48 protein-coding genes and 1 rRNA gene (1 of these 49 cut by a window edge) are annotated in these 53,284 nt (G+C 58.9%); 26 read left to right on the top strand and 23 right to left on the bottom strand.

Going from position 1 to position 53,284, the window contains the following annotated elements; translation table 11 throughout:
* From ACI3K0_RS16310 to ACI3K0_RS16300, 3 genes are all read right to left on the bottom strand, one after another.
* A 16S ribosomal RNA gene (locus ACI3K0_RS16310) occupies positions 1-63 on the bottom strand; the annotation flags it as partial.
* Between the two features lie 565 nt (positions 64-628).
* Positions 629-1,360, bottom strand: a complete 732-nt coding sequence (locus ACI3K0_RS16305; protein ID WP_206828649.1) for a response regulator transcription factor — start codon at positions 1,358-1,360, stop codon at positions 629-631.
* 2 nt (positions 1,361-1,362) lie between these two features.
* Positions 1,363-2,607, bottom strand: a complete 1,245-nt coding sequence (locus tag ACI3K0_RS16300) for a GAF domain-containing sensor histidine kinase (protein ID WP_404945644.1) — start codon at positions 2,605-2,607, stop codon at positions 1,363-1,365.
* A 243-nt stretch (positions 2,608-2,850) separates the two neighbouring features.
* On the opposite strand from ACI3K0_RS16300, the gene ACI3K0_RS16295 reads away from it, so the two are divergent.
* The 5 genes from ACI3K0_RS16295 (at position 2,851) to ACI3K0_RS16275 (ending at position 8,233) form a co-directional block, all read left to right on the top strand.
* Complete coding sequence (locus ACI3K0_RS16295) at positions 2,851-3,858, top strand: ABC transporter substrate-binding protein (RefSeq protein WP_404945643.1); 1,008 nt, start codon at positions 2,851-2,853, stop codon at positions 3,856-3,858.
* An 87-nt stretch (positions 3,859-3,945) separates the two neighbouring features.
* Entirely contained in the window at positions 3,946-5,406 is a 1,461-nt protein-coding gene (locus ACI3K0_RS16290; RefSeq protein WP_404945642.1) for a sugar ABC transporter ATP-binding protein, read from the top strand.
* Positions 5,403-6,344 carry an ABC transporter permease gene (locus ACI3K0_RS16285; RefSeq protein ID WP_148145003.1) on the top strand — a complete coding sequence of 314 codons (942 nt, stop codon included), beginning with the start codon at positions 5,403-5,405 and terminating at the stop codon, positions 6,342-6,344. Before ACI3K0_RS16290 ends, ACI3K0_RS16285 begins: the two co-directional genes overlap by 4 nt.
* Positions 6,341-7,288, top strand: a complete 948-nt coding sequence (locus ACI3K0_RS16280; RefSeq protein WP_148145004.1) for an ABC transporter permease — start codon at positions 6,341-6,343, stop codon at positions 7,286-7,288. The genes ACI3K0_RS16285 and ACI3K0_RS16280 overlap by 4 nt, the downstream gene beginning before the upstream one ends.
* A 27-nt stretch (positions 7,289-7,315) precedes the next feature.
* Positions 7,316-8,233: an SMP-30/gluconolactonase/LRE family protein gene (locus ACI3K0_RS16275; protein WP_206828646.1), complete on the top strand. Its 918-nt coding sequence runs from the start codon at positions 7,316-7,318 to the stop codon at positions 8,231-8,233.
* Positions 8,234-8,239: 6 nt separating this feature from the next.
* On the opposite strand, the gene ACI3K0_RS16270 is transcribed toward ACI3K0_RS16275, so the two are convergent.
* The 3 genes from ACI3K0_RS16270 to ACI3K0_RS16260 all read right to left on the bottom strand — a co-directional run bounded on the left by ACI3K0_RS16270 (position 8,240) and on the right by ACI3K0_RS16260 (position 12,179).
* Positions 8,240-9,922 carry an ABC transporter permease gene (locus ACI3K0_RS16270; protein WP_404945641.1) on the bottom strand — a complete coding sequence of 561 codons (1,683 nt, stop codon included), beginning with the start codon at positions 9,920-9,922 and terminating at the stop codon, positions 8,240-8,242.
* A 61-nt stretch (positions 9,923-9,983) separates the two neighbouring features.
* Positions 9,984-10,961 (bottom strand): Fe(3+) ABC transporter substrate-binding protein, encoded by a 978-nt coding sequence (locus ACI3K0_RS16265; protein WP_404945650.1) that lies wholly within the window; start codon positions 10,959-10,961, stop codon positions 9,984-9,986.
* Positions 10,962-11,144: 183 nt separating this feature from the next.
* The gene (locus tag ACI3K0_RS16260; RefSeq protein WP_404945640.1) at positions 11,145-12,179 is read right to left on the bottom strand and encodes an ABC transporter ATP-binding protein; all 1,035 of its coding nucleotides are present in this window, start codon (positions 12,177-12,179) and stop codon (positions 11,145-11,147) included.
* Between the two features lie 422 nt (positions 12,180-12,601).
* Here ACI3K0_RS16260 and ACI3K0_RS16255 point away from each other — a divergent pair, with 422 nt between their 5' ends.
* The 4 genes from ACI3K0_RS16255 to ACI3K0_RS16240 all read left to right on the top strand — a co-directional run bounded on the left by ACI3K0_RS16255 (position 12,602) and on the right by ACI3K0_RS16240 (position 16,846).
* On the top strand, positions 12,602-14,251 hold the full coding sequence (locus ACI3K0_RS16255; RefSeq protein ID WP_404945639.1) for a phosphoethanolamine transferase: 1,650 nt from the start codon (positions 12,602-12,604) through the stop codon (positions 14,249-14,251).
* Complete coding sequence (locus ACI3K0_RS16250) at positions 14,248-14,715, top strand: diacylglycerol kinase (RefSeq protein ID WP_148145009.1); 468 nt, start codon at positions 14,248-14,250, stop codon at positions 14,713-14,715. The genes ACI3K0_RS16255 and ACI3K0_RS16250 overlap by 4 nt, the downstream gene beginning before the upstream one ends.
* 95 nt (positions 14,716-14,810) lie before the next feature.
* Positions 14,811-15,473 (top strand): response regulator, encoded by a 663-nt coding sequence (locus tag ACI3K0_RS16245; RefSeq protein ID WP_148145010.1) that lies wholly within the window; start codon positions 14,811-14,813, stop codon positions 15,471-15,473.
* Positions 15,470-16,846: an ATP-binding protein gene (locus ACI3K0_RS16240; protein ID WP_286195037.1), complete on the top strand. Its 1,377-nt coding sequence runs from the start codon at positions 15,470-15,472 to the stop codon at positions 16,844-16,846. The genes ACI3K0_RS16245 and ACI3K0_RS16240 overlap by 4 nt, the downstream gene beginning before the upstream one ends.
* A 65-nt stretch (positions 16,847-16,911) precedes the next feature.
* On the opposite strand, the gene ACI3K0_RS16235 is transcribed toward ACI3K0_RS16240, so the two are convergent.
* The 3 genes from ACI3K0_RS16235 to ACI3K0_RS16225 all read right to left on the bottom strand — a co-directional run bounded on the left by ACI3K0_RS16235 (position 16,912) and on the right by ACI3K0_RS16225 (position 19,463).
* Entirely contained in the window at positions 16,912-17,490 is a 579-nt protein-coding gene (locus ACI3K0_RS16235) for a YceI family protein (RefSeq protein WP_148145011.1), read from the bottom strand.
* A gap of 75 nt (positions 17,491-17,565) precedes the next feature.
* Entirely contained in the window at positions 17,566-18,429 is an 864-nt protein-coding gene (locus ACI3K0_RS16230) for a hypothetical protein (protein ID WP_148145012.1), read from the bottom strand.
* A 53-nt stretch (positions 18,430-18,482) separates the two neighbouring features.
* Complete coding sequence (locus ACI3K0_RS16225; RefSeq protein WP_148145013.1) at positions 18,483-19,463, bottom strand: glutathione S-transferase family protein; 981 nt, start codon at positions 19,461-19,463, stop codon at positions 18,483-18,485.
* 126 nt (positions 19,464-19,589) lie between these two features.
* On the opposite strand from ACI3K0_RS16225, the gene ACI3K0_RS16220 reads away from it, so the two are divergent.
* Entirely contained in the window at positions 19,590-20,522 is a 933-nt protein-coding gene (locus tag ACI3K0_RS16220; RefSeq protein WP_206828643.1) for a LysR family transcriptional regulator, read from the top strand.
* 43 nt (positions 20,523-20,565) lie between these two features.
* Here the strand turns inward: ACI3K0_RS16220 and ACI3K0_RS16215 are convergent, their stop codons facing one another.
* The 3 genes from ACI3K0_RS16215 to repA form a co-directional block, all read right to left on the bottom strand.
* Entirely contained in the window at positions 20,566-21,438 is an 873-nt protein-coding gene (locus ACI3K0_RS16215; protein WP_404945638.1) for an MBL fold metallo-hydrolase, read from the bottom strand.
* Positions 21,439-21,573: 135 nt separating this feature from the next.
* Positions 21,574-22,635 (bottom strand): plasmid partitioning protein RepB, encoded by a 1,062-nt coding sequence (gene repB, locus ACI3K0_RS16210; RefSeq protein WP_404945637.1) that lies wholly within the window; start codon positions 22,633-22,635, stop codon positions 21,574-21,576.
* 23 nt (positions 22,636-22,658) lie between these two features.
* Complete coding sequence (repA, locus tag ACI3K0_RS16205; protein WP_404945636.1) at positions 22,659-23,924, bottom strand: plasmid partitioning protein RepA; 1,266 nt, start codon at positions 23,922-23,924, stop codon at positions 22,659-22,661.
* 279 nt (positions 23,925-24,203) lie between these two features.
* On the opposite strand from repA, the gene ACI3K0_RS16200 reads away from it, so the two are divergent.
* The 4 genes from ACI3K0_RS16200 (at position 24,204) to ACI3K0_RS16185 (ending at position 28,588) form a co-directional block, all read left to right on the top strand.
* The gene (locus tag ACI3K0_RS16200) at positions 24,204-25,322 is read left to right on the top strand and encodes an anhydro-N-acetylmuramic acid kinase (RefSeq protein ID WP_148145018.1); all 1,119 of its coding nucleotides are present in this window, start codon (positions 24,204-24,206) and stop codon (positions 25,320-25,322) included.
* A 137-nt stretch (positions 25,323-25,459) separates the two neighbouring features.
* Complete coding sequence (gene gnd / locus ACI3K0_RS16195) at positions 25,460-26,458, top strand: phosphogluconate dehydrogenase (NAD(+)-dependent, decarboxylating) (RefSeq protein WP_404945635.1); 999 nt, start codon at positions 25,460-25,462, stop codon at positions 26,456-26,458.
* 79 nt (positions 26,459-26,537) lie between these two features.
* Positions 26,538-27,650: a carbohydrate kinase gene (locus tag ACI3K0_RS16190; RefSeq protein WP_148145020.1), complete on the top strand. Its 1,113-nt coding sequence runs from the start codon at positions 26,538-26,540 to the stop codon at positions 27,648-27,650.
* A gap of 14 nt (positions 27,651-27,664) precedes the next feature.
* Positions 27,665-28,588 carry a pseudouridine-5'-phosphate glycosidase gene (locus tag ACI3K0_RS16185; RefSeq protein ID WP_148145021.1) on the top strand — a complete coding sequence of 308 codons (924 nt, stop codon included), beginning with the start codon at positions 27,665-27,667 and terminating at the stop codon, positions 28,586-28,588.
* A gap of 24 nt (positions 28,589-28,612) precedes the next feature.
* On the opposite strand, the gene ACI3K0_RS16180 is transcribed toward ACI3K0_RS16185, so the two are convergent.
* The 3 genes from ACI3K0_RS16180 to ACI3K0_RS16170 are packed head-to-tail and all read right to left on the bottom strand — an operon-like array spanning position 28,613 to position 32,630.
* Positions 28,613-30,274, bottom strand: coding sequence for a urocanate hydratase (locus ACI3K0_RS16180; protein WP_404945634.1), 1,662 nt, complete (start codon positions 30,272-30,274; stop codon positions 28,613-28,615).
* A gap of 10 nt (positions 30,275-30,284) precedes the next feature.
* Positions 30,285-31,373 carry a DUF917 domain-containing protein gene (locus tag ACI3K0_RS16175; protein WP_404945633.1) on the bottom strand — a complete coding sequence of 363 codons (1,089 nt, stop codon included), beginning with the start codon at positions 31,371-31,373 and terminating at the stop codon, positions 30,285-30,287.
* Between the two features lie 9 nt (positions 31,374-31,382).
* Positions 31,383-32,630 (bottom strand): Zn-dependent hydrolase, encoded by a 1,248-nt coding sequence (locus tag ACI3K0_RS16170; protein ID WP_404945632.1) that lies wholly within the window; start codon positions 32,628-32,630, stop codon positions 31,383-31,385.
* A 352-nt stretch (positions 32,631-32,982) separates the two neighbouring features.
* Between ACI3K0_RS16170 and ACI3K0_RS16165 the strand changes: the two genes are divergently transcribed.
* From ACI3K0_RS16165 to ACI3K0_RS16140, 6 genes are all read left to right on the top strand, one after another.
* The gene (locus ACI3K0_RS16165; protein WP_404945649.1) at positions 32,983-33,795 is read left to right on the top strand and encodes a transporter substrate-binding domain-containing protein; all 813 of its coding nucleotides are present in this window, start codon (positions 32,983-32,985) and stop codon (positions 33,793-33,795) included.
* A 100-nt stretch (positions 33,796-33,895) separates the two neighbouring features.
* The gene (locus ACI3K0_RS16160) at positions 33,896-34,537 is read left to right on the top strand and encodes an amino acid ABC transporter permease (RefSeq protein WP_148145026.1); all 642 of its coding nucleotides are present in this window, start codon (positions 33,896-33,898) and stop codon (positions 34,535-34,537) included.
* Positions 34,534-35,202: an amino acid ABC transporter permease gene (locus ACI3K0_RS16155; RefSeq protein WP_404945631.1), complete on the top strand. Its 669-nt coding sequence runs from the start codon at positions 34,534-34,536 to the stop codon at positions 35,200-35,202. Before ACI3K0_RS16160 ends, ACI3K0_RS16155 begins: the two co-directional genes overlap by 4 nt.
* Positions 35,199-35,990 carry an amino acid ABC transporter ATP-binding protein gene (locus tag ACI3K0_RS16150; RefSeq protein WP_148145028.1) on the top strand — a complete coding sequence of 264 codons (792 nt, stop codon included), beginning with the start codon at positions 35,199-35,201 and terminating at the stop codon, positions 35,988-35,990. Before ACI3K0_RS16155 ends, ACI3K0_RS16150 begins: the two co-directional genes overlap by 4 nt.
* The gene (gene hutC / locus ACI3K0_RS16145; RefSeq protein WP_404945630.1) at positions 35,987-36,739 is read left to right on the top strand and encodes a histidine utilization repressor; all 753 of its coding nucleotides are present in this window, start codon (positions 35,987-35,989) and stop codon (positions 36,737-36,739) included. The genes ACI3K0_RS16150 and hutC overlap by 4 nt, the downstream gene beginning before the upstream one ends.
* Before the next feature lie 33 nt (positions 36,740-36,772).
* Entirely contained in the window at positions 36,773-38,125 is a 1,353-nt protein-coding gene (locus tag ACI3K0_RS16140) for an LLM class flavin-dependent oxidoreductase (RefSeq protein WP_148145030.1), read from the top strand.
* Positions 38,126-38,187: 62 nt separating this feature from the next.
* Here ACI3K0_RS16140 and ACI3K0_RS16135 read toward each other — a convergent pair whose 3' ends face one another.
* Positions 38,188-38,580 carry a DUF1236 domain-containing protein gene (locus ACI3K0_RS16135; RefSeq protein WP_148145031.1) on the bottom strand — a complete coding sequence of 131 codons (393 nt, stop codon included), beginning with the start codon at positions 38,578-38,580 and terminating at the stop codon, positions 38,188-38,190.
* A 183-nt stretch (positions 38,581-38,763) separates the two neighbouring features.
* Here ACI3K0_RS16135 and ACI3K0_RS16130 point away from each other — a divergent pair, with 183 nt between their 5' ends.
* Both ACI3K0_RS16130 and ACI3K0_RS16125 read left to right on the top strand, forming a co-directional pair.
* Positions 38,764-40,164: a sensor histidine kinase gene (locus ACI3K0_RS16130; protein WP_148145032.1), complete on the top strand. Its 1,401-nt coding sequence runs from the start codon at positions 38,764-38,766 to the stop codon at positions 40,162-40,164.
* Positions 40,161-40,829, top strand: coding sequence for a response regulator transcription factor (locus tag ACI3K0_RS16125; RefSeq protein WP_148145033.1), 669 nt, complete (start codon positions 40,161-40,163; stop codon positions 40,827-40,829). The genes ACI3K0_RS16130 and ACI3K0_RS16125 overlap by 4 nt, the downstream gene beginning before the upstream one ends.
* A gap of 51 nt (positions 40,830-40,880) precedes the next feature.
* On the opposite strand, the gene ACI3K0_RS16120 is transcribed toward ACI3K0_RS16125, so the two are convergent.
* The 7 genes from ACI3K0_RS16120 to ACI3K0_RS16090 all read right to left on the bottom strand — a co-directional run bounded on the left by ACI3K0_RS16120 (position 40,881) and on the right by ACI3K0_RS16090 (position 49,699).
* Positions 40,881-41,243 carry a hypothetical protein gene (locus ACI3K0_RS16120; protein WP_148145034.1) on the bottom strand — a complete coding sequence of 121 codons (363 nt, stop codon included), beginning with the start codon at positions 41,241-41,243 and terminating at the stop codon, positions 40,881-40,883.
* Between the two features lie 219 nt (positions 41,244-41,462).
* Positions 41,463-42,536, bottom strand: a complete 1,074-nt coding sequence (locus ACI3K0_RS16115; RefSeq protein ID WP_206828624.1) for an AI-2E family transporter — start codon at positions 42,534-42,536, stop codon at positions 41,463-41,465.
* A 121-nt stretch (positions 42,537-42,657) separates the two neighbouring features.
* Positions 42,658-44,091, bottom strand: coding sequence for an aldehyde dehydrogenase family protein (locus ACI3K0_RS16110; RefSeq protein WP_148145036.1), 1,434 nt, complete (start codon positions 44,089-44,091; stop codon positions 42,658-42,660).
* A gap of 82 nt (positions 44,092-44,173) precedes the next feature.
* Positions 44,174-44,974 carry an NAD-dependent epimerase/dehydratase family protein gene (locus ACI3K0_RS16105; protein WP_404945629.1) on the bottom strand — a complete coding sequence of 267 codons (801 nt, stop codon included), beginning with the start codon at positions 44,972-44,974 and terminating at the stop codon, positions 44,174-44,176.
* 143 nt (positions 44,975-45,117) lie between these two features.
* Positions 45,118-45,939, bottom strand: coding sequence for a bifunctional allantoicase/(S)-ureidoglycine aminohydrolase (locus tag ACI3K0_RS16100; protein WP_148145038.1), 822 nt, complete (start codon positions 45,937-45,939; stop codon positions 45,118-45,120).
* A 113-nt stretch (positions 45,940-46,052) separates the two neighbouring features.
* Complete coding sequence (locus ACI3K0_RS16095) at positions 46,053-48,455, bottom strand: PIG-L family deacetylase (RefSeq protein WP_404945628.1); 2,403 nt, start codon at positions 48,453-48,455, stop codon at positions 46,053-46,055.
* A gap of 23 nt (positions 48,456-48,478) precedes the next feature.
* Positions 48,479-49,699 (bottom strand): ROK family transcriptional regulator, encoded by a 1,221-nt coding sequence (locus tag ACI3K0_RS16090; protein WP_206828620.1) that lies wholly within the window; start codon positions 49,697-49,699, stop codon positions 48,479-48,481.
* A gap of 246 nt (positions 49,700-49,945) precedes the next feature.
* Here ACI3K0_RS16090 and ACI3K0_RS16085 point away from each other — a divergent pair, with 246 nt between their 5' ends.
* The 4 genes from ACI3K0_RS16085 to argH all read left to right on the top strand — a co-directional run.
* A complete protein-coding gene (locus tag ACI3K0_RS16085; protein ID WP_148145041.1) occupies positions 49,946-51,211 on the top strand; it encodes an extracellular solute-binding protein in 1,266 nt (421 codons plus the stop codon).
* An 88-nt stretch (positions 51,212-51,299) separates the two neighbouring features.
* Entirely contained in the window at positions 51,300-52,193 is an 894-nt protein-coding gene (locus ACI3K0_RS16080; RefSeq protein WP_404945648.1) for a carbohydrate ABC transporter permease, read from the top strand.
* Positions 52,190-53,032, top strand: coding sequence for a carbohydrate ABC transporter permease (locus tag ACI3K0_RS16075; protein ID WP_206828616.1), 843 nt, complete (start codon positions 52,190-52,192; stop codon positions 53,030-53,032). Before ACI3K0_RS16080 ends, ACI3K0_RS16075 begins: the two co-directional genes overlap by 4 nt.
* Before the next feature lie 4 nt (positions 53,033-53,036).
* On the top strand, positions 53,037-53,284 hold the beginning of the coding sequence (gene argH / locus ACI3K0_RS16070) for an argininosuccinate lyase (protein WP_148145044.1). Its footprint extends 1,267 nt past the window's final position; the window shows 248 of its 1,515 coding nt (coding positions 1-248); the start codon lies at positions 53,037-53,039; the stop codon falls past the right edge of the window.

The raw sequence follows: 53,284 nt of genomic DNA, 5'->3' as shown, positions 1-53,284 counted from the left end.
GACTTGCATGTGTTAAGCCTGCCGCCAGCGTTCGTTCTGAGCCAGGATCAAACTCTCAAGTTGAGAATTCAATCATGACTAATCACTTTGTTCTGAATCGACGAGAACATTTTTATATGTACACCAAACGCTTCACAGCGCTCGTTTCCATCGTTCTCATTCAAAACGTGACCGTCATTTTGTCTTCTAAACAGACCGTCCCTAAACCCTAAAGCTCAAGAACCGTCCGCGAAAACCCGCCGACCACGTTTCTCTTTCTTCTCATATTCAATTGTCAAATAACCGACGATCCATAACCCGAAAGCCTAAACCGTCACAAAAAACACCAAAACACATCAGTTCTTCGAGACCTAACCGGAGCCCGGTCCCAATCAGCAAATGCCAATCTTTAGTGGTTTTCTTTAGAACGAGAAGCTTCGTCGCTAGCAGCGCCGCCGCCCTCGTCAGTGAGCGGGTTATAGTCCCACACCCCCGAAAACGTCAACTGGCTATTTTCATAAATCTGCAAACAATCGTGCATGATACTGATTTTACGAGATTTATTCGATTTCAAGGCCGACCAGGGCGATTTTGCCTCTTAAACCTCAACCGGACTAACAACAGAGCGCGGCGAGAACCGTCATTCCGCTTAACTGTCGCCCATGGCCTGGATCCCTGCGGACTGCCTGAGGTCCCGTTCAGCCCTCTCAATGGCGCTGGCGTTCAAAACCTTGCGTGAAAGAGCGACCGCGACCGCTCTCGTACGCAGATTGAACCAGCCCTCATTTCCCTGCCCCGGCGTCTCATAAACACCGAGCTTTTCGTAAAGCTGCTGCAGGCGGTTCTGTACGCTGCGCAGTGACAGATGTTTTCGCTTGGCGATCGCCTTATCGGTCAATCCCAGCGCCACATCGACAAGGATTTCGTATTCGGCGTCGGTAAGGCCGGGGGAGTTGCCAAAACTCTTCTGCTGACCGCGCACTTCCCGATCGATCACACACTGGGATTCAACGAAAACGCTGCGCAGTGCAAGTTTCAGCCGTTCTTCCGAAGCCGACTTCAGCACATAGCCATAAATCGCGCCCTCCGGCACGATCCGCGCCACGCCACGCACATAGGCTTCGTCGGAATAGTTCGACCAGAAGAGGATTTTGGTATCCGGTCGCTCGCGCCAGATCGTGCGGGCGGCCTCGATCCCGTTGCGTTCGCTCATCTGCAGGTCCATGACGACATGCTCGACCCGCGATGTCCGGGCCTGTACTTCGCCTTTCAGGCCATTTCCCGCCTCGATTACCTGCCCGCATTCCGGCAATGCCGCACGAACCGCCTCGTTGAGAAATGTGCGGTGAAGGGCGTCGTCCTCGACAATCAGCACGTCCATCGTCAAGCCTCCACCAAGATAGCGTGATCGGTCGAAAGGGTCAGCCGCATGCGTGTTCCGCCCCCCTCACTGTTACAGGCCGGATTGCGGCCGATTTCGAGCCGGGCCGCAATCAGCCGGGCACGGGTCTTCATGTTGTCGATACCGTGCCCGGCCATTTCCTTGATCTCTGCAAGACCGCGACCATCGTCTTCCACCTCGATGGAAAGCGAGTGACAGTTTTTTGTGATGTGCACGATGATATTTTCGGACTGCCCATGGCGAATGGCGTTATTCACCGCTTCCTGAACGATACGAAACAGCGCGACGGCCACCGTCGGATTGAGGTCACGAAGATTGCCACCGCTTTCGTCGATCATCTTCCATCGGATCGACTGGCCGCTTTCCCGAACCGACCGTTCCAGATGGTTCTCGATTGCTTCCGCAACACCGAATAGCTGCAATACCGTGGGCTTGGCTTCCTCGATGATCTGGCGAAGGTCATGCATGCATTGCTGCATCGCCCGACATAGCGGTTCCAACGCGTCGCCCGAGACAGCAGGCAGATGGGTCAGCCGCTCCATGCGGCGCGTCAGCCTTGTCAGATCAGCAAGCGTTTGGTCATGCAGATCCATGCCGATGCGCTGGCGTTCTGCTTCCAGTGCCTCCGTCAGCTTCAGCACCCCGAAACGCAGGCCCTCTTCCCGTGCGCGCGCTTCCGTTTCGATGACGGCGGAGCGTTTCGCCTGCTCGGCCGCACGCAAAGCAAAGAAATAGGGCGCCAGAAGATCGGCCACGGCACGGGCGTTTTCGACATCTTCCTGGTTATAACAATCGCTCTGCCGGCTGGAGCAGCTCAGCGCACCGATCACATCGCCCTGCACCTTCAGCGGCACATGCAACCGGCTATGCAGCGAAAGCTCGATGATCGGGCTTGAAAACGCGCCTTTGAAATGAAATCGCGGGTCGGTGCACGCATCACCTGAGAGCAGGAAATTTACCTCGCCCGAAAGCAGTGTGCGAATAGGGCTTCCAGTCAGAAGCGCCGGCGGGTGCTGGCTCCAGGCGGTATCAAGTCCGCTCTCATAGGCAATATGGTATTTTCCATCCAGCATCTTGATGCAGACGTCGAGATGATCATGCGGGATGATATGGCTGATCTCGTCCGCCACCGCCTTGATGATCGCATCGAAATCGAGCTGTCCCGCCAGAAGCCGGGAAATCCCCAGATAGCGGTCGAACAGCGAGTTACGCGCCGTATTGAGCATGGGCGGACCTCCTCCAGTCCTTCAGCCGTCGATTAAGCTTGAGCTTTTTAAGCTTGTCATGCGGGGACCCGCAGATTTTGCGCGCAAACCCGCAGAAAGCCTGCTTGGATGCGCCTGTACTTTGTCAAGAAACTCCTCCATCCTCGATTTACTGAGCAAAAGGGGCTCAGGGCAATCATTATCTCCGGATTACCGTTGAGGAGCGGCCCGGACGATATGCAGGGAGCTATTTGGGAGGAAATCATGACCATCAGAACGATGCTGGCGGCATCCGTCGCCTTTGCATGCCTGTGCGCACCCGCACTCGCCGATACGTCATCCAAAAAGATCGCGCTGTCGAACAATTATGCCGGCAATTCCTGGCGTCAGGCGATGCTGACAAGCTGGGACAAGATCACCAAGGAGGCCGTCTCCAAGGGGGTGGTCGCGGCAGCCGACCCGTTCACCACCGCTGAGAATCAGGCGACCGAGCAGGCGGCACAAATCCAAAACATGATATTGCAGGGTTATGACGCGATCGTCGTCAACGCCGCCTCGCCGACTGCGCTTAACGGTGCGATCAAGGAAGCCTGCGATGCCGGCATCACCGTCGTTTCCTTCGATGGCATCGTGACGGAACGCTGCGCCTGGCGCATCGCCGTCGATTTCAAGAAGATGGGCGAAAGCCAGATCGACTATCTCGCCAAGAAACTGCCAAAGGGCGGCAATCTTCTCGAAATCCGCGGCCTCGCCGGTGTTTCGGTCGATGACGAGATCCATGCAGGTATCGCAGCCGGCGTCTCCAAGAACTCGCAATTCAAGATCGTCGGTTCGGTGAATGGTGACTGGGCGCAGGACGTTGCCCAGCGCGCTGTCGCCGGCATCCTGCCGAGCCTGCCGGAAGTGGCAGCCGTCGTCACCCAGGGCGGTGACGGATATGGTGCTGCCCAGGCCTTTGCCGCCGCCAAGCGCCCGACGCCGACCATAGTCATGGGCAACCGTGAGGACGAGCTCGTCTGGTGGAAGCAGCAGAAGGACAAGGACGGCTACGAGACCATGTCGGTCTCGATCGCTCCGGGCGTCTCGACGCTGGCATTCTGGGTGGCGCAGCAGATCCTCGACGGCAAGGAGGTCAAGAAGGACCTTGTCGTGCCCTTCCTTCGGATCGATCAGGCCAATCTGGAAGAAAATCTGAAGACGACCCAGAAGGGCGGCGTGGCGAATGTCGAATATTCGCTGGAAGACGCCCAGAAGGTGATCGACGCCAAGTAGCGTCGCCTCCCGCGTGCCGGGGCGCGAAGGCGCCCAACCCCTACGCGTCCCGGTATTGTCCGACACATCAAAATCGACAGCGATTGCATGACCAAGACCTTGAAGCGAGAAGAGGTTGTGGCAGCGCGTGGCGTCCGTGTGAAGTTCGGCGCCGTCAAGGCGCTCGATGGCGCAGACCTCGTGATCCATGCCGGAGAATGTATCGGGCTGGTCGGCCATAACGGCGCCGGTAAGTCCACCATCGTCAATGTCATCAATGGAGGGCTGACACCGCATGACGGTTCGCTCACCTATAGTGGCCGCGAATTTCACGGCATATCGGCGGCCCGTGCCAACGGCGTGCGTTGCGTCTTCCAGGAATTGTCACTGTGCCCGAATCTGACTGTCGGCGAAAATGCCCGCATCATGCATGCGGAACTCAAGGGATGGGCCTGGCGAAAGCGGGCGCTGGCCTTGGTCGAGAGCCAGTTGCAGGACATATTCCCCGGTCATTCGATCGATTGCGACTCGACGGTCGATGATCTGTCGATTGCCGAGCGACAGATGGTCGAGATCGCCATCAGCTTTGCCGGCATAGATCAGCGACCCAAACTCGTCATTCTCGACGAGCCGACATCTTCGCTGGACGCCGGGCTTGCGGCGCAACTAATGGCCTATATCCGCAAATTCGTCGGCGAAGGTGGTTCGGTTCTGCTGATTTCGCACATTCTCGGCGAAATTCTCTCCACCTCCGACCGCATCGTGGTGATGAAGGATGGCCGTGTGGTGGCTGACCGAATGGCATCCGAGTTTTCGACCCGCAGCCTTGTCGAGGCGATGGGCAATGTGGTGCGCGAACAGGAATTCTCGCGTTCGGCCACGAGCAGGACCGGGGAGCCGGTTCTTTCCATGCCGCCGCGCCGCGGGCATGGACTTGCGTTCCAGGCATGGCGTGGCGAGATGATCGGCCTTGCCGGCCTCGGTGGCCATGGCCAGACAGAAGCGTTGCTCGACCTCTATCTCGATCGCAACAGCAACTGGTGGCCGAAGAGGCAGCGCGAAATCGCCTTTGTCGCCGGAGACCGCAGCCTGAACGGCACATTCCCGCTGTGGAGCATCCTCAAGAACTTGTCGATCGCTTCGCTTGGCCAGCTTTCGACCAACCGCATAGTTGACCGGGCGCGAGAAGAAACACTGGGGGCCTCCTGGAAACAGCGGATAGAAATTCGCACCCCGGATATGGAAAACCGCCTCCTGTCGCTCTCGGGCGGCAACCAGCAGAAGGTACTTTTCGCCAGGGCTCTGGCGACCACGGCCAGCACGGTGCTGATGGATGATCCGATGCGCGGCGTCGATATCGGCACAAAGCAGGAGGTCTATGAAATCCTCCGCTCGGAAGCTGCCAACGGACGCACCTTCATCTGGTATTCGACAGAGATGGACGAAATCCGCCTCTGTGACCGGGTTTACGTTTTCCGCGACGGTGCGATCGCGGCAGAACTTGTCGGCGATGAGATCACCGAGAAGAACGTGCTGGCTGCCTCCTTCCACGAGGGAGACGCGGCATGAAATTGTCTTCCGGCACGATCCGCCTGATCATCCCCGCTGCATCTCTGGTGCTGCTGCTCGCCGCCGTCTTCTACATGCAGCCGCGCGCCATGAGCTATACGGGGCTCAATCTTCTGTTCAATCTCGCAGTCCCGATCGCACTCGCGACCATAGCCCAGATGCTGATCATGTCGGTCAACGATCTCGATCTGTCGATGGGCACATTCGTGAGCTTCTGCGCCTGCGTTTCCGCCACGTTCCTGCAATCATCGCCGGCGCTCGGCATCCTGATCTTTCTCGGTGCTATTGCCGCCTATGCGCTGATCGGCGTCGTCATCTATGTGCGCGACCTGCCCTCCATTGTGGTTACGTTAGGGATGAGTTTCGTCTGGGGCGGACTTGCCGTCCTTATCCTCCCCTCGCCGGGCGGCACCGCGCCGACCTGGGCGCGTTGGCTGATGACAGCCAAGCCGCCGCTGGTGCCGATGGCGATCGTCGCCAGCATCCTGATTGCCGCAGTCACCCACTGTATCGTTATGCGCTCGTCCTTCGGCGTGCTGATGCGCGGTGTCGGCGGCAATGATCGCTCGGTGGAACGCGCCGGCTGGTCCGTGCTCGGGCTGCGCGCCGCTACCTATGCTCTGGCAGGCTTTTTCGCCGTGCTTGCCGGCATCGCTCTGGTCGGCCTCACAACCTCCGCCGATGCCAATATCGCGCTTCGCTATACGCTGCTGTCGATCGCCGGTGTCATTTTGGGTGGGGGCCAGTTCGTCGGCGGCAAGGTTTCGCCTATCGGCGCCGTCATCGGGGCGCTGACACTGACGCTCGCCGGTTCTTTCCTGTCCTTCATGCGCATTTCGCCGGACTGGCAGATCGGCGCACAAGGCGCGATCCTGATCGTCGTGCTCGCCCTGCGCCTTGCCCTCAACCGTCTGGAAAAGCGGGAGAAGAGCGAATGACCCTGCATCACCTTCTCATGGCAAAACCGTGGATCTGGTCGTTTGCCGCGACGATCACCGTCTGGATCGTCACGGTGCTCTTCACCGGCGGTGCAAGTTCTTTCGGCCTGTCTCAGGCAGCTCTTACCTTCGCAGCCTTTTCGGTCGTCGTCGGTATCGGCCAGATGTTCGTCATCACGCTCGGGCCGGGCAATATCGATCTTTCTGTCCCCGCCACAATGACGCTCTCCGGCACGCTTGCCCTGAAGCTGATGGACGTGCAGGATGGCATGATCGTCGTCGGATTGCTCGCCTCGATCGGCATCGGCCTGATCATCGGGATCGGCAATTATGTGCTGATCAAGGCGTTGCGCATACCGCCGATCATCGCCACGCTGTCAATGAGCTTCATCGTCCAGTCGGTGGCGATCTGGAGCAATCGCGGCCTGCGCATCAAACCACCTGAAACGCTTGCCGACTTCGCCACCTCCAGCCTGTTCGGCATCCCGAATGTCGCGCTCGTGGCACTAATCCTTTCGATCGCCGCCTGGGTGCTTCTGGAAAAATCCATCTATGGCCGCTGGATTTCGGCGATCGGGCAAAGCACGTTCGCGGCCCGCATGGCCGGTATCCCGGTCGATGGCACGCGGCTTGTCACCTACATGCTCTGCGCCGTGCTCGCCTCCGTCTGCGGTTATCTGCTGGCGAGCTTTTCCGGAGGTGCTGCGCTCAACATGGGCTCGGAATATCTGCTGATGTCGATCGCCGTCGTCGTCATCGGCGGCACTGCTGTGGCGGGCGGGAATTCCAACATCCCGGGCATCTGGGGCGCATCGCTGTTTATGTTCCTCGTCGTATCGATGCTCAACACCTACGGCTTCGGTGCCGGTTTCCGCCTCATCCTCACCGGCCTCATCATCATAGCCGTCATACTGCTTGCCGGCGGCCGGCAATCGCTTCGCTAGTCGATCAATCAAACCGGACACAATGCCATGTCACAGACCTCATCCATCTATGAAATCCACGATGATCGCTTCCGGTTCCTGATCGTTCCGACCTCACCACTGGACGAGCTTTATTCCGAATGCCGCTGGGCGGAAGGACCGGTCTGGTTTGCCGATCAGGGCTCGTTGATCTGGAGCGACAATCCCAATGAACGGATGTTGCGCTGGGTCGAAGGCGGCGATGTTTCCGTCTTTCGCAGCGCATCGAATTTTTCCAATGGCAACACCAGAGACCGCCAGGGCCGACTGGTGACCTGTGAACACGGCACTCGCCGAGTCACCCGTACCGAAATCGACGGCTCGATCACCGTGCTTGCCGACAGCTATCAGGGCAAGCGGCTTAATTCTCCCAACGATGTGGTGGTGCGCTCCGACGGCAGCGTCTGGTTCACCGATCCCACCTACGGCATCATGTCGAATTACGAGGGTTTTCGCGCCGATCCGGAACAGGAAACCCGCAACGTCTATCGGCTAGATCCACAAACCGGCGAGATTGATGCCGCCGTGACCGATTTCGGCCAGCCGAACGGCCTCGCCTTTTCGCCGGATGAAACCATCCTTTATGTGGCGGATTCTTCATCCAGCCATGATCCTGGCAGGCCACGCCACATCCGCGCCTTTGACGTAGTAGAGGGCCGAAAGCTGACGAACAGCCGAGAGTATTGCACGATCGATACCGGTTTGCCGGACGGGTTCCGCGTCGATGTCTATGGCAATGTCTGGACCAGCGCCGGAGATGGCGTGCACTGTTTCGGGCCGGATGGAAAGCTTCTCGGCAAGATCCTCATCCCCCAAACGGTAGCAAATGTTACCTTTGGCGGCCCGCGGCGCAACCGCCTGTTCATCACCGCGACCCGATCGCTTTATGCCGTCTATACGGCAACGATCGGCATGTCCCTCGGTTAGTAAGCGCTACGCGCCTCGCCCGGATGCGCCTATTCTCGAAAGCAGAATGACCGGCAAGACACTGATCGCGACGATGGCAAGCGCCGCGATCGAAGCTTCTTCATAGGTGCCGCGCGCCGCTTCGCCATAGAGATGAGTTGCAAAGGTTTCGACATTGAGCGGTCGCAGGAGAAGCGTCGCCGGCAGCTCCTTGATGCAGTCGACGAACACAAGCAGGGCAGCCGCCGAGATCGCAGCCTTCGACAACGGCAAATGCACATGCCGAAACGTGCCGGCCGTCGATTGCCCGAGCGTACGTGATGCGTGATCGAAAGACATCGGAATGCGCGACAGGCCGGCCTCGATGCCGCCGGCAGAGATCGCCAGGAACCGCACGGTAAGTGCGTAGACCACTGCCGCGCCCGATCCCATGAACAAAAGCCCGGTCGAGACACCGAACCAGTCAAGCGCGGTGCGATCGATGAACCGGTCGAGGCCGGCCAGCACGATCAGTACCCCGATCGCGACAACGGTACCCGGTGCGGCATAACCGACAGTCGACATGCGAAGCAACGTGGCGGAAGTCGTGCCCGGACGCAGACGGGTCGCATATGCGACAACAAGCCCGAGAGAAATGGTTGCGACCGTTGCCAATATTGCGATGGTAAGCGTGCTGATCGCCTCGCCGACAAGGCGTGAGGAAAGGCCGGCGAACTGATAACGTTTCCAGGCCTCGGTGGTGAGGTAGAGCACCGGAGCGGCGAAACCGAGCAAGACCGGCATAGCCCCCGCGAGAAAGAGCAATATGCCCTTCACGGCAGGCACTTTCTGAGGTGTCAGACCGCGGCTGCGGCGGGCATCCGTCGCGTAACGCTGTTTGCGCCGCGCCCACCGCTCGATCGCCACCAGCGCAACCACGATCAGCAGAAGCGCGAGCGCAATCTGCGAGGCGCCGGGCAGATCGGTGCGAGTAATCCAGGTCGTGTAGATCGACACCGTCATGGTCCGCACACCGAGAAACTCGGCCGCCCCGACATCGTTGAGCGTTTCCATCAGCGCAAGCGCGACACCGATCGCCACAGCCGGCCGCGCCAGCGGCAGCGCAACACGCCAGAAGATCGCCCGACGGGACACACCCAGCGTGCGGGCCGCATCGACGAGATTGCCCGATTGCGTGAGAAACATCGCCCGTGTGGGAATGTAGACGTAAGGGTAGAGTACGAAGCCGAGCAGCAGGATACAGCCCGTCATGGAGCGGATGTCGGGCAAGCGGAATTGCCGTGGCGTCTCATATCCCAGGAACCAACGGATAGCCCCCTGCACCGAACCGATCGGGTGCAGGATATCGAGATAAGCATAGGCGATGATGTAGGTCGGCACCGCAAGCGGCAGCAAGAAAGCCCATTCCAGAACACGCCGTCCCGGAAAATCATAGGCGGTTACCAGCCAAGCGGTCGTGGTCCCGAGCACTGCGGTAACTACCCCCACTCCGAGAAGCAGGATAATCGTATCGACCAATGCCACCGGCAGAATGCTGGAAAAAAGATGCGCCCAGAGACCCGCCGATCCCTTCAGCGCTTCGAGGGCCAAACCGGCGATCGGCAGGATGACGATCAGCGCGGCGATGGCGGAAACAGCAAGCCAGTTTCTGCCCGAACGGCCAGCATGGCTGACGACCGATGATTCGGCGACCGGATTGCTGGCAGGCATAGACATATCCATGAGATGAAAGACGCGAGGCGCTCCAGTACCGGAGCGCCTCGCGCGTTCCTTAATTGTCGAAGCTGACCTTGTCGACCAGTTCGCTTGCCTGCTTGCGATGGCTGACGATTTCGGAAAGCGGCTTGTTGTCGATCTTCAACTCGCCGAATGCGGCGATGATCGGATCGGCAGCAACGCCGGCCTTGACCGGATATTCGTAGTTGGCCTCGGCATAGATCTTCTGGGCTTCGTCGGAGACGAGATATTCGAGGAACTTCACGGCCTCTGCCTTGTTCGGCGAATTCTTGGCAATGGCCGCACCGCTGATGTTCACCTGGGTGCCACCATTCTTGAAGGTCGGCAGCACGACCTTGATCGCCTCGGCCCACTTGACCTGTTCCTCGCCGCCCTTGCCGGATTTCATCAGGCCGACATAGTAGGAATTGGCGATGCCGATATCGCAAATGCCACCGAGAATGTCCTTGGCCGCGTCGCGGTCACCACCTGCAGCCTTGCGCGCCAGGTTGGCCTTCACACCGGTCAGCCACTTTTCGGTTTCTTCCGCGCCGTAATGGGCGATGTAATCGGCAAAAAGCGCGGTATTGTAGGGATGCTGGCCAGAGCGGATGCAGACCTTGCCCTTCCACTTCGGATCAGCCAGATCCTCGTAGTTGAAGGAGGCGAGGTCGAGATCCTTGGCGGCGTAAAGCACGCGCGCACGGTAGGAAAGACCGAACCAATGGCCCTTGCCGTCACGCAGTTCTGCCGGAACGGCGCCGCTGAGAACGGAGGATTCGATCGGCTGCGTCACGCCCTTTTCGGCGAGATCGACGAGATTACCGGCATCGACCGCCATCAGGATATCGGCCGGCGAGCTTGCGCCTTCCGATGCGACGCGTTCAGCCAATCCATCCTTCAGGAATACCGTATTGACCTTCGTGCCGGTCGACTTGGTATAGGCTTCCAGAAGCGGGGCGATCAGGGCCGGTTCACGCGTCGTGTAGACGTTGATCTCGGCGGCAGATGCCAGCGACGGAGCCACGAACATCGAAGTGGCCAAAAGCGTGTAGGTGAAGAAAGCGTGCGGGTTCATGATACTCCCCCTTTGGAATGAACACGCAACGCTTGCAGCAGTTCTTGACCTGATTGGTCAAGTTTAAAATTCAACCGATGATACCCATCACGCAAACTTTATCGCGTCGAAAAGGCACCAAAACAACCAGTAAGCGCATCAAAATGCCAGCACGCGCTCAGCAGCAATGGAAATCGTGACCGTATCCGAGCCTTCCGGAAGGCGGTCGAGAGCAATGGCTCTTAACGGTGTCTCCAGTCCCTCGACCGCGAGCAGAATATGTTCGGTTTCTCCATGAAAGACCCGTTGCTTGACGCGTGCGGGAAGATCGCCCCGGTCAAGCGAAATGGAAATTGCCTGTGGCCGGATGTGGACGATTGCCTTTCCGTCGTCAGCTGTCCTGTGGTTCAGTTGGAAACTGCCAATCGCAGTCTCGATCCTGCCGCCTTTGCAGATCCCCGGAACCTTGTTCGAAAGGCAGAAAAAGTCGGCCGCATAGGCGCTTGTCGGCCGGTCATAAAGATCATAGCCGGATCCTGCCTGCACGATTTCGCCCGATCGCATCAACACCACGCGGTCACCGGTGGAAAGGGCTTCCTGCGGATCATGGGTGACCATGATGACGGTCGTGTCGAGCGATTTCAAAAGCGACAACGTTTCGGCCCGCACCTGTCCACGCAAGCCCTGATCGAGGTTGGAGAAGGGTTCATCCATGAGAACGATGCCGGGCCTCGGCGCCAGCGCCCTTGCAAGCGCCACACGCTGCTGCTCACCACCTGAAAGCGTGTGCGGAAAGCGCTCCATCAGGTGCTCGATCCCGATGCGCCGAATGACATCCTCGGCATTGGCGTTAGCCTGAGCCTGTGAGTGCCGTTTCAGGCCGAAAAGAATGTTATCGCGGACGCTGAGATGCGGGAAAAGTGCGTAGTCCTGGAAGACGAAACCAACACCGCGCGTTTCCGGCTCGACGAAATGCCGGCCGTCAACCTCGCGACCATCGAGAAAGGCCTGGCCGGAATCGATGGTTTCAACGCCTGAAATGATGCGCAGCAGGGTGGACTTTCCACAGCCCGAGTGACCGACGAGCGAAACAACCTCCCCTTTTCGAATATCTATCGATATGTCGCGGACGGCTGCTATCGTTCCGAACGAGCGACTGACATTGTCGAGTTTTACGGCGATATCTTTTTTCATGGCGTTCCTGCCCCCTGTGGCGCGGGAAACTGCCATAGCGATCCGGTAGAGTGAAGACCACCACAATCACGATGAGGCGAAATCGACATCGCCTCATCGGTTCCTGTTAATTCATTATCCCTGGAAACCGCGATGCGACTGGGCATCTGTCGGCCAGTTCTGAAGTGTGTGAATACGCTTCGCCTCATGCATCAGGGGAATTGAGCAAACCACTAGAACGAGCACAGCAACATAGATCATGCCGGGACGGGTTTTAAACGCATTCACGAGACGCCGACTCCTACTCCGATTGCCGCAAGATGCGACGCGAAGCTGACATCTGGCTGAACGCGACGCGCGCAGGAGAAGATTTTCAACATTCAGGTGACAGTCAGGATCGGATGCAATTTCGCCGGCAACAGAAACTGCCGGGAGCCTCCTCCTTGTCCATTTTAAGCATGTCCCGCCCTGCCCGCCGCTTCGTCCGGCCGCAGATCGGCAGCGTCACTCTCGCCGTCTTCGCGGCTCTCTACCTGATTGCCTTTACCAACCGCACGTTCTTCACGCGGGCCTATAGCTATTTCGACAGCCACTTGGCATTTGGAGCATTTGCTCTGGGTTTAACCTGCCTGTTTGCCGCCTTCACGATCGCAGTCTCGGTCAAATATCTTCTGAAACCCGTCCTGATCCTGATGATCGTCAGTGCCGCGTCGGCCTCATGGTTCATGGATCGGTTCGGCACCATCATCGATGTCGACATGATCCGCAACGCGGCGCAGACGACCCCGTCTGAAGCCGGCCACCTGATTACCGCGGCCTATCTGCTGCACATGTCGATTTTCGGTCTGATTCCAGCGCTTTTGGTCTGCTGGGTTAGAGTCGAGCACCGCAAATTCTTTTCCAAGGTTGGCTGGAATCTCGCCGCGATTGTGCCGCTTCTCCTCGTCGCGCTAGCCTGTGGCGTCAGCAGCGCGCGCAGCATCGCCTCTGTCGCGCGTCTGCACAAAGACATGATCATGACACTCAACCCGTTCCTGCCAATCGGCAGTGCGGTCGCCTTCACACTGGCCAGTGAAGCGGACAAGAACATCGTGGCAAAGCCACTCGGTACCGATGCAAAAGTTGCCTCCTTCCCGACATCGGGCAAGCCACGCGTGCTGGTCATCGTGACCGGAGAAACCGCCCGCGCCGAAAACTTTTCACTTAGTGGTTATAACCGCGAGACCAATCCCGAACTCAAGAAGCGCGACATCACCTACTTCTCGCAAACCTCAAGCTGCGGCACGGCGACTGCGGTCTCGGTGCCCTGCATGTTCTCCAACCTGACACGGCACGGCTATTCCCATCGCGCCGGACTTGCGAACGAAAACCTGCTCGACGTGCTTGGCCATGCCGGCATCAAGACGGAATGGTGGGACGACAATACGGGCAGCAAAGGTGTCGCCGACCGCACCGTTTACCGGTCCTTCTCGGATGCAAACGACCCGCGTTACTGCAAGGATCACGAATGCCTCGATGACGGCATGGTCGCCGAACTCGACGGCTGGCTTGCAAATCTCAAGGGCGACAGCGTCCTGGTTCTGCATCAGCTTGGCAGTCACGGCCCGGCCTATTACCAGAGATACACGCAGGAATTTGCTCGTTTCACGCCGGAATGCCTCACAGCCGAACTCGGCATCTGTGATCGCCAGGCAGTCGTCAATGCCTACGATAACAGCATTCTTTACACCGACCATATCCTGGCCTCGGTCATCGACATCCTGAAAGCGCGTGAAGACAAGATCGCTCCCACGATGATCTACATGTCCGACCACGGCGAGTCGCTCGGCGAAAACGGGCTGTACCTGCACGGCGCGCCCTATATCATAGCCCCGTCGCAGCAGACCCATGTCCCCTTCGTTCTGTGGCAGGGAACCGAAATGAAAGCTTCGGTCGACGCTTCCTGTGTCTCGAAACGAGCAGGTAACGAAGCCTCGCACGACAATCTCTTCCACACTGCGCTCGGCGTCATGGCGGTCAAGACCTCGGTCTACAATCCCGATCTCGATGTGCTCGGCACGTGCCGCAAGGCGGAAGGAAAACCAAACTCATGACCGTTCCCGATTATGCCCCCATCGGAACGGTCGGAAGGCCGGTCACAAAAAAAGCTGATGAACTGCCGCCTGTCTCCATCAGCCCCTCGTCCCCCATCGAGAAAGTGACCGGCAGCCGGCACCTCAAGGCAGCGTTCGGCTATTCGCTGAATGGTGCCTTGAGGTTGCTGCGCGAAACCGCATTCCGCCACGAAATCATTGCCGGCGTGGCAATATTCGCGGCTTTTGCCGCGGTCGGTGCGCGCTTCTCCGATTACGTGATGATGGCAATCGTCATGCTGGGCCTTTTTGCGGCGGAAGCGCTCAACACGGCCATTGAAGAGATCATCGACCGCATCTCGCCCGAATGGTCCGAAACCGGCCGGCATGCCAAGGATCTCGGCTCTTTTGCCGTATTCTGCCTGCTTGTCGTGAACGGTCTGACCGCCGCTTTCGTCATAATCCCGAAACTCATATTGCTATGATGGCGGAGGCAGCTCCTTCCCCTCTCGAATTTTATCCCCCTCCTCTGCTAAACGGTGGGTATAACATAATATCGCGATGGGACGGAGCAGGCAGTTTGAGGGTTCTTCTGGTTGAAGATGATGCAACGCTTGGAGAAGCGGTCCGCGATCATGTTGCAAGTGGCGATCATGCCGTCGATTGGATGAAGACGATCGACACGGCGACAAGCGCGCTTGCAACGACGAGCTATGGCTTGATCCTGCTTGACCTTCGCCTGCCCGACGGCAGCGGGATTGCTCTTCTGAAGGAATTCCGCGCCCGAGGCGTTACCACGCCGGTGATCATTCTGACGGCGCATGACCAGATATCTGACCGTATCGAAGGCTTGAATAGCGGCGCAGACGACTATCTGGTGAAGCCGTTCAATCTCGGTGAACTGACGGCGCGGATGCTGGCGGTGAGCCGCCGTTACAGCGGCCGGCCGGTGTCTCTGGTGCGCATCGGAGACATAGAGATAGACGCCGCAACCCGCCGGGTGACAGTTGGAGGCGAGGTCATTGATCTATCCAGCCGCGAATGGGCGGTGCTGGACAGCCTTTCGGCGCGCCCGGGGGCCGTGGTGTCCAAGCCTCAGATCGAGGAAGCCCTTTACGCCTTCGGTTCCGAAATCGAAAGCAACACCGTCGAGGTCTATGTCAGCCGGCTGCGCAAAAAGCTCGGTCGGGATCACATCGCCACGCTGCGCGGTATCGGCTACCGGCTGGGACGCGAACAATGAGCCTTTTCAGCCGGGCGACCGGCCCGTCCATGACCCGGCGGCTGATCCTGTCGCTGACATTTGCCATGACCTTCCTCTGGCTGCTGGCGGTCGGACTAGGCCTGGTGGTGATGGAAGAAGAGCTTGCCGAAATTTTTGACGGCACGCTTCAGGATACCGCAGAACGGCTCGTGCCGCTGGTCGTCGACGACCTCGAACATCGCGGTATGGCGGGCGGCCCTTCCGACAGCGCCCAAAGTGCAGCACCACAACAACTGCAGACAGCCAGCTCGAGCGGAGATCATGAATATCTGATCTACCAGGTACGCGATCCTTCCGGCCGTGTGTTGATCCGATCTCATGACGCGCCCGAACGGGCATTCGAAACACCGTTAAAAGCAGGTTTCTGGAAAGACCCAACCTATCAGTTCTACACCGCGACAAGCGAGGATCGTAAAATCTTCGTTCAGGTTGCAGATGCCTTCGAGAACCGCGAAGAGGCCGTTAGAGAGGGTGCAATCGCTCTGTTTCTTCCTCTGATACTGCTGATTCCGGTCAGTGGGATGATGATCTGGCTGGTGGTTCGCCGGGCCGTGAAACCGGTCAGCGAACTGCGCCGCGAAATCGAGACCAAGGATGGCGGCAATATGGAGCCGATCGATGCGTCCATCCTGCCGCGCGAACTGCAGCCGATCGCAGTTTCCGTCAACCTGCTGATGATGCGGCTCAGAACAGCACTCGATGCCGAGCGGGAGTTCACCTCCAACAGCGCGCACGAGTTGCGCACGCCGATCGCCGGCGCTCTGGCGCAAACGCAGATGCTGATCGCCGAATTGACCGACAGTTCCAGCCGTCATCGTGCAAGCCAGATCGAGGCATCGCTGACACGTCTCAGCCACCTTGCCGAAAAGCTGCTTCAGCTGTCGCGTGCCGAGGCGGGTATAGGCATTGCCGACAAACCGGCTGATCTCGGTCGCATATTGGAAATGGTTTTGACCGATTTCTGGCGTGGCATGGCCAACCCTTCGCGCCTGATATTCCATCGCGCACCCGATGCGCAGCTGACAGGTCCGTTCAGCGAAGACGCCTTTGCCATTGTCCTGCGAAACCTGATCGAAAACGCGCTGGTACATGGCAGACCGGAAGAACCGGTCGAAGTGTTTCTCGAAGACGGCGGGCCTGTGCGCATCGTCAATGCTGCACCTGCAATGACGGAAACCGAACTTGCCTCGATCCGCAGGCGCTTCAGCCGCGGCAAGACGGAAGCCGCAGGGTCAGGGCTTGGCCTCTCGATTGTCGAAAGATTGCTCGGGCAGATGAACGGCCATCTCGTGCTGCTATCACCCGCGAGTGGCAGGGATGACGGATTCGAGGCAAGGATCGTTCTGTCGTAAAACGACAAGCGCGACCGGATATTCGGCCGGTCGCGCCATTTTCAGCTCAACATGTGAGGCTGTGATTACTTCTTGATGGCTTCGACGTCGATATCGAGCGCGATTTCCGGACCGATACCGAAATCGGTCATCTTGGTGATACCGAAGTCGACGCCGTTAAACGAACCGGTCGCGGAAAAGCCGGTCTTGATCGTGTTTGCATCCCAAGGCAGCGGGGATTCCCCATTCCAGGTAACGTCGAGAACTACCGACTTGGACGTGCCGAGCAGGGTCAGGTCACCGGTTACCTTTGCGGTCTTGTCGCCGGTCTTTTCAATCGAGGTGCTCTTGAAGGTGACCTGTGGGAATTCTTCGGCGTTGAGGAAGTCCGGGCTCTTCAGGTGCGTGTTACGCTTCTCGTCATTTGTGTCGATGCTTGCAGCTTCGAGAGCGATTTCAACCGTGCTCTTGGTGACATCATCCTTGTCGAAGGAGATGGTGCCGGAAACAGCCTTGAATGCGCCGTGGGCCTTTGCCCAGCCGGCATGGCTCGTCTTGAAGCCGACCCATGCATGCGTCGGATCGACTTCATAGCTGTCAGCTGCGAATACCGCACCGGTCATGAACATGCCGGCAAGGGCAGTGGTGAGAATTAGGCGTTTCATGGTTTTTCCTTACATATGTTGATGGTGTTCGTGATGGGATGGTGTCCGGCAAGCCGGATTGGTGAAACTTTGAGCTCAACCGCCGGCAAGCATGGCGACAAGGATGGCAGCGATTGCAGGAATTGCGGTCAGAGCGCCGATGATCAGCGGCTGTAGGAACCGCGCGCGGTTCACAAAACCAAATTCTCGCCAGTTGAGAACCGCGAAGATGGCGACAGGCAGAACCGAAAGAACAAGCGCAGTCGGCGCAGCGCTCGGCGACAGCAGCACAGTCATCGTAGCGCCCATAGCAGCGGTCCAGATGAAGGAAAGTGCTGCAAATTTCCCAAGAACGAAGGCTGCATCATCGCCTCGGATATAGGAAATGTAGCGAACCAGCAGCCAGCCACCGAACAGGGCGGCCAGCGCGCCGTTCATCTGCGCCATGCCGATATAGCCGCCCATGATCGCGGTGAGCGCCGTTCCGATCGCGGTTGCGAGCAGCGCAGCCGGCAAGGCGGCTGGAGAAGACCGCTTGGCCTGCCGCCCCGACACGGCTGCAATCTCGATCGCGACGATGACGAGCACGATGGCGAGCGTCGCCGCTTTCGTCGCATTGGCCGCGAGAACGTTCTTGCCGAGCCACCATGCCGGAGCTGCAAGCGAGACGACGCCGACCAGCGCCACGATCCATCGGTTCACGAATTGTCGCAACAGAACGCCAAGCACTGCAAAGACAACGCCACCGATAACCAGCAACAAGGGCAGCTTCTGTTTCGCCGCAATCGGCGGGAATGGCGGAAGGCCTTCGATCGAAACGCTCGCGATGGCAGCGGCAACTGGTATCAGCAGTGCCGTCAGCAGAACGGCTCGAGAAGTTGCACCCTTGCCGGCCAGTGCAATCACCGCACCGAGAACAAGCGGCAACAGGACGGAAGTCAGAAGAATTTGGGTCAGCATGCGTATCGATCCCGAATATTTGCCGATTTCAGAGAATGTCTTGAGCGGTTTGCCTAGATCGCAGCTGGTAGCCAAGGCAGCAGATCCGCGAACTCCAGAGCCGGGCCAACGGGTATGATCCCGTTCGGATTAAGGCTTTCGATCGAGTAATAGCCACGTTTGATGTGATCGATGCTGACCGTCTCCGCGATGCCCGGAACGGATAGGATGCGGCGCAGATAGTGGCTGAGGTTAGAATAATCCGAGATACGCCGCAGATTGCATTTGAACTGCCCGTGATAGGCGGCGTCAAAGCGCACGAGCGTAACAAAGAGGCGAATATCGGACTCGGTCAGGCGCTCGCCGACGAGGAAGGTCTTCGCCGACAGCAGCCTCTCCAATTCGTCAAGCATGCCGAATACGTCATGAAAAGCCTCTTCATAGGCTTCCTGCGTGGTGGCGAAGCCCGCGCGATAAACGCCATTGTTGAGGCGCGGATAAATGCGCTCGTTCAGGGCATCTATCTCATGGCGAAGAGCTTCCGGATAAAGATCGACACTCTCGTCGGCCAGAGAGCCGAAACCGCTGTTGAACATCCGCACGATGTCGGCCGATTCATTGTTGACGATCGTGCCTGTCTTCTTGTCCCATAGAACGGGAACCGTCGCGCGGCCGGTAATATGCGGATCCACCCGTGTGTAGAGTTCGTGCATATAACGGGCGCCGTTCACCGTATCCTCGGTAGAGCCGGGATAGGTGCCGAACTGCCAGCCTTCCTTTGTCAGCGCCGGCTTCACTACCGAGACGGAGACGAGGTCATCGAGCTTCTTGAGCTTGCGGGCGATCAACGTTCGCGAAGCCCAGGGGCAGATCAGTGCGACATAGAGATGATAGCGGCCTGCTTCAGCTGTGAATCCGCCCGCTCCGGTCGGCCCGGCCGATCCATCCGGCGTGATCCAGTTCCGGAAGCTGGATGTCTGGCGTACGAATCCGCCTTTCGCATCCTTGGCCTGTACCGGTTGCCAGTCAGCAGTCCATTTGCCATCTACGAGCACGGTCTTTTCCCAACATAGTTACACCGACGGCGCGAAGCCATCACCGGCCCCACTATGCATTCGCTCCAGTAACATGATAATCAACTATCCGAGCATTACAGCTCACACCTTGAGAGTGAGATAATCATGCTGGATCGCATCGCCGGAATGGAGGTTTTCGCCAGGATCGCCGCAATCGGCAGCCTGTCCGGAGCCGCAAGAGCGCTCGGCATGTCGCCAACCATGGCCACCAAGCACATGGCAGCGCTCGAAGATCGACTCGGCGTAAAACTTCTGCATCGCACCACCCGCAAGATAACCCTGAACGAAGCCGGGCGGCGCTATCTGGAAAGTGTCGAGCGTATTCTCTCCGAACTTTCGGAAGCCGATGCAACGGCAGCTGCGGAGCGAATGGAAGTCAGCGGAACGCTTCGCGTCAATGTGCCGGTTTCATTCGGCGTTCGGGAAATCGTACCGTTATTGGCGGAGTTCGCCGAACTGCACCCGGCATTGAGTGTCGATCTGGGCCTGAGCGATCGTACCGTCGATCTCGTCGAAGAAGGTTGGGACGTCGCCATCCGTATCGGCAGGATCGAAGACCAGAGCCTGATAGCCCGCAAGATCGCACGCTGTCGCATGCTCGTCGCCGCATCTCCCGCCTATCTTGCGAGGCGATCGATCCCCACATCGGTATCGGAACTGGGATCGCATAACTGCCTCGGTTACACCCTGTCCAGCTCGGTTGGTCCCGATCGTTGGCGATTTGGCCTCGATGGCTCAATCATCGTTCCGGTTACGGGAAACCTCCATGCCAATAACGGTGACGCCCTGGTGGCGGCCGCTTTGGCGGGTCAGGGCATGATCTACCAGCCGACCTTTCTGGTCGGCGATGATATCCGCGCCGGCCGGCTGGTGTCGGTCACGCTCGACGAACCTCTGATGGAATTGCCTGGCGTGTTCGCCATCTATGCAAGCAACCGGCGACCGCCGGCAAAGGTGCGCGCCTTCATCGATTTCCTGGCCGGCAAATTCGCACCTGCACCCCGCTGGGATCGCGATCTTCCAACTTCGGCCGAATAGATTTTAAGCAACCGGTAAAACTCGGCAGTTCGGCAGCGGCCGCCTACCAGGCGTTGATGGCGAATGCGTCAAGCGGGATTTTCAGGTAGCTCGTGCCATTGGCTTCGGGAACCGGCATCCGCCCGGCATTAAGGTTGATCTGCAAGGCATGCAGCATCAGGCGCGGAAATGGCAAGGTCGCATCCCGCCCCTCGCGCAGTCGGATAAATGCCTCCCGCCCTTCACCAACATGCGGGTTTTCCGCCTTCTGCTGGCCAACCGTGCTCTCCCACAGGGCCTCGCGTCCGCCCGGACGGTAGTCGTGCCCGGTGAACAGCCGCGTATCGTCGGGAAGAGCAAGAATCGCGTCGACCGAAGACCAAAGACTTGCGGCACTGCCGCCGGGAAAATCTGCACGGGCACTGCCGCTATCCGGCATGAACAAAGTGTCGTGAATAAAAGCCGCATCGCCGACGACATAGGTCACCGATGCCAGCGTGTGGCCCGGCGAATGGATGACCCTGCAGACCATGTTGCCGATCCGGAAGTTCTCGCCATCGGCGAAAAGCCGATCCCATTGCGATCCATCCGTCTTCATTTCCGGCACGTTGTAGATTTTCTGCCAGAGTTTTTGAATATCGACCACTTTGGCGCCGATCGCGGTCGGGGCGCCCGTCTTTGTCTTCAAATAGGTCGCCGCGGAAAAATGATCCGCATGAGGATGCGTATCCAGTATCCATTGCGCCGTAAGCTGCTCACCTTCGACATAGGCGAGGATCGCATCCGCGCTCGATGTCTTCGTGCTCCCCGATTTCTCATCGTAATCGAGCACCGGGTCGATGATCGCGCAATCTCTCGTTTCCGGATCGCTCACCACATACTGAATGCTGCCGGTGCGCTCGTCGTAGAAACCTTTGACCAGAGGATTGGCGTTCATGACATGAGTTCCGGACGGTTGAAAAAATCAGTTTCGATATGCCCATTCTTTCGACGACTTTTCCATGCCGAACAAGGCCGGCTTATCTACTCTGCTTCTCGTTTTCACTGTCGTCTGGAAGAGCTGTCAGCGCTTTTATCCCTTCGATGACTGAGCGGAGATAAACGCGTCATACTGCTGAATGAGGGTCTTCATGGCAGCATCGACGAACCCACGATCGATCCCCGCTGCAAACTCGATCCGGCTTTTCTTGCCATCGGTATGTAGCTGCGCGAAAATCTTTCCCTTGTTGTCCTTCAACAGCACAGGCTCTGCAGGCTGGCGTTTTTCGGGCTGGGAGAGATGATTGAAGACGAGCTGGAACCGGTCATCGCTCACGGATGACTGGAAATCGGCACCGGATATCTCGGCCACAGCCGAAGCCTGAGCTGCCTTCGAGGAGAGAAGTTCACCAAGTTTCATCCAGCGATCACGGCCAGCCTTCGGAGCTGCGCCAATCGCCCGAATGAGCGTATCCGGCACAGCCTCGACCACCTGCAGCAGCCGCGACAACTCGCTTTTCTGAACCGACAGTGCTTCACCGATCACCTTCCGGTCAAAACCGCCGGCGAGAAGGTTTTTGGCAAACACAGCGCGCTCGATGAAGGAGAGGTTGCGGCGCTCGGCATTTTCCTTGCCCTGAGCCAAAACCAATTCGTCATCGGACAACGACCGAACGATTGCCTTGACCTCGATCCCGAGGCGCGAAGCAGCGCGAATGCGGCGATGGCCATAGGCCGTCTGGTATCGGCCTGGCCTTTCCGGATGATTGCGCAACAGCACAGGCACCTGCTGTCCGCTCTCGCGCATGCTTTCGATAAGGGTCGCGAGGTCCTCGTCGTCCTGATCGTCCAGTCGCAACCGGTCTTCGACGAAGGACGAATCGATCTTCTCAGGATGGATCGAGACGACCCGCTCGCCTTCGCTGAGCGCTTGGCGCAGCAGGCGAGCTTCTTCGGCTTCACGGGTCATGGCATTGAGCGAAAGGCCCATTGCCTTTACCGCGCCGGCGGCGCTACGTCCCGTCGGATTGGCCGCGGGAGCAGGCACTTCAATCGCCGGCTTCGGTGCCGATTGCGCCTCGAGCGCAGGTGCAGCACCGGGCGCAAGCCCGCCTCCGAACAGCGCTCTCAATTCGTTTTTCCGGCTACCTACCATGATCTGAAACCTTTCCTTCTGTCCTAGCGGCCCCAGGCCGCGTGGATCAGAGCCTCCACCTCGCTGTTGACGGCATTCATAGCCTCTACTGCGCGGTCATAGGTTGAACGTGTAAAGTTCTCGCGTCCGACCTCATAAAGGGTCTGCTTGGTCAGACCGGCATCGGAAACCGCGGTGGATTTCAACATCGGCGCGGTCAGAACTCGATCCCCGAAGAGCGAGCGCATGAAACCGACGATCTGCGCCTGAGGACCGTCATTCGGCTCATAACGGGTCACGAGATACCGCAGGAAATCGAAATTGAGCGTGCCGCCTGCCTCGCGGACAACCGACAGAAGATCAGACGTCATGAAAAGGAATTGATTCATGGACGCGACGTCCAGCATCTGCGGATGCACTGTCACGACAACCGACGTTGATGCACAAAGAGCCGACAAGGTCAGGTAACCGAGTTGCGGCGGGCAATCGATGACAACGACATCGTAATCCTGCTCCACGGTCGTCAGTACGGCCTGAATCCGCGCGAAAAACAGCGGACCGCTATCCTTGCCGCTCTGGCGGTTCGCCAGCGCCTGCGGGGTAACGTGCTCGAATTCCTGCAACTCTATATTCCCGGGAACGAGATCCAGACCCGGAAAATATGTTCCGCGAATGACCTCCGAAAGCGGGCGCTGTTCGTCGTCGTACCGGATGGCGCCATAGAGCGTGTCATTCCCGGTAAGGTCCAGTTCCGGCTGGTAACCGAAAAGCGCCGAAAGCGAAGCCTGCGGGTCGAGATCGATCGCAAGCACCCGATGCCCCGTCAGGGCCAGATACTGGGCGAGATGCGCCGCAGAGGTGGTTTTGCCTGAACCACCCTTGAAATTCGTGACAGAGATGACCTGCAGATGCTCGTTCTGCGCCGCATCCCGGCGCGGCAGGTAGGACTTCGCCTTGGCGACATTGCCCTTGGCTACCGCCTGTTCTGCAAGATGACTGCGCAAGGCATTGATGTCCGAGAGCGAGTAGAATCGGCGTCCGCCCGCACCCGTGTCGGGCTGCGGCCCTTCGCCTGCCAGGGACAGCTGGCGCAGATAACCATCGGACACACCAATGAGCTTGGCTGCCTCGCCGGAAGAGAAGCTACGCAGTGTCTTGCTTGCGAGCGGCGGAAAAAGCCGCTCACGCATCGCCTTGAGCTGCTCGGAAAGCGCGCGCGCATCGTTTGCGATGGCCTCGTCGGCAAGCTCTCGCGTTTCCCGCGCGAGATCGCCTTTCGAGTTCCGAATTTTTTCAGCCGATCCGGCCATCCTCAAACTCTCCCTGATGCTGCCTACGGGAGCGACATTCACGGTTACGGTCAACTGCGAATACAACTCGGCTCGGCAGCTCAATACGCCTTTTCGTCAAATCTACACCAAACCCCGACAGTTACGCCGAATATCGGAAAATTCTGAAGGCACCGTTACAAGGTGCTTGCATGAGTGATTCGCGTCAAGGAATTTCTACTAAAGGAACAACCGGCGTCCTTTGCCGAAAGAGTGCGTATAAAATGATCTGATTCGGTCAATCGCGATTGGAGACAAGCAATGAAGCCTATCTGGGCGGTCGGACTGATGACCGGAACGGTACTCGACGGCAATATCGACGTCGCGCTCATCAAGACGGACGGAGAAAGCGTCGAAACCTTCGGCGCCTACACGCTTGCGCCCTATGCGGAAGATACCCGCCTTTTGCTCGAAGAAACATTGCGTCAGGCGCGAGGCTGGAATTTTGAAGGTCCGGAACCTCTGATTTTCAAGGATGCGGAAGCAGCGCTGACGCGCGCCCAGTCCACCGCCGTTCACGAGCTTGTCAAAGGCGCCGGACTGACCATAGAGGAGATCGGTGCCGTCGGTTTCCATGGGCAGACCGTGCTGCATCGCGCTCCGACCAAGGCGCGCCTGGGCGATACCCGACAGCTCGGCGACGGCCAGATGATGGCCGATTTTCTCGGAACAAAAGTCGTTTATGATTTCCGAACAGCCGATGTGCGAGCCGGCGGCCAAGGCGCTCCGCTGGCCGCCATTTATCACACCGCTCTATTGCGTGAGGTCGATCGAAGCGGCGACACCGCCATCCTCAATCTCGGCGGCGTCGGCAATATAACTTGGTGGGATGGCGAGGAACTTGTGGTCGCTTTCGACACCGGGCCGGCCAATGCGCCGCTCAACGATTTCATCAAGGGGCTTAGTCTTGGCGAGATGGATCGCGACGGCGCGCTCGGCGCATCAGGCACGGTGGACGAAGTGCGGCTCGAACGCCTTCTGCAGCATCCATATCTGACCGCAGCCTACCCGAAATCGCTGGACCGGTTCGATTTTACCGCCGCCATGGCAGATGGTCTGAACCCTGCCGATGGCGCGGCCACCCTTTCCGCCTTCACCGCATCCGCCGTCGGCAAGGCGCTCGACCTTCTGCCGCACAGGCCCAAGCGCCTGATCGTCAGCGGCGGCGGGCGGCGCAACCCCACGATCATGTCGATGATCGAAGAGAGGGCAAAGGTTCAGGCTGTTTCAGCCGATGGTTTCGGCTGGCGTGGTGATGCCGTCGAGGCCGAATGTTTTGCATTCCTCGCCGTGCGCGCTTTGCGTGGCCTGCCGATCAGCTTCCCGACAACGACCGGCGTTCCAGAAGCGCAGACCGGCGGCCGGATCGCCAATCCTTGAAGATTCTACACCAGTTTTTCTTATCCTGCCGAAAACGTGACCATAGCCAAAAATAAATCGATTTAAATAGCTTGAGGCCTGCGACACATAGTCCTAGTTATCCTGACGATTCTAAAACTGCATCGAGAGGCTTACACATGCAGATCGGAATGATGGGACTGGGCCGCATGGGCGGCAACATGGCAAGGCGCCTGATGCGTGCGGGCCATGAATGCGTCGCATACGACGTCAACCCGGCGGCAGTCGAGGCGCTTGTCGGCGAGGGCGCCATCGGCATCTCGTCCATCGAACAGTTCCTCGAAAAATTGGCGCCCCCGCGTGCCGTATGGATCATGCTTCCGGCAGCGATCACGCCCGGCATCGTCGACAAGCTGGCAGCCTTCATGCAGCCCGGCGACATGATCATCGACGGCGGCAATTCCAACTACCGTGACGCGGTCGATCAGAGCGCCAAGCTTGCCGAGAAGGGTATTTCCTACATCGACGTCGGAACGAGCGGCGGCGTCTGGGGTCTTGAGCGCGGCTTTTGCCTGATGATCGGCGGCCCGGACGAGGCGGTCAAACATCTGGACCCGATCTTCGCGACGCTTGCGCCGGGAGCGGATCTGGATCCGTTGCTTCGTCCTGCGGAGCGCGGTTATCTGCATTGCGGCCCGAGCGGCGCCGGCCATTTCGTCAAAATGGTCCATAACGGCATCGAATACGGAATGATGCAGGCCTATGCCGAAGGCTTCAATGTGCTGAAACAGGCAAATGTCGGCAACGCCCATCGCGAGGCGGATGCGGAAACGACGCCGCTACCGGACAAGCAATATTACCAGTTCGACATGGATATCGAGGCGATCAGCGAAGTCTGGCGCCACGGCAGCGTTATCGGCTCGTGGCTGCTCGACCTCACGGCGGACGCTCTGAAGGTGGACCCGTCGCTCAGCAGCTTCGGTGGACGCGTTTCGGATTCCGGCGAAGGACGCTGGACGATGAAGGCCGCGATCGACATGGGCGTTCCGGTGCCGGTTCTGTCTGCCGCCGTGTTCAGTCGTTTCGACAGCCAGGGTAATGCCGAATACGCCAACAAGATGCTGTCGCTGATGCGCAAGTCCTTTGGCGGCCACGTCGAAAAGCCGCATGGCAAGTAAGACTCCCAATAAACAGACCTAAAACATCTGTTGACACGATAAACAATTGTCTGCATGGGTTTCGCAAGGAGCCCATGCAATGACCCATCCGCTTGCACCACAGGAAAGCGCCGTTCTGGCCTTGATCCGCGAAAACCCTTTCGTCGGACAGCAGGAAATTGCCACCGCTCTGGGGCTGGCCCGCTCGACGGTTGCCGCTCATATCGTTCAATTGATGAACAAGGGATATATCCTTGGACGGGGTTATGTTCTCTCGTCCGAAGTCCGCGCTTTCTGCATCGGCGGCGCCGTGCTGGACCGCAAATATCACGCCCGCACCAAGATCGTTCTGGAAACATCCAATCCCGTCGAAAGTACCCGTAGCCTCGGCGGCGTTGCCCGCAATGTTGCGGAAAATCTTGCCCGGCTCGGTTCCGCGACCGGCTTCATATCGATCGTCGGTGATGATGACGGCGGGCAGGCCCTGCTCAAATATATGCGCGAAATCGGGATCGACGTCAGTCAGGTCGTTACGACCAACGAACGCCCGACGGCCGAATATGCGGCAATTCTTGATGCAGCCGGAGACTTGGTTCTCGGCATAGCCGACATGAACATTTTTGACCTGTTCCAGCCGGATCATATCGAGCGTGCCTGGCCTCATCTCGCAGCCTCGAACTGGGTATTTGCAGACTGCAATCTTCCCGCTGAAGCGCTTTTCGCGCTGATAGACCGTTGCAAAAATGCGTCCTGTCATCTGGCGATCGATGCGGTGTCGACCCACAAGGTCATGCGCCTGCCGAAAGACCTGAACGGGATCGACCTCCTGTTCATGAATATCGACGAGGCGAACGCCATCCTCGGCCAGACGAACCCGCACACCTCCGAAGGCGCGAAACAGTCCGCATTGGCGCTGCAAAAAGCAGGCGCCGGCATGGCCGTGGTCAGCGCCGGGGCTCAGGGCATGGCGGTTGCCGGACGGGAAACCGTGGACTTCGTCAATGCCGTCAGGGCTGCCCCCGTCGACATGACCGGCGCGGGCGATGCGATGATCGCCGCGACACTTCATCGGCTGCTCGAAGGCGACGAGATTTTCGATGCGGCCCGCACCGGGGCGCTTGCCGCCACACTCACCACCGAATGTAATGCCAGCGTGCTCCCCGACCTGTCTGCCGAGCTTATCGAAGCCAATCGGCACAGGCTGACGAACTGAAAGGACAAGACGACATGCAACTGCTGAAGCCTAAGCTCAACAAGGAAGTCGCCGACGCGATTGCGAAGGGTGGACCGGTCGTGGCGCTCGAATCCACCATCATCACCCATGGCATGCCCTACCCGGCCAATCTCGAAACCGCCAAGGCGGTCGAGGATGTCGTGCGTGCCAACGGCGCCGTCCCGGCAACGATCGCCGTCATCGATGGCGAGCTGCGCGCCGGTATCGACGCCGACGAACTCGAAAAACTCGCCCAGGCCAAGGATGTCGTAAAGGCCTCCGGCCGCGACCTTGCCGTCGCCATGGTACGCAAGCAGACGGCCGGCACGACCGTTTCCGCAACGATGCTGCTGGCTGATCTCGCCGGCATCGAGATCTTTGCCACCGGCGGCGTCGGCGGCGTCCACCGCGGTGCCGAGCAGACCTTCGACATCTCTGCCGACCTGACCGAGCTCGGCCGCACGAAAACCGCCGTCGTCTGCGCCGGCGTCAAGTCGATCCTCGATATCGCCAAGACGCTTGAATATCTGGAAACCCAGCGTGTTCCCGTCATTGCCTATGGAACCGACGAATTCCCGGCCTTCTTCACCCGCAAGAGCGGCTACAAGGCCGATCACAAGCTTGACAGCGCCGCCGAGATCGCCAAGGCGATGTGGCTGCATCACCAGCTCGGAACCGGCACCGGTCTTCTGATCGCCAACCCGATCCCGGAAGCGGCGGCTCTCACGCCGAAATTCATCGACGGGACGATTGCCGACGCGGTTCGCGAAGCCGATGAACGCGGTATCGGCCGCAAGGAACTGACACCCTTCCTGCTTGCCCGCATCAACGAACTTTCCAAGGGCGAAAGCCTGAAGGCCAATATCGAGCTGGTGAAAAACAACGCGACGCTCGCAGCCAAGATGGCCGTCGCCTATTCGGCCTTCAAGAAGGGCTGACCGTCCGATGCATACGGCTGGGTCTCAACCCAGCCGTATATGCGCAACCTCGCCCCGCTCGGCTGCCTCGATCGCATCCTCATAACCTGCGTCGGCATACCGGATGATGCCGAGCGACGTATCGTTGGTAATTGACATGTCGAGCCGCTCTGCCGCAGATTCCGTCCCGTCGGCCACGATCGTCACCCCGGCGCTGGTCATGTAACCGGCATAACCGCCGCCTCCGGAATGGATGACGACGAGATCGGCCATCGACGAGCAAAGCGTCATGGCGTTGATCAGCGGCCAGTCGGCAATCGCATCCGAGCCATCCTTCATGTTCTCGGTCATTATGTTCGGATGCGCCATCGCCCCGGCATCGAGATGGTCCCGCGAGAAGGCAATCGGCCCTTTCAGCTCGCCTTTCCCAACCAGTTCATTGACCGCCAGCGCCAGTTTCGTGCGTTCGCCATGACCAAGCCAGGCAATCCGTGCCGGAAGCCCCTCGAACGGCACATTTTCGCGCGCCAGCCTGATCCAGTTGGTGACGATATGATTGTCCGGGAATAGCTCCAGAACGAGATCGTCGATACGCGCGATATCGCTCTCTTCACCGGATAGCGCCATCCAGCGGAAGGGACCGATTGCGCGGCAGAAAAGCGGCCTCAGATAGGCCTCGGTAAAGATCGGGATATCGAAGGCGTTTTCGACGCCGCCCTCTCTGGCTTGGGTGCGAATGAGGTTACCATTGTCGAAAACCTCCGCCCCTCTTTCCTGCAGGGTCAGCATGGCGCGGACATGATCGGCGATCGAGGCACGGCTCGCCGCCATCAGTTGCCCCTGCCCTTCCTTTCGAAGCCGTCGTACTTCCTCGAGGCTCATGCCTTTCGGAACATAGCCATAGACGAGATCATGTGCGGAAGTCTGGTCGGAGACAACGTCCGGCACGATCCCGCGCTTGACGATCTGCGGATAGATATCAGCCGCATTGCCGACGAGGCCGATCGACACTGCTTGCTTTTCATTCACCGCCGCATCGATCATCGCCAGCGCGGTATCGAGATCGGACGCGACCTCATCGAGAAAACCGATAGCCTTGCGCTTGGCGACACGTTCGGGATCGATATCGACGACCAGGATCGCCGCCCCCGCCATGCGGCCGGCAAGTGGCTGCGCACCGCCCATGCCGCCCAGCCCGGCAGTCAGCACGAACCGCCCTGCAAGCGTACCGCCGAAGCGCTTTTCGGCGATCCGCATGAAGATCTCATAGGTCCCCTGGATCACGCCCTGGCTGCCGATATACTGCCAGGCGCCGGCCGTCAGCCCGCCCCAGCAGATCAGCCCCTTTTTCTGCAGCTGGTAGAAATATTCCGCCTTCGCCCATTGGCCGACGATATTGCAGTTCGCCATGATCACCAGTGGCGCCTTTGCATGTGTCTTCAGCAACCCGACCGGCTTGCCGGACTGGATGATCAGCGTCTGATCCTCGTCCATCTCCTTCAAGGCCCTGACAATCGCATCATGCGCGGCCCAGTTACGCGCAGCCTTCCCGAGCGCCGCATAAACGATGAGATTGTCGGGATCCTCGCCAACCGAGAGAACGTTTTCAAGAAGCCTCAGCAACGCCTCCTGCCGCCAGCCTTTGGCGCGCAGCTTCGGTCCGCCGGGGATCGGAAATTTCGGATGGCGCGGGTTCGGCTTAGACACGGTGTTCTCCTCACCCCAATGCGTAATCGGCGATGCTGATCCCGAGCGCCTTCTCGACGGTCGGGTAGACTGACGGATCCTTGACGCTCGACGAAAGCGGAATGATCGTCTTCGGCACATGCAGCAGAAACACCGGCATTCCGACCTGCAACTGTCCAACGCTCATTGGCTCGCCTTCCGGCGACAAGGTCGAGATGATGTCCGGAAAAGTTGCGAGCCGGTTGCCGCCGGCATCATCCACCGCCATGTATTCGTTCATCACATGCAGCGTCACGGCCTTGTCGCCGCGACCGACCGTGATCGTGCCGACATCGAAAGCCTCGTTCGTATAGACAACCGATTTTGAGCTGACCTCGCCCTCGGCGATGATCGACCCGCCTGTCGTCTTGACGATCGCGTCAATGATCGCATGCCCTCCCCTGGCATCCGCCTCGATGATCGCTTCGCCGAGCTTCAACGCGAGACTGATACCGCCAAGCGCCGCATTGCGGCGAACATAAGAGGCCCGCAGCGGATTGCGGCAGGAGGCGATAAATCCGCCCGACATGTCGGATGCCGTGCGAAGCACCGGCGAGACCTTGGCGGTCGCGCCGCGAATAACCAGTTCGATATAGCGGTTCTCGGCACGATTGCCGCCAACTGCTGTCTGGATCATTTGTTCCGGCGAATTGGCCATGCCGATCGACCCCATGTCGCCGGTCGGATGGGCACGCACGTCACCGACAGCATCGAGCACCTTGGTGCCAAGAATTGCGGACGGAAGCCAACCGTTCAGCGTCGATGACTTGCCGTTCTGGCCGATCATCAGGGCCGAAATCTTTTCTCCCAACGCATCCTGCAGAAGCTGAACGGCCTTGACGTAATCGACACCCTGCATTTCCCATGCGGTCGTGGAAGCGGGTGCACCGATGGCCGCCGCCGTTGCCACCCAGTCGTCATCATCCAGTTCGTCGATCGTGATCAGTTCCGGCTTGCCGATGCTGACCGCGGCATAGCCCAGCATGCGGCCATGATCGGACCAGCCGCCGCCGCCGGCCGCATAAACGGAACCGCCGCGAACGGCCGCCTCGACATCCTTCTCCGTCAGTATGCGCCCCATGCCGTCTCCCTATCTTTTATCCAGATCCAGAATTGCCTCGTAAAGAACGGCCGCACCGAGAGTGATCGCATCATTTTCCGACCATTCTTCCGAAGCATGGCTGCGCCCGTCCTTGCTGGCGATGAAGATCATCGCAGCAGGCGCCACCTTTGAAAGGAAGGCGGCGTCATGGCCGGCGCCAGACACCATCGGCCGGGTGGTAGCGCCGATCCGCGCAGCGCTCGAGGCCAGAACATCCGTCACCATCCCGGACATAGGTGTCGGGGCCGCATTGGAAACCCTGCGCGGTTCCGCAATCTTCACATTCCGTTTCGCAGCCGTCTGCGCACAAAGCGCAGACAAGGCCGCTACGAATTCGTCCATGAGAGCAGGATCGACGGCCCGGGCATCGATCAGCATCCGAACATGGAATGGAATGACATTCGCGGCATTCGGCTCCATCGAAAACTCACCAACGGTGCCTGCAAAATAACTCGATCCGAGAGCCAACTCGTTGGCGATACGTTCAATGCCGAGCACAAGGTAGGATGCGGCCCCCAAGGCGTCGTAACGCGCATTCATCGGTGTGGTGCCAGCATGGTCGGCACGGCCTTCGACCAGGATCTCGAAGCGGGAAATCCCGGTAATCGCCCCGACGATACCGATATCGATTCCCTCCCGCTCAAGCACTGTACCCTGCTCGATATGCAATTCCAGAAAGGCCCTGATATCATCGCGCCCGCCGATTTGCGCCGGGTCGCCACCGACCTCGCGAATCCCTTCGGCCAGATCTATACGCCTTCCCTCGGCCTCGGCCGTGCGCTCCAGCCACTCGCCAGGACGAACACCGGTCATGCCTCGGCTGCCGATGCAGGAGACGCCGAAAATCGAGACTTCTTCCGCCAGAAAATCGACGATTTCCAGATCGTGTTCCAGTTCGATCCCCGCATCGCTGAGCGCGCGCGCCACTTCAAGCGCCGCAATCACGCCGGCGATCCCGTCGAAACGACCGCCATTTGGCACCGTATCTGTATGCGAGCCCAGCATCAGCGTGCCGCCACCCGTCTTTCCCTTTCGACGACCAATCAGGTTACCGCCAGCATCGATACGCGTCTCAAGACCCGCATCACGAAATGCCTTTTCCACATAGGCGCGTCCCTTGAGGAACATCGGCGTGAATGCGCGACGCGTCCATGGTCTGTCGGGTTCGGTGATATTGGCCAGAGCGTCGATATCTGCCGCGATACGGCCGGCATTGACGACGAGATTGGAAGTCATATGGCATGATCCTGAAATGAAATGCTGGCAGTAGATCGAGCGCTGCATCCGCGCCGACTCGGCACCTGGCTTCGCTCTCTCCTCGATGAGTATCCAGAGAAGATAGGTTCACGAAACCAGGCAAGGCAAGCTGATTTGATCGGAAATCGGCCGACCGATTGCGGCGATCATCAGCCCCGACGCGACACGTGGGAAAGCCCGACTGAAGCCGTTGACGGCTCCGAAAACATCGGTCATTTGTATAGGCAATAAAAAGAACAGCGATAAAATTCGCTGTCACACGGTGGGAACAGCCGAACTGCGGTCCTTAAGGTAGAACAACGCGGAGAAATCACCAATGCTCAAAAGACAAATGATGAAGGCTGTCGCCGCTGGCGCCCTTCTGCTTGCCACGTCGTTTTCGGCCTATGCTGAAGACGTGCTGGCCAAGGCCAAGGCCGCAGGCGTGTTGAAGGTCGGCACGGAAACAGCATTCGCTCCCTTCGACTTCATCGACGCCGGCGAGCACAAGGGCCTGAACGTCGATTTCTTCGAGGCGCTCGGAAAGGACCTTGGCGTCAAGATCGAATGGGTCGAACTGCCGTGGGATAGCGTTCTGCCAAGCCTTGAAGCCGGCAAGTTCGATGTCGTTGCCGGTCCGGCGACCATCACCAAGGCCCGCATTGCGCGTTACCGCATGAGTGCCCCGGTTGCCGAAGCCTCCGTCGCGATCCTGAAGAAGGCCGGCGACACTTCGATCACGAAGCCGGCCGATATTGCCGGCAAGGCCGTCGGCGTCGGCAAGGCGACCGCACAGCTCGCGCAGTTGCAGGAATATTCCGCGACGCTTCCGGAAAAGGTCAACGTTCGCGAATATGTCTCGTTCAACGACGCTTATGCGGACCTTGCCACCGGCCGTGTCGTTGCTGTCGCGAACTCCCTTCCGAACATCGCCTTCGTTGCCAAGCAGCGCAACGGCGCCTTCGAAGTCGTGACCCCGGCTTTCGGCAAGAAGACCTATTTCGGCTTCATCGGTACCAAGGATGACGACCACAAGTCGCTGCTCGATTACATCGACACCGAAATTCTTGCGATGAAGAAGGACGGCCGCCTGGGCAAGCTGCAGGAAAAGTGGTTCGGCACGACGTTCGATACGCCGGACTCGGTGCCTGAGCCGGCATTCTGATCCTCAGTCGATTACGGGGATGTGCTTAGCGCGTCCCCTGATCCCTCGTTCCTTCCGTTTCGCCCTGCGCACCGCGCCGGCGACCAACGAAGCGTAGCCGATGACGCCAAAACTTTTCACGCTGCTTCTGGAGGCGGCTCTCTCGACCCTTGGCATCAGCCTGGTGTCGATCGCGATCGGGTTCGTGATCGCCATGCTGCTCTCTGCCGCGCTGCTGTCGGGCAAGTCGATCTATATCCTGCCGGCAAGGCTGTTCATCAGCTTTTTCCGCGGCGTGCCGCTGCTGGTCCAGCTTCTGCTCATCTATACGCTGTTGCCGGTGATCGGCATCAATGTTCCCGGAATTGTCGCCGCGATCGTCGGCCTGTCACTCTGCACGGCTGCCTATCAGGCTGAAAACCTGCGTGGCGGATTTGCCAGCGTTCCGCCTGGTCTGATTGAAGCCGCCGATGTCGCAGGCTTTACTGGTGCCCAGACATTCATCCGCATCCGCGCGCCCATCGCTCTTAGGCTAACATTTCCGGCACTGGTGAATGAGGCGATCATGATCCTCAAATCCTCCTCGCTCGTGTCGGTGGTGGGGATTATCGAGATCACCAAGATGGCTCAGGATCTTGCCTCCAGCACCTATCAGCCGATCCCGATCTTTGCTTCCGCGGCCCTCATCTATTTCGTCATCAACTCCGCAATCGCGCTTCTTGGCCGCTATGCCGAACGTTCCCTGAAGGGAGCCTCGGCATGATGTTCGACCCGCAAGTCATCATTGAGAAACTGCCGGAAATCGGCAGCGGGCTGTTCGTCACCCTTTGGCTCTGGATCGCCGGCGTGCTCGGCGGGGTCGTGGCAGGCTTCATCGTCGCTACCGCGCGGCGTTTCGGCGGCAAGATCGTCAACGCGGTGCTCGGCACGATCGTGGAAGTGCTGCGCGGCACCCCGTTCCTGATCCAGATTTTTCTTCTCTATTTCGGCGGCCCGTTCGTCGGCCTGATGCTCGATCCCATCCCCTGCGGATTGATCGGGCTTACCGTCTATAGCGCGGCCTATTACAGCGAGGTGTTCCGCGCCGGTTATGCTTCGGTCCCGGTCGGCCATGTCGAAGCCGCAGCCTGCCTGGGCATGACGCGGTTCCAGACGATCAGCCGGATCCAGGTGCCGGAAATGGCGCTGATAGTTCTGCCGCCCGCCATCAACCTCGCGATCATACTGCTCAAGGAGTCCGCCGTCTTGTCGATCATCACGGTGCCGGAACTGACCGCCACCGTCAGCGCCATCGGCTCGCAGCAATACGCCTTCCTCGAAGCGATCTTCATCCTGGCGATCGTCTACTGGATCATCGTTGAACTCACAGACCGGCTCGGCCGCGTGGCCGAAAATCGTCTCTCCCGACTGAGGTTTTCGAAAGCATGAGTGTACCAGCCATCGCCATCCGCAAACTCGTAAAGCGGTTCGGAGAAACCACCGTGCTGCAGGACATCGATCTGGAAATCCCGGAAGGCAAGGTTTCCTGCCTCATCGGTCCGTCTGGTTCAGGCAAGAGCACATTGCTGCGCTGCCTCGCTTTTCTGGAAGAAGCAACCAGCGGCATGATCACCATCAACGGAGAGGCCCTGGGCTTTTTCGAGGACGCCAATGGCCGCCGCGAGCGCCTGCCCGCCAACCAGATCCGTGCGGTTCGCACGAAGACAGGCATGGTCTTCCAGCAATTCAATCTCTGGCCGCATATGACCGCGCTCGGCAATGTTAGCGAAGCCCTGAAGCTCGTCCGCAAGGTGCCGAAAGCTGAGGCGGAGGAACGCGCCATGGTGCAGTTGCGCAAGGTCGGGCTGGAAAACCGCGCCGGACATTACCCGTCGCAGCTTTCCGGCGGCCAGCAGCAACGCGTGGCGATTGCCCGGGCGCTCGCGCTGGAACCGAAAATCATGCTGTTCGACGAGCCGACCTCCGCGCTCGACCCGGAATTGACCGGTGAAGTGCTCAACGTCATGCGGGACTTGGCGAGCGAGGGCATGACGATGGTGGTCGTCACCCACGAGATCGGCTTTGCCGCCAGCGTCGGCCAGCAGATCAGCTTTCTCGATCACGGAAGGCTGTTGTTCTCAGGACCGCCAGCGGAAATCTTTGCCAAACCGCGCCACCCACGCCTGGAGCAATTTCTCGACACCTATCTCGATCGCGGCGCCAGCATGCTCGCATGATTGACGCGGATATTACTGCCGACACTATTCCCGAGACGCCGCTTTCGCTTCATCAGCGAATACTTCTCGATATCGAGCAGAATATCCTGACTGGCCGCTGGCAACCCGGCTTCAAGATCGCATCGGAACAGCAACTGGCCTTGCAATACGGCTGTTCGCGCATGACCGTGAACAAGGTCGTGACACAGCTGGCACGCGCCGGGCTGATACAGCGGAAGCGCAAGGTCGGCAGTGTCGTTCTCCCCCAGAAGGCGCAAAGCGCAATTCTCGAAATCTACGACATTCGCGAAGAGGTGAAGGCGAAAGGTGAAATCTATAGCCACCGGATTCTGGGCCGCACGGTAAGGCCGGCGAACAGTGAAGAGGCCGAGCGCCTCGACATCCCGCGTAAGAGAGCGATCGCCGATATTACCTGCCTTCACTATGCGGGCGCACATCCCTTCTGCCTCGAGCAGCGTCTGATAAATCTGGAAGTCGTGCCGGATGCCAGAGGAGAAACATTCGAAACCCTCTCTCCCGGTCCCTGGCTTCTCGATCATGTGCCATGGAGCGCCGCCGAGCACCGGATTGCGGCCCGCGGCGCCGGCTCCGCGGAAGCTGACTATCTCGCCATCCCTATCGGCAGCCCTGTCATGGTTGTCGAGCGTCAGACATGGCGGCTCGATCAGTCGGTGACTTCGGTTCGGCTGACCTATCCCGGCAAAAGCCACACGCTCACCGCCCGCTTCACCCCATCTCAGGCGGGCTGAAACACGAAGACTATCAAGAGGAGTCGAGGAACCATGGCCCGCGAAGACAAGCTGAAACTTGGAACCTTTGTCTATACGTTCGGCTTCAACCCGGCGAGCTGGCTGCATCCTGCAGCCGATGTCAATGGTGCAAACAAAATCGACCACCTGCTTAATGTCGCCCGCATTTCGGAAGAGGCCAAGCTCGACTTCATGTTCGTGGCGGACTCACCGGCCGCCGCGATCGGCGATCCGGAAGCTCTATCCCGCTCGCCGACAAAGATGAACCGGTTCGAACCCCTGACGCTGATCACGGCCCTTGCGGCCATGACGGAGAAGCTCGGATTCGTGGCGACAGCCTCGACCAGCTACTATGAGCCTTACAACATCGCCCGCATATTTTCGTCCATCGATCATTTAAGCGGTGGCCGGGCCTGCTGGAACGTCGTCACCTCCGACCACGACGAAACCGGCTATAATTTCAATCGCGAGGGGCTCGATCCGCATGCGATCCGCTATGAGCGCGGCGAGGAATTCGTCGATGTCGTTTTCGGCCTCTGGGACAGTTTCGAGCCGGACGCCCTGCTGCTCGATCGTCAGGGCGGCGTCTATTACGACAAGGACAAGCTGCACACGCTGAACCACAAGGGCAAGCATTTCCAGGTTCGCGGACCGTTGAATATCGCCTCGACCCCACAAGGGCGACCTGTCATCGCCCAGGCAGGCGGCTCGGAAGCGGGGATGGAGCTTGCTGCCCGAACCTCGGAAATCGTCTTCAGCCTGGCCTCCAGCATCGAGCGCAACGGTTCATTCTATCGCAATGTCAAAAGCCGCATGGCGAAGTATGGCCGCATCGAGGATGACCTGAAGATGATGCCGGGCATTGTCGTCAATGTCGGAGAAACGAAAGCGGAAGCCCAAGCCAAGGTCGATTTCCTGATCAACAACCTTCACCCTGATGTCGGCCGCTGGATGCTGGGCGAATTTCTGGAAACGGATCTTTCCGGCGCAGAACTCGACAAGCCCTTCCCAATGGAACGCCTGCCGCAGCAGCCGAAGGGCTCGAAGGCATTGTTCGAGGAACTGACCGACTTCATCAAACAGGGCCACACGCTGCGCCATCTGATCCACCACTATGCGGAAAAGAGCACCGGCAACGGTATTACCGGCACGCCAAAGGAAATCGCCGATTTCATGGAAGAATGGTTCGAGGCGCGCGCCGCCGACGGCTTCATTCTGATGTTCCCGACATTGCCGGCAAGCCTGACCGACTTTACCAAACTCGTCTTGCCGGAACTTCGCCGCCGCGGGCTTTTCCGTGAAGAGTACGAGGGCTCAACACTTCGCGAAAATCTCGGCCTTTCAATGCCCGCCAATCGCCACGCTGCGGCCCGCCAGAAGGGTTGAGGAAAGACATAAGAAAAGGCGCCCGCGATGTCACGGGCGCCTTCTCGATCTTCGACCTAATATCAGTTGAGAATGCGAACGACCGTGTGCGTCTGCGGATCTACGATAACGCGTTGCTGGTTGACCACCGCATAGGCATAGGTCGGATCTTCCGGCACAGGCGTCAACACCACCTGCTGCGGAATGGGGCGACCGACCACCACCTGTTCCTGGACGACGACCGACTGTGCCGGCATCGGCTGGGTCTCTACGTAACGCACGACGCGTTCCGGCGGCGGGTCGATTGCCGTGCCGGCTGCAGCGCCAACGATGCCGCCAACCGCAGCGCCGACCGGGCCGCCGACGATTGCGCCGGTGACGGCACCACCGACGGCACCGTTTACAGTGCTCTGCTGGGCCAGGGCACCGGTGGCGAAGGCTGCAATGGCAGCGGATACCAGGATCATCTTTTTCATCACAGAACTCCTTGCTTGCGATGGCAGGAAAACGTGAAGAATGCGGAGCCGTTCCCATACGGGACCTTTGCGTTTGAGGATGCGACTTTGGTCCCGCCGGACACATTAGTGGTCATGCGACCCCATTGACGCCGTGAAGCCGAGCCTTAATTATCTTCTTCTGATGCAGCCACCGAGGCTTTCGTGCGCCTACCCAACGTTATTGCTTTTTGGACCGGACAGTCGCTCGCCCGCCAGTTTCTGCTTGCCGGCGGGTTAATCTCGATTATCGCGACATTGATCGTGGGTACTTTCGTTGCCAGCCTCATTGAAGAGGCCGTGACGCGGAACTCCGCCGCATCGACTGCTCTTTACGTCGACAGCATCATCGCTCCGATTTTGCCGGACATGACGACCACGGAAAAGCTCGATGAGTCGATAGAACGCGTGCTCGACGAGACACTGTCACAGGGAGCGCTCGGTCAACGCCTCATTTCCTTCCGCCTATGGCGCAAGGACGGCACGATCCTGTACGCCAATGACAAGACGCTTATGGGGAAGAAACTTGCTCCAAGCGAAGACCTGAAGGCGGCGTTTTCCGGTAAGATGGTGTCAGAATTCAACCAAATCGATCCGGAGGAAGCGGAAGCGCTGGGTAACCAGACGCGACCACTCCTCGAAATCTATAATCCCGTGTTGCAGCCATGGTCAGGCGAAGTCGTGGCGGTATCGGAATTCTATGAAGTGGCAACCGATTTCGAGCGCAGCCTCCAGAGCGCAAGACTACGCACCTGGCTGGCGGTCATTGCGGTGATCGCGGCGATCTTCTCGCTGCTGTCGCTGATCGTCTTTCGCGGCAGCCGGCTCATCGAGCTGCAACGCGGCCTTCTCAATGCCCGGGTCGGTGAGCTTTCGCATCTTCTCAAGCAGAACCGGGAACTGCACTCGCGCGTTCAGAAGGCAAGCCAGCAAACGACCGCCATTAACGAACGTTTTCTAAGGCGGCTGGGAGCCGATCTCCACGACGGGCCGGCGCAGCTTATTGCCTATGCATCCCTTCGGATCGACAGCCCCGCCATTCTCGGCGCCCAGGCACTTCGCGAAACGCGCGAGGCAGAGGTCACCTCGATCAAGAAGAGCCTGCAGGAAGCGATGAGGGAAATCCGCAGCATTTGTCACGATCTCATCCTTCCAGAGATCGAGACCGCGAACTTCCAGGATGTGATCCTGCAGGCAGTTCAGCGCCACCGGGAACGGACCGGCGTTTCGATTGCCCTTACAATGGCCGCAGTCGAGTGGCAGCCAAGCCCTGCGGAAAAAATCTGCGTCTACCGCTTTGTTCAGGAGACGCTTAACAATGGCTGGCGGCATGCGGGAGGATCGGGCCAGAAAGTGCTGCAACGTTTGGAAGAGCATTGCGTTGTGGTGGATGTCATCGACACCGGCCCCGGTTTCGATCCGACACAGATCAAGCCGACGAGCCTTGGCATCGCCGGTCTGAGGGAACGGATCGAGAGCCTCGGAGGGCGGTTCGAGATCGTTTCGAATAGCAGCGGTACGACAGTGACGATGACTTTGAAGATTTGCGAAACGGAGAAAACTTGATGACGGATCTGCGGGTTGCCGTATGCGACGATCACCCTCTTTTCAGGGAAGGCGTTGCGCGCACATTGACCGAACTCGGCTTCGACATCGTGGCTGAGGGGGGAAGCCGCGACGATGCAATCGAAATCGCCCAGCGGCACCAGCCCGACATTCTGCTGATGGATATCTCGATGCCGGGTGGCGGCCTTGGTGCAATCGGCCCCATCCTTGCCGAGCGGCCCGACCAGAACATCGTGATGCTGACGGTATCGGAAACCAGCGATGATATCCGCCAGGCGCTACAGGACGGCGCAAAGGGTTATGTGCTCAAAGGGATCGGATCAGGCTCGCTTGCGGAAATCCTCCGCTCTGTTGCCGCCGGTGAAGGATATGTGGCGCCGGCGCTTTCCGCCAAGCTCCTGGCAGAGCCGCCGGCCTCGGCCAACGAGGACAGCCTCTCCGCTGCCATGCGCGACCTGACGATACGCGAACGCGAGGTCTTGGGTCTCGCGGCCGAAGGCCTGAGCAACAAGGCAATCGCCATCGAGCTCGATCTGCATGAGAAGACGGTCAAGCATCACATGACGCGCATCTTCGCCAAGCTTAACGTGACCAACAGAACCGCCGCGGCAATCGCCTGGAATGAGGCGGCACGAGAAATCTCCGGGCGTACGCTCTCCTCGTAGGCGAAACCAGCAATCCGGCGGGCCGTCCGGAAATGATGGCTCGCAGATCACTCACTTTATCAATGAGCGCAATCTGTCGAGATCGGATTTCGTGGCGGCGCGATTGACGATCGTCCTGCCACTTCGATCGCGCATGACATAACGGCCTCGATCATTCACCTCTTCGGCAATACCGCTGCCGTGCCTCACCCGGATGCCACGATTGTCGACATTGACGGCGTCTTTTTGAGAGCGGCTATCCGTTGTTCTCGCCTCCGCCGCGGTATCGGCGCTGCGATCGCGATTGCCCCGGCCACCATTACCCTCTCGGCTCTCAGCACCACCGCTCCTGCCGGAATTACCGGAACTGCCGCCGCCTTCACGGCCGCCTCCGCCTCCTCCGTTTCCACCACCCTGTCCGCCATTACGTGCCATCGCGGACTTCGCGCCAAACGACACAACACCCGGGAGAAAGGCAAGCATCAGGCCTGAAATAATCTGTCGGCGGGAGCGAATGGCAACCTCCATCGGACAAGCGTCAGTAACTGCACCCTACTAGCATTCAACATTTGAGCCCAGCCATAGTTCCGCCATGAGACCTTTGCGAATGCCCGAATTGGACCATGGTCCAACCATGTTTACAGATATCGCGTTTCAATCAACTGCATTCCCACCGCCGCCCTGCTCCTTTTCAAAAAGCGACCATGCCGCAATGAAGAGCGCTGCAATCAGGGGGCCGATGACAAAACCGTTGACGCCGAAAAGAGAAATCCCGCCAACGGTCGAGATCAGCACGACATAGTCCGGAAGCTTCGTTTCCTTGCCGACCAGCGGTGGTCGAAGGATATTGTCGATGAGACCGATCACGAACACACCGACTGCAACGATGACAGCAGCCTTCAAAACCTCTCCCGCGACGGCAAGATAGATCGCCGTCGGCACCCAGACGAGGGCAGCGCCAACGGCAGGCACCAGGGACAAGATGACCATCAGGACGCCCCAGAGAAGTGCCGGCTGCACGCCCAGCAACCAAAAGGTAACGCCTCCAATGACGCCTTGAATGATGGCGATGATGATATTACCACGAACCGTCGCCCGCACGACCGAGGCAAATTTTGCCATGAACTGCGTCGTGTGCTCATCGCTTAGAGGCGCCGCGCTTCGGATTGCAGCCGCCAGCGAGCGTCCATCACGAAACAGGAAGAAAAGCAAATAGAGCATCAGACCAAAGGCAATGAAAAACTCTGCAGTGCTCTGGCCAAAATTCAATGCCCGCCCAGCAAAGAAGCTTCCGCCTTGCATGAGCGATGACGAAAAGCGATCGCGGAGGGCAGCGAAGCCTCCAGTCTCGATGGTCTGCAGCCAGTCCTGCATGAAGGCGGGAAGAGCCGTCACGACCTCGTTAAGCATCCGGTTGAGATCGATCTGTCCGCTCGAGACCCTCTGATAGAGACCGGTTCCCTCCTGAATGAGCGAAGCCAGGATGGCCAGACCCGGCAGGATCACGAGGCAGAGGCAGATCAGCACGGAGAGAACGGCGGCACTATTACGCCGCCCGCCAAGCGCTTCTTCCAGCTTGGCATAGAGCGGGAAAAAGATGATAGCGAAGATTACCGCCCAGAAAACCGCAGAATAGAACGGGATGAGGATTGCGATGAATGCCAGCGTCACAAAGACAAGCAGAATATAAAAGCTGACACGCTGAACCACGAATATCCCATCCTGCATCTGAACGTTTTTCCGCAGACAGAGATAACGCGTAAAACCGATCCGTCTACAGGTCTTACTCTGCAGACGGACCGCTCACAGGTCTTTTACATTTCTACAGCCGCAACATTTGCGGCCATCATCAGGCCTGAGTGTAGGCAGTCTTCACCACGGTAAAGAATTCGGCGGCATATTTGCCCTGCTCGCGCGAACCAAACGACGAAGCCTTGCGTCCGCCGAAGGGCACGTGGAAATCGACACCCGCCGTCGGCAGGTTGACCATCACCATGCCGGCTTCCGAGTTGCGCTTGAAATGCGTCGCGTATTTCAGGCTTGTCGTCGCAATGCCGGCCGAGAGGCCGAAAGGCGTATCATTGGCCATTGCCAGCGCCTCGTCATAATCCTTGACGCGAATGAGGCTGACGACCGGGCCGAAGATTTCCTCACGGCTGATGCGCATCTGGTTGGTCGCTTCGGTAAATAGCGTCGGCTGCAGGAAAAAACCGGGCGTGTCACGCTCCAGACGCTCGCCGCCGAAAGCGAGCTTGGCACCTTCCTTGACGCCGATCTCGATATAGTCAGTGTCCTGCTTCAGCTGACGCACGTCGACAACCGGGCCGATATGGGTTTCGGGCCTCAGCGCATGCCCTACCTGAATGCTCTTCATCCGTTCGGTCAGCGCGTCGACGAACTTGTCATGGATGCCTTCGGTGACGATCAGGCGGGAAGACGCCGTGCAGCGCTGGCCGGTCGAGAAGAAGCCGGAGTTTGCCGCGGCCTCCACGGCGACACCGAGATCCGCGTCGTCGAGAACGATCATGGGGTTCTTGCCGCCCATTTCCAGCTGGAACTTGCGGTTATGCTCGATCGAGGCCGCCGCCACACGCTTGCCCGTGCCTGTAGAGCCGGTGAAAGTGATGCCGGCAATGTCCGGGCTGTCGAGCATCGTCTGGCCGACAACCGAACCCGGTCCCATCACCAGATTGAGCACGCCCTTGGGAAGGCCGGCGCGGTGCAGGATGTCGACGATCGCCCAGGAGCAGCCGGGCACGAGTTCCGCCGGCTTGAATACCACCGTGTTGCCGTAGCAGAGCGCCGGCGCAATCTTCCAGGCCGGAATGGCGATCGGAAAATTCCACGGGGTGATGATGCCGATGACGCCGAGCGGTTCGCGCGTGATCTCGACCCCGATGCCGGGCCTTGCCGATGGCAGGACTTCGCCAGCCAGCCTCAGCGTCTCACCGGCAAAGAAGTCGAAGATCTGAGCGGCACGCGTGACTTCGCCGATCCCCTCTGCCAGCGTCTTGCCTTCCTCGCGGGAGAGAAGCGTGCCGAGTTCCTGCTTGCGCGCCAGGATTTCGTCGGCGGTCTTTTTCAGGATCGCATGACGCTCAAGAATTCCGGATCGGGACCATGCCGGAAAAGCAGCCTTTGCTGCAGCAATCGCTTGGCTGACGTCATCGGCCGTTGCCTGCGCGTAAAGCCCGACAATGTCATTGGTATCGGACGGGTTGACGTTTTCCGAGCCCGTGCTGCCGACCCACTCGCCGGCGATGAGATTTTGATGGATGGTCATGCTTTTTCCTTCCCAAGCGGCTTTTCAATCCAGCGGATATGGCCGCAACATATGAATGGAGGGCATCCTTGATGCGATGTTATCAATTGTCGTCGGGATGACCAGCGCCGGCGAATGCCCCGCCCTGGTAGATCACCATAGGGTCGTTCGGATCTTGCTCGCCGGTCGCAGCCTCGACTTCTGCGCGCCACTTTTCCGAACTGTCCTGCGGCTCCCAGCCGAGAAAATCGACGTTGCTATTGTCCCACCACGTCTGCTGGTTCGCGGATGCGCCATAGACGATCGTGTGCGCCAGTTTCGGGGTGAGGAACGCCCTCTCGCACAAGGAAACGAAATCGCGATAACTCAGCCAGCTTGCCATCATGCGCGGATTGAGCGGCCTGTCGAAGCAGGAGCCGATGCGCAATGACAGCGTCTCCTGCCCGAACTTGTCGTAATACATGCTGGCGACAGCCTCGCCGAAAACCTTGGAAACGCCATAGAGTGAATCGGGACGCGGGTAGACCGTGTTGTCGATCTTTTCATCCTGGCGGTAGTAACCGACGACGTGGTTGGAACTGGCAAACACGATGCGCGGTTTGCCCTGATGCCTGGCGGCCTCATATAGGTTGTAGAGACCGATAATATTGCCCTGAAGAACAATATCGAAGGACCGCTCGACGGATACTCCGCCAAGATGAATGACGCCGTCCACGCCTTCAAGGAGTCGCAAAACCCCTTGGGCATCAGCTAGATTGCATCTGACGAATGTTTCCTTTGGTCCGAGGTCAAAGACGTCACCAAGGTCTGACAATACGACCTCTTCCGCCAACTGCGACAGCAGCGGGCGGATGTTCTGACCGACACCACCCGCGGCGCCCGTCAGCAACAATTTCTTCAGCATATATCCTCCCCAGGACAGGCATCACCGACACTTTATCGGCGTTGTCATACATGACAGCCAAATACATACTACAAGTGGGAGGTATGGCGTCAACAAGTTTATCATTGACGCCTTAAATTCATGCGGGCAGTAGGGCTTGCCTCCTACCAGAGATCGGCGTGGCGGTTCACGTCCTTGTAGAGGAGGTAACGGAAACGGCCGGGACCACCGGCGTAACATGCCTGCGGGCAGAAGGATCTCAGCCACATATAATCCCCGGCCTCGACCTCTACCCAATCCTGGTTGAGTCGATAGACCGCCTTGCCTTCGAGGACATAGAGACCGTGTTCCATGATATGGGTTTCCATGAACGGAATGACGGCGCCAGGCTCGAATGTAACGATGTTCAGGTGCATGTCGTACCGAACATCCGACGGATCGATGAAACGCGTCGTCGCCCAGCGGCCCTCGGTATCCGGCATCGGATCCATGACGCATTCGTCCTCATGCGTGAAGATAGCCGGAGGCGCCTCCAGCCCTTCCACCACCTTGAATGCCTTGCGCACCCAGTGAAAACGGCAGGGCTTGTCGCCTTCACCGTGCAAGGTCCATTTCGAACCGGCAGGAAGATAGGCGAATGATCCCTCGCGCAGACGATGCGAGACGCCCTCGAAGTCGATCGTCAGATCGCCGGTTACCACGAATATAGCTGCGGAGGCCCGGATATCCGGCTCAGGGCGCAGGCTGCCACCACCGGGCAAAACCTCGACGATATATTGCGAGAATGTCTCGGCAAAACCGGACAGCGGACGACTGATGATCCACGCCCGCGTCTTTTCCCAATGCGGCAGAACGCTGGTGACGATGTCGCTCATCACCGTCTTCGGAATGACCGCGTAGGCAGTGGTGAAAACGGCCTTGCTGGAGAGAAGTTGCGTCTGAGGCGGCAGTCCGCCCACCGCACTGAAATACTTGCTGTCAGTCATGTCTGTTTCCTGATTATGCTGACTACGGTTTAAGCGCACCTCCCCGATTCATCAATCGGCAAACCACCTCTCCTTCGCGCTTGCTAAGAGGTTGCCAGGTCCTAAACAGCATCTCAAGCGGGCTGAACAAGATTGGCCATGAGCCGGAACGCGCCCGGAACGAGGCGATCCATCTGGTGATGCAAGGTCAGACTGACATGCGTGTGCCTGCCCTTGCCAATCTCGGCGGAAAGCAGTGCGCCTTTCAGTGGTTGTTCATTGACATCATGCATGGAGAGAAGCGGCTCGTAGCACTCGTCCCAGCTCGACGCAAAATAGAGACCGCGCTCCTTGTTCCATCCCTCCCAATCTTCAGGGTGGATAAGGTTCGGGCCGGAGAGCAGCAAATGGTCAGGCGAAAGCACCGTAACTTCGGCGCGGGGGTCGGTAACCCGCCAACGGACGGAAGGAGATCCGATCTGCAGACGAAGAACCGGTGTCTCATCAGGATGCCAGCCGTCAGAGGGACGATGGTACAGCGTAACCAGGTGCCCACCGTTTTCCACGAACTGATGCAGCCGCTGCGTTATCGCTGCCAGATCCTTGCGAAGGCCGAAGGCGAATATGCCGACGACGATTGTGGTGAATTGCGAAAGATCTCTCGCAAGACCGACGGCATCGAGGTCGACTACATCAAGCCCCATGCGGGCTAGCCAGAGACCAACCTTGTCGGCACCACCACCGACATAGGCAATGCGGGCTCCTTCCGGCAGTTGCAAATCCAGCGCCAGTATATTGAGCGCCGCTGGTCGGCGGAATTCTGCCCGGCTGATATGCGGATAAGACATGGTCTCGACCTCGAATGCCGGATGACCGCCAACGCTAACCCCGACACCGGTAAAGCCAGGTGCAATTCTCTCCGGGGCCGTCAGGGTCCAATCTTCGCCAGAAGCCACCATAGCCCAGCCGGCAGGTGAATCGAACGAAAGCGTTGCCGCTTCCCCTGTCAAATCAGCCTTGACCTGCCATCCCCGGCATCGCGTGTCGAGCGGTACAAGCAGGGCATCGGGGCGAAGCTTTATCGCGTGCGCGGCAGAAACGATAAACGGCTCCTCCAGATCAAACACCCCGGTAACGCTACGCCCCTCTATCTCTGCAGAAGCCCGAACAGAAGCATGACCGTTGCCTCCAAGGCATGACCAATCAGGCAGAAATTGATCGGAAAGCCTGGCATTGGCGGATGCGGTCAGCAGAAAAGTTCGCGATGAGCCGTATGATGTGTGTTCCGCGCTCACGCCGGATGGCAGGACAAGCGAGATATCGACATTGTATCTGCGAGCTCCTTCCCCCAGTTCCGCGGTCAGCACCGTGCTTCCACCCGGAGCAATGGAAGGGTGACCGACAGACACAAATTCGAATATGGAGGCCGCCTCCAGGATCGCGGCGTCTATCTCGATGCGTTTGCGTTCGATGCGATGGCCGTGCAATGCCAGAAACTCTTCGGAAGCATTCGCGACGACGTTCTCGAGGTGCCCGGCCGCATGTGTCAACATGGAAACGATGGTTTCACGATGTGGGAAAGCCTCGATGGCTGCGGCTATTGCAGTGTCCGCGGAAATGAGCGCCGCCGCGACCTCGTCCGGCAGGTCAGGAAACGCCGCAAGCTGCTCAAAGGAATTTGGCAGTCCATCGGAAATGAACTGCTCTTCGTTAGCGGCAATCGAAGTCAGCTTGAGGTGTAGTGGCCAGACTGATTTTGCCTGCATTGGCCAATCGCCCATGCCCTGCGACGCGTGAAAATAACGTGACCACTCGCCGATCCGGCCATATTCCGCACCGGTAGCCTTATCGCGACTGCAAGCCTCCACAGTAATGGTCGCATCAGGTGGCGGCAGCACATCGTCATATGTCCCGCCCCCGCCGGACCATGCTGGCAGATAGTATTTGGCGACCCTCCAGGGTTTTAGGCCTTCAGCGAGATGTTCGGGAAACGCGGTCGCATCCGCAGCAAGCACAATGGCGGCCTCGGCTGCGCGGGTCATAGCCCTATGGTGGCCGTGCTGTCCTGGTACGTCGAGAAAGGTCGGGATGACGATATCCGGCCGCTCTTTGCGATAAGCTCGCACCAGGCGCTCGACGATACGCGCCTCACCCCAACGGGCGAAGGTCGCATCCCCGTCCTTGGAAAACCCGAAGTCGTGGATCGTATCGTCCGGACCATGCCCAAGCCAGGCGACATCTGCATCAATGATCCGCGCCGCCTCCTCCATCTCGCGCGAGCGCAGGACGCCGAGAGCACCACGTCGCTCCGATCCGAGTGCATTCTGCCCTCCCTCGCCACGCGTCGAGCAGGCAACGATCACCCGCATGCCGTGTTCGAGTCGCAAAAAGGCGAGCAGGCCGTTCTGCTCGTCGTCAGGATGGGCGCCGGTATTCATCACCGTGACAGTCGATTTCAACCGGGAAAGCTTGCGGTGGAGCCGGACCAGAGCGGGAGCGGCCATCTGTTTTTCGATACGTTCGCGCGCGCTCAGCATTGGGCTATCACCTCATTATACGTTCAGGCTAAAATCGTGTTTCCGGGTGAAATTTCGAGTTTCGGTGTGACGATGTCGAACAGGGGAATGGCTGCGGCGCCGAGGGCCGCTGTCAATTGCCCGGTTTTTCCGCGCATGACGCGCGGCAGTTCGCGCTGCCTGCGGCTGGCTACGGATGTCGGAAGCGACCCCATGCGAACCACGATCTCGTCGATGATCGCATCAGGCAAAGCGCCCCCGAGAATGACGGTCTGCGGGTCGAGAATGTTTTCCAGCATGGCAACCATCGGACCGAAATAGGTGGCTGCGTCCTCTATCCATGCCATGAGGGTCGGATGGCCTTCCGCGTGCAGTCGCTCAAGGTCGGAGAATTCGCTATCGGCGATCCCGACCGCAGCCAGCTGCTGCTTGAGCACATAGACCGAGGCATAGGCTTCAAGACAACCACACTGGCCGCAGGACGGGCACAGCCGCCCTTTCGGCACAACGGTCACGTGACCGATTTCTCCGGCATTGCCAAAGGCGCCGCGATAAGGCGCACCGTCCTGGATGATGCCAAGACCGAGGCCGACACCGAAATAGATCATGCAGAAATTGGAAATCGAGAGACCGGATCCGAACAGCCGTTCGCCGACTGCTGCAGCCGTCGCATCATTCTCCACCACAACGGCATGGCCGCAAGCTTGGCTAAGCGCCTCAGCGGCATCGACACCTGCCCAACCTGAAAGCGTGGTCGGCCCGACGGAAGTCATGCCGTCGATCTCGAAGGGACCAGGCATGACCGCACCGACACCAAGTAATTTGCTACCAAGCGATCCTGCCAACCCAGAGAACTCTCGCGAGAAGGCAGATATGATGGAGCCGGGCGTCGTGTCCTTGAGTGGCGCAATTCGCTGTCCGCGGAGCCGGCCGGCAAAATCGAGTGCGACCGTCACCATATGGTCTGCCGCGATCTCCACACCGATCGTGACACCACCATCCGGATTGACCGCAAACTGGATCGGCGGCTGACCTCGGCCGGAACGCAGCCGGCCGGTCTCCATCAGAAGGCCCTCGCCCATCAGCTCATCGACTATGTTAGCGACAGCCTGCGGCGTCAGTTGCGTAAGTTTGGCGATGTGAGCTCGACCAAGCGAGCCGTGACGACGCACAATATCGAGCACCACCCGGCGATTGTGATCGCGGCTTCGCTCGGGATTTTTCCCGATGGCCACTGGATGAGCGCCGATTGTGTGAATCGTCATTTCTGCAACCTCTTCCGCTTTCAAACCACAGGATCTCCGCCGACGCCACCGCAAATACAATAACTCAAGTAAATTATCTTATTGACAAACCCAGCCGCTCAGGGAAGCTTTACGGCAGCCGGGGCAGTCCCCGCGATACAGGATGACCTGTTGGATCCGTCCGCACAGATGACAACGCATCGGCCGTAACGCGGCCGAATGCAGGGAACAATCAAACCCCGAAAACCGGAAGAACCGGTGGGGTAAATGGAGGCTCACATGCGCAAGTCAGTTCTGCTGGCCGGGCTCGTTGCCGGATTCAGCACTTTCGCGTTCAACGCGGCACAGGCAGTGGAAATCGAATACTGGCAGTATGTTTTCGAGACACGCGTAAAGGCGATGGATCAGCTCATAGCCGACTTCCAGACCAAGAACCCTGACATAACGGTCAAGCAGGTTACCTTCCCCTATGCCGACTACCAGACGCGCGTTATTGCCGCCAACATGGCCAGCAATGGCCCGGATGTGATGCAGCTTTTCTATGGCTGGCTCGACAAGTTCGTGGCCGGCGGCATTCTTCAGCCCCTGCCGGCAGATACGTTCCCGCATGACAAGATCGAGAAGGATTTCTTCCCGATCGTCAGCGCGATGAAGCGCGACGACAACTATTACGGCCTGCCGACCGCCGTGCGCTCGCTCGCAGTCTTCTATAACAAGAAGCTGTTTACCGAAGCCGGTCTTGACCCTAACAAGCCGCCGCAGACACTTGATGAATTCGTTGCCGCGGCCGAGAAGATCGCCAAGCACGATGCAACAGGCAATGTCACCGTTGCCGGTTCAACGCTGGACATGACCGGCCAGGATCACCAGTGGTGGCGCGAAGTGCTGGTCCGTCAGTTCGGTGGAGAACCTTATACCGACAACGATACAAAGGTCGCCTACAACAGCGATGCAGGTGTTCAGGCGCTGAAATTCTACACCAGCTTGCAGACGGAAAAGAAGATCGGCGCGGCTGGCTTTATGGACGAGGGGCAGGCCGCGTTCCGAGCCGGCAAGGCCGGTATGACGATCGACGGCACCTTCCGTCTTGGCGCCTTCTCGACGATCAAGGATTTCGAGTGGGGCGTGACCGAACTGCCGGCCAACAAGGACGGTTTGCGTTCCAACTATGCCAGCTATTTCGCCAATGGCATCGGCGCCAAGACGAGCGGGGAAGAGCTGGAAGCCTCGAAGAAATTCCTCACCTATCTCACCTCGCCGGAAGCGATGGCCATCTGGCTAAAGGTTGTCGGCGAACTGCCGGCCCTGCGCTCGGCGGCCTTGACGGACGCCAACCTCAAGGACCCGATCTACGGACCGTTCCTGAAGGGGCTGGATTACGCTCATACGACGATGTTCAAGGATGAGCTAGGCCAACGCCAGAACGCCATCGACATGGTCAACCGCGTTCTCCTCGAAGGGCAATCGCCCGAGGATTCTCTCAAGCAGGCGGCAGAAGCCGAGCAGGAAATGATCGACGCGGCAATGCCATAAGCGCCGATCAGAGAAAGCGGAGTTGATGATGGATACGGACAATCTGCAGGGGGCGGCGAGCGGCCGCCCCGGCGGGACTGCGGCGGCCATGCCGGCAGACCCGCTCTCGATGCGCACTAAAAGGCTGCTCTGGGTATGGGGATTTCTGGCAATCCCTGTCCTGTTTTACGCCGTCATCCGCTTTTATCCGACATTTCAGGCCTTCTACCTGTCGATGACCAATTGGGATCTGGTGCGGCCGGCAAAATTTGTTGGCTTTGCCAATTACGTCAAACTGTTCAAGGATCCGCAATTCTGGAAGGTGTTTCGCAACACCTTCACCTATCTCATCATCGGCACGCCACTCAGCCTGCTGATTGCGTTCACAGTCGCGTTCTTCCTCGACCGGGTGCGGTTCATGCACAATTTCATCCGGGCTCTGTATTTCCTGCCTTACCTGACCACCGCCGCGGCCATGGCCTGGGTATGGCGCTGGTTCTACCAGCCTCCACCGATCGGCGTGATCAACGACCTCTTGGCTCTGATCGGCATTCCGCAACAGCCCTTCATCCGATCGACCGACCAGGCGCTGTTCTCCATCATGGTCACGGCGATCTGGGCCGGGCTCGGTTTCCAAGTCATCATCTTCATGGCCGGACTGCGCGCCATTCCGACAACCTTCTACGAAGCAGCCCGGATCGATGGCCTCGGTGAATGGGCGATCCTGCGTAAGATCACCCTGCCGCTTCTGAAACCCACCACCGTTTTCCTCGTGGTCTTTTCCTCGATCGCGTTCCTGCGGATTTTCGATCAGGTCTACAACATGACCACGAACGATCCCGGCGGTCCGCTCGGCTCGACCAAACCGCTGGTGCTGATGATCTACCAGACTGCCTTCGGTTCCTACGCCATGGGTTATGCGGCTGCACAAACGGTCGTGCTCTTCACCATCCTGCTGATCGTGTCGCTACTGCAGCTCTGGATTCTGAGGGAAAAGAAATGACCGATACGCCAGCACTTTCCCACGCCAATATCCGACCGGGGCGGATCATCACCTGGACGCTGCTCTTCATCGGCGGGCTGATCATGATCTCGCCATTGCTGTTCATGTTCTCCACCTCGTTGAAGACCGCCGATCAGGTCTATGACCTCCGGCTGATTCCAGCTGCGCCGACGCTTGCGAACTATATTTCGGTGCTGGCCGATGGCCGGTTCATGCGCTGGTTTCTCAATTCCATGTTTGTGGCCGTCACCGTCACCATTTCCAACTGCTTCTTCGACAGTCTTGTCGGCTACACGCTTGCAAAATTCGAGTTTCGTGGCCGTTATTTCGTCTTCATCGCCATTCTCTCGACGTTGATGATCCCGACCGAGATGCTGGTCATTCCGTGGTACCTGATGTCCAGTCAGCTAGGCTGGCTGGACAGCTATTGGGGCATCATGTTTCCCGGCATGATGACCGCGTTCGGCACGTTCCTGATGAAGCAGTTCTTCGAGACCGTTCCCAATGATTTCATCGAGGCTGCGCGCGTCGACGGCCTCAATGAATTCCAGATCTGGTGGAAAGTGGCGATGCCTCTGGTGACGCCGGCACTCTCGGCGCTTGCCATCTTCACCTTCCTCGGCAACTGGACCGCCTTCTTCTGGCCGTTGATCGTCACCACCAGCAAGGAACTCTATACTCTGCCGGTCGGCCTCTCGAGCTTCGCCGTCGAACAGTCAATCCAGTGGGAAATGATCATGACGGGTGCTGCGATCGCCACCCTTCCCACCCTCATCGTCTTCCTCGTCCTGCAGCGCTACATCGTCCGCGGTGTGATGCTCGCCGGCCTGAAAGGATAAAGCCATGGCGGACAAAGACCCGCGCCTTTCCGACACCAGCAAGTTTCCCGATCCGGTCTACAAGGAAACGGTACTGCGCCCCCTCTTCGATGGCGCCAAGAACCATCATGTCGACGGCTTTCGTCGCATCGATCGCGCCCATCTGGTGATGCTTGCCGAAACCGGCATCCTTGATCGGGCAATCACAGCGAAGATCGCTGAAGCCCTTATTGCAATAGACAAAGAGGTCGACCCGGCGAAGCTGGTCTATAC

Source organism: Rhizobium sp. ZW T2_16, assembly GCF_044987325.1.
Taxonomy (GTDB): domain Bacteria; phylum Pseudomonadota; class Alphaproteobacteria; order Rhizobiales; family Rhizobiaceae; genus Neorhizobium; species Neorhizobium cellulosilyticum.
The sequence above is the reverse complement of the archived record's forward strand: the minus strand, read 5'-3'. Positions and strand labels throughout refer to the sequence as shown.

What these genes read in the sequence shown, in the direction of transcription:
- ACI3K0_RS16305 (WP_206828649.1), bottom strand. Translation starts at nt 1,360, where the DNA reads ATGGACGTGCTGATTGTCGAGGACGACGCCCTTCACCGCACATTTCTC.
- repB (WP_404945637.1), bottom strand. Translation starts at nt 22,635, where the DNA reads ATGGTAGGTAGCCGGAAAAACGAATTGAGAGCGCTGTTCGGAGGCGGG.
- ACI3K0_RS16215 (WP_404945638.1), bottom strand. Translation starts at nt 21,438, where the DNA reads ATGAACGCCAATCCTCTGGTCAAAGGTTTCTACGACGAGCGCACCGGC.
- ACI3K0_RS16285 (WP_148145003.1), top strand. Translation starts at nt 5,403, where the DNA reads ATGAAATTGTCTTCCGGCACGATCCGCCTGATCATCCCCGCTGCATCT.
- ACI3K0_RS16175 (WP_404945633.1), bottom strand. Translation starts at nt 31,373, where the DNA reads ATGGGGCGCATACTGACGGAGAAGGATGTCGAGGCGGCCGTTCGCGGC.
- ACI3K0_RS16185 (WP_148145021.1), top strand. Translation starts at nt 27,665, where the DNA reads ATGCAACTGCTGAAGCCTAAGCTCAACAAGGAAGTCGCCGACGCGATT.
- ACI3K0_RS16095 (WP_404945628.1), bottom strand. Translation starts at nt 48,455, where the DNA reads ATGCTGAGCGCGCGCGAACGTATCGAAAAACAGATGGCCGCTCCCGCT.
- gnd (WP_404945635.1), top strand. Translation starts at nt 25,460, where the DNA reads ATGCAGATCGGAATGATGGGACTGGGCCGCATGGGCGGCAACATGGCA.
- ACI3K0_RS16295 (WP_404945643.1), top strand. Translation starts at nt 2,851, where the DNA reads ATGACCATCAGAACGATGCTGGCGGCATCCGTCGCCTTTGCATGCCTG.
- ACI3K0_RS16135 (WP_148145031.1), bottom strand. Translation starts at nt 38,580, where the DNA reads ATGAAAAAGATGATCCTGGTATCCGCTGCCATTGCAGCCTTCGCCACC.
- ACI3K0_RS16275 (WP_206828646.1), top strand. Translation starts at nt 7,316, where the DNA reads ATGTCACAGACCTCATCCATCTATGAAATCCACGATGATCGCTTCCGG.
- ACI3K0_RS16165 (WP_404945649.1), top strand. Translation starts at nt 32,983, where the DNA reads ATGATGAAGGCTGTCGCCGCTGGCGCCCTTCTGCTTGCCACGTCGTTT.
- ACI3K0_RS16265 (WP_404945650.1), bottom strand. Translation starts at nt 10,961, where the DNA reads ATGTTCGTGGCTCCGTCGCTGGCATCTGCCGCCGAGATCAACGTCTAC.
- ACI3K0_RS16115 (WP_206828624.1), bottom strand. Translation starts at nt 42,536, where the DNA reads ATGCAGGATGGGATATTCGTGGTTCAGCGTGTCAGCTTTTATATTCTG.
- ACI3K0_RS16270 (WP_404945641.1), bottom strand. Translation starts at nt 9,922, where the DNA reads ATGCCTGCCAGCAATCCGGTCGCCGAATCATCGGTCGTCAGCCATGCT.
- ACI3K0_RS16090 (WP_206828620.1), bottom strand. Translation starts at nt 49,699, where the DNA reads ATGACGATTCACACAATCGGCGCTCATCCAGTGGCCATCGGGAAAAAT.
- repA (WP_404945636.1), bottom strand. Translation starts at nt 23,924, where the DNA reads ATGGCCGGATCGGCTGAAAAAATTCGGAACTCGAAAGGCGATCTCGCG.
- ACI3K0_RS16100 (WP_148145038.1), bottom strand. Translation starts at nt 45,939, where the DNA reads ATGACTGACAGCAAGTATTTCAGTGCGGTGGGCGGACTGCCGCCTCAG.
- ACI3K0_RS16260 (WP_404945640.1), bottom strand. Translation starts at nt 12,179, where the DNA reads ATGAAAAAAGATATCGCCGTAAAACTCGACAATGTCAGTCGCTCGTTC.
- ACI3K0_RS16120 (WP_148145034.1), bottom strand. Translation starts at nt 41,243, where the DNA reads ATGGCACGTAATGGCGGACAGGGTGGTGGAAACGGAGGAGGCGGAGGC.
- ACI3K0_RS16300 (WP_404945644.1), bottom strand. Translation starts at nt 2,607, where the DNA reads ATGCTCAATACGGCGCGTAACTCGCTGTTCGACCGCTATCTGGGGATT.
- ACI3K0_RS16105 (WP_404945629.1), bottom strand. Translation starts at nt 44,974, where the DNA reads ATGCTGAAGAAATTGTTGCTGACGGGCGCCGCGGGTGGTGTCGGTCAG.
- ACI3K0_RS16200 (WP_148145018.1), top strand. Translation starts at nt 24,204, where the DNA reads ATGAAGCCTATCTGGGCGGTCGGACTGATGACCGGAACGGTACTCGAC.
- ACI3K0_RS16075 (WP_206828616.1), top strand. Translation starts at nt 52,190, where the DNA reads ATGACCGATACGCCAGCACTTTCCCACGCCAATATCCGACCGGGGCGG.
- ACI3K0_RS16155 (WP_404945631.1), top strand. Translation starts at nt 34,534, where the DNA reads ATGATGTTCGACCCGCAAGTCATCATTGAGAAACTGCCGGAAATCGGC.
- ACI3K0_RS16230 (WP_148145012.1), bottom strand. Translation starts at nt 18,429, where the DNA reads ATGCTGACCCAAATTCTTCTGACTTCCGTCCTGTTGCCGCTTGTTCTC.
- ACI3K0_RS16235 (WP_148145011.1), bottom strand. Translation starts at nt 17,490, where the DNA reads ATGAAACGCCTAATTCTCACCACTGCCCTTGCCGGCATGTTCATGACC.
- ACI3K0_RS16170 (WP_404945632.1), bottom strand. Translation starts at nt 32,630, where the DNA reads ATGACTTCCAATCTCGTCGTCAATGCCGGCCGTATCGCGGCAGATATC.
- ACI3K0_RS16190 (WP_148145020.1), top strand. Translation starts at nt 26,538, where the DNA reads ATGACCCATCCGCTTGCACCACAGGAAAGCGCCGTTCTGGCCTTGATC.
- ACI3K0_RS16150 (WP_148145028.1), top strand. Translation starts at nt 35,199, where the DNA reads ATGAGTGTACCAGCCATCGCCATCCGCAAACTCGTAAAGCGGTTCGGA.
- ACI3K0_RS16280 (WP_148145004.1), top strand. Translation starts at nt 6,341, where the DNA reads ATGACCCTGCATCACCTTCTCATGGCAAAACCGTGGATCTGGTCGTTT.
- ACI3K0_RS16220 (WP_206828643.1), top strand. Translation starts at nt 19,590, where the DNA reads ATGCTGGATCGCATCGCCGGAATGGAGGTTTTCGCCAGGATCGCCGCA.
- ACI3K0_RS16140 (WP_148145030.1), top strand. Translation starts at nt 36,773, where the DNA reads ATGGCCCGCGAAGACAAGCTGAAACTTGGAACCTTTGTCTATACGTTC.
- ACI3K0_RS16110 (WP_148145036.1), bottom strand. Translation starts at nt 44,091, where the DNA reads ATGACCATCCATCAAAATCTCATCGCCGGCGAGTGGGTCGGCAGCACG.
- ACI3K0_RS16160 (WP_148145026.1), top strand. Translation starts at nt 33,896, where the DNA reads ATGACGCCAAAACTTTTCACGCTGCTTCTGGAGGCGGCTCTCTCGACC.
- ACI3K0_RS16290 (WP_404945642.1), top strand. Translation starts at nt 3,946, where the DNA reads ATGACCAAGACCTTGAAGCGAGAAGAGGTTGTGGCAGCGCGTGGCGTC.
- ACI3K0_RS16240 (WP_286195037.1), top strand. Translation starts at nt 15,470, where the DNA reads ATGAGCCTTTTCAGCCGGGCGACCGGCCCGTCCATGACCCGGCGGCTG.
- ACI3K0_RS16085 (WP_148145041.1), top strand. Translation starts at nt 49,946, where the DNA reads ATGGAGGCTCACATGCGCAAGTCAGTTCTGCTGGCCGGGCTCGTTGCC.
- hutC (WP_404945630.1), top strand. Translation starts at nt 35,987, where the DNA reads ATGATTGACGCGGATATTACTGCCGACACTATTCCCGAGACGCCGCTT.
- ACI3K0_RS16080 (WP_404945648.1), top strand. Translation starts at nt 51,300, where the DNA reads ATGCCGGCAGACCCGCTCTCGATGCGCACTAAAAGGCTGCTCTGGGTA.
- ACI3K0_RS16250 (WP_148145009.1), top strand. Translation starts at nt 14,248, where the DNA reads ATGACCGTTCCCGATTATGCCCCCATCGGAACGGTCGGAAGGCCGGTC.